Raw genomic sequence first — 55213 nt, 5'->3', positions numbered from 1 at the left:
TGCGTGCGCTGCGGGGTGAGCGCGCCGGCGACGGTGACGCCCGCGGCCCGGATCTCCTTGAGGCGCTGCGTGATGAGCTCCGGCTTGATCGGCTCGGAGTAGATCTCCTGCATCCGGTGCGTCGCCTCGTCGACCGGCAGGGCCGCGATCTCGGCGAGCAGGGTCTCGGGCGACTCGTAGCGGGTCCACAGGCCCTCGAGGTCGAGCACGCCCAGCCCGCCGAAGCGGCCCAGCGCGACGGCGCTGTCGGGGCTCATCACCGAGTCCATGGGGGCCGCGAGGATCGGCAGGTCGAAGTGGTACGCGTCGATCTGCCAGCCGACCGAGACGTCCTTCGGGTCGCGGGTGCGACGGGACGGCACCACCGCGATGTCGTCGAAGGAATAGGCGCGTCGCCCACGCTTGCCGCGTCCGATCTCGATCTCGTTGCTCACCCGGCAAGCCTACCCATCGCAGCCGACACGGCGCGCAGCGTCTCGTGATGTGCGGGGTGGCACGAACCACAGTGTCAGTGACCGGTGGCAGGGTTCTCCCTGGACGCACCGGGAAACCCGGCCGAGCAGGGAGGACATCATGAACGAGACCTGGATCCAGAGGCCGCTGCTGGGCTTCGACACCGAGACCACAGGGGTCGACGTCACGGGCGACCGCATCGTCACGGCAGCCCTCGTGCTGCGCACGCCCGGAACGGGCACCGAGGTCCGCACCTGGCTGATGGACCCGGGTGTGGAGATCCCGGAGGAGGCCGCCGCGATCCACGGCATCTCCACCGAGCACGCGCGCGCCCACGGCGTGGCGCCGCTGGAGGCGCTGGAGGAGATCGCCGCCGCCCTCGCCGAGCAGCTCGCCGAGGGCGTGCCCGTGGTCGCCTACAACGCAGCCTTCGACCTCTCGCTGCTCGACGCCGAGCTGCAGCGCCACGGGCTCAAGACCCTGCCGCAGCGGCTGGGCCGTGCGGTCGAGCCGGTCGTGGACCCGCTGGTCATCGACCGCTGGCTGGACCGGTACCGGCCCGGCAAGCGGCGCCTCGGCGACCTCTCGCAGTGGTACGGCGTCACCTCCGACGGCGACCTGCACACGGCCGAGGTCGACGTGCTCGCCACGCTCGACGTGCTGGAGGCGCTGGCCCGGCGGTTCCCGCAGCTGGAGCGCATGTCCCTGGCGGACCTGCACCAGCAGCAGATCGGCGCGCACCGCCAGTGGGCCGTCAGCTTCAACGCGTGGCGCCGCGAGCAGGGCCTGACCGGCCCCGACGCGTCCGGCGCGTGGCCGGTGCAGCACGCCTCCGGCGGCTGACCGCAGCGTCGCCGACCCGGCGCAGCCCCGCGGTGACCACCGGGAACGGCCCGAAACGACATGGTTACCAAGGGCAACTGCGCAGAAACGGCGGCGACTCTCCGCGGTGACCTGCGCTCCCTAGCGTCCGGCACGGTGCTGACGGCGGCTCCTGGCCTCCCGACCAGGCTCAGCGGTCCGTCAGACCTGTCGACACGAGGGGTAGGGACCGTGGTCACCGAGAAGAGCACCTCCGGCGTCTCCCGCCGCAACTTCCTGCAGGCCGTCGGCGCGGGTTCCAGCGCCGGCGTCATGTTCGCCACCATGGGGGCGATGGGCCTGGCCCCCACCGCCGCCGCCCAGCCACGAGCCGAGTCCTGGGTGCCCCCGCGGGGCAGCGACTTCTCGCTGACGGGCCGCTCCGCGAAGAAGGTCGTCGTCGTCGGGGCGGGCCCGGCGGGCCTCGCGACCGCCTACGAGCTGCAGAAGGCCGGCTACCGGGTGACGGTGCTCGAAGCCCGGCACCGCCCCGGCGGCCGCACCCTGACGATCCGCGGCGGGGACAGCGAGACCGACCTCGACGGCGTGCGGCAGACCGCCCGGTTCGCCGACGGCGTCTACATGAACGCCGGCGCGGGCCGGATCGCGCAGTGGATGGTCACCCTCGACTACATCCGCGAGCTCGGTGTGCCCTACGAGGTCTTCACGAACGCGAACGCCGACGCCTACCTCTACAACGAGCGGTCCGGCGCGACGCCGGGGAACCCCGTCCGCTACCGGACCGCCAAGGCGGACGTCTTCGGGTACACCTCCGAGCTGCTGCAGCACGCCGCCGACCAGGGCGCGCTGGACCAGAAGCTGACCGCCGCGGACAAGGAGAACCTGCGCACCTTCCTGCGCAGCTGGGGCTCGCTCAAGTCCGACGGCACGTACACCGGCGGCAGCAACCGCGGCTACGAGGTCTACCCCTCGGCGTGGAACGAGCACGGCACGCCCCTGCCCGGCCCGGGCACGGTCTCCGAGGTGCTGGCCTCGAAGGTGGGCCAGTACTTCCCGTTCGAGATCAACTGGGAGCAGTCGATGCTCATGTTCCAGCCCAAGGGCGGCATGGACACGACCTACAAGTACCTGGTGCGGGCCATCGGCAACCAGAACGTGCACTTCGAGTCGCCCGTCACCGGCGTCGAGAACACGAGCCGCGGGGTCAGGGTCACCTACACGCCGAAGAACGGCCGGCCGCGCCAGGTCGAGGCGGACTTCGCGGTGGTCGCGGCGCCCGCCGGCCTCATGCGCCGCTGGGACACCAACTGGGGTCCGGCGGTCGACGCCGCCCTCGGCGAGTTCTCGGTCGGCTCCCCCGCGGGCAAGATCGGCCTGCAGTACCGGTCGAGGTTCTGGGAGGACGACCACCGGATCTTCGGCGGGATCACCGAGACCGACATGGACCTCGCCCACGTCTGGTACCCGTCGTACGGGTACGGCGAGCGGAAGGGCCTGGTCGTCGGCTACTACAACACCGGCACCAATGCCCGCACGTACGCCGACCTGGCACCGAAGCAGCGCGAGCTGCGCGCCGTCGAGCAGGGCGTGAAGATCCACGGGGAGAAGTACCGCACCGAGCTGGAGAGCTCGTTCTCCATCGCGTGGCACAAGGTGCCCTACATCGAGGGTGCCTGGGCCTACCCGAACACCTCGTCGGCCGGTTTCCGGCTGCTGCAGGAGGGCGCGGGCAACGTGTACTTCGCGGGCGACTGGATGTCCGAGGTCTCCGCGTGGCAGCACGGCGCGTTCTGGTCGGCCCGCTACGCGGTGCAGGCCCTGCACCAGCGCGTCATGTCGAGCTGACCTGGCATCGACCCCCCAACGTGTCAGACCCACAGGTCACTCGGGTGACCTGTGGGTCTGACACGTGGTGCGGGTTCGACGGAAGAGTCAGAAGCCGCTGTAGTTCGGCGCCTCGACCGTCATCTGCACGTCGTGCGGGTGGCTCTCCTTGAGCGACGCCGACGTGATGCGGACGAACCGGCCCTCGGCCTGCAGCTCGGGGACGGTCCGCGCACCGGTGTAGAACATCGTCTGGTGCAGACCGCCGATGAGCTGGTGCGCCACGGTGGCCAGCGGGCCCTTGTAGGCGACCTGGCCCTCGATGCCCTCGGGCACGATCTTGTCGTCGCTGGTGACCTCGGCCTGGAAGTACCGGTCCTTGGAGTAGGACTTCTTGCCGCGCGAGGACATGGCGCCCATCGAGCCCATGCCGCGGTAGGTCTTGAACTGCTTGCCGTTGACGAGCACCAGGTCGCCCGGGGTCTCCTCGCAGCCCGCGAACAGCGAGCCCAGCATCACGGACTCGGCGCCGGCCACGATGGCCTTGCCGATCTCGCCCGAGTGCTTGAGGCCGCCGTCGGCGATGACGGGCACGCCCGCCGGCTTGCAGGCGAGCGACGCCTCGTAGACCGCGGTGATCTGCGGCACGCCGACGCCGGTCACGACGCGGGTGGTGCAGATGGAGCCCGGTCCGACGCCGACCTTCACGGCGTCGGCCCCGGCGTCGACGAACGCCTGCGCGCCCTGGCGCGTGGCGACGTTGCCGCCGATGACCTGGACGTCCTTGGTGGCGGGGTCGGTCTTGAGGCGCTTGACCATCTCGATCAGCATGCGCACGTTGCCGTGCGCGGTGTCGGCCACGAGCACGTCCACGCCGGCGTCGATCAGGGCGGTGGCACGCTGCCACGCGTCACCGAAGTAGCCGATCGCGGCGCCGACCATGAGGCGGCCCTGGCTGTCCTTGGACGAGTTCGGGAACTGCTCGGACTTCACGAAGTCCTTGACCGTGATGAGCCCCGTGATGCGGCCGTCGGGGTCGATCAGCGGCAGGCGCTCCAGCTTGTGCTTGCGCAGCAGCAGCGTGGCGTCGTCCCGCGAGATGCCGGACGGGCCGGTGATCAGCGGCTGCGGCGTCATCACCTCGTCCACCTTGGTGGTGGCCCACTCGGCGACGGGCGTGAAGCGCAGGTCGCGGTTGGTGACCATGCCGATCAGCTTGTTCTCGGTGTCGACGACCGGGAAGCCCGAGATCCGGAACTGGCCCGCGAGGGTGTCGAGCTCCTCGAGCGTGGCGTCCGGGCCGATCGTGACGGGGTTCGTGATGATGCCGGTCTGCGTCCGCTTCACGAGGTCGACCTGGGTCGCCTGGTCCTCGATCGAGAGGTTGCGGTGCAGTACGCCGAGGCCACCCTGACGCGCCATGGCGATCGCCATGGCCGACTCGGTGACCGTGTCCATCGCCGCTGAGATCAGCGGGATCTTGAGCGAGATCTCGCGCGTCAGGCGAGACGTCGTGTCGATGTCCGACGGCGCCAGGTCGGAGTAACCCGGCAGCAGCAGGACGTCGTCATAGGTGAGCCCGAGGAAACCGAACGGGTCGCCCGGCGAGGTCTGGTCCGTCATGCAGCAAGTCTACGGCCGCCGCGACCGCAGATCTCGGCCGGGCAGTGGTACCGGCCCGAGGCGTGCGTCACCTCGCCTTGATGACGGCGAGCACCTCGTGCAGCAGGCCGGTGAACGAGCGCACCCGCTGCACCGTCGGCCCGAAGGGCAGCTCGGTGGCGGCGGCGTCGGCCCGCAGGCCCACGAAGATCGGCAGCTCCGGGTAGCTCTCGTTCACCGCGTGCACGACGTCGAGGTCCGGCTTGTTTTGCGTGGTCGCCAGCACGACCGCCGTCGGGCGGACCATGGTGACCAGCTCGACCGAGCGGTGGGTGCTCGCGGGACCGGTGACGATGCGCGCCATCGAGCCCTGGGCGGCCAGCGCCGCGGCGAGCGCGTGCGCCGAGAGCGGCACGACCTCGTCGGGGGCGGCGAACACCAGGACGATCTTGCGCATCCGGCTCGGGTGGTTGGCCGGCGGGCCGCCCGCCTCGACCATGACCCGCTCGAACTCCTCGATGTAGTGGCGGAGCGCGCGCAGGGCGGACGTCGCCAGCACCACCTCGGGCATCTCGCCCGGGCCCGCGAGGACCGTCCGCTCGGACAGCCGGAGCCAGGCCGGCTCGACGAGCTCGGTCCACCAGGTGGCGGGGTCGCCGTCCGGGCCGAGCACGAGCAGGTTGTCGCAGGCGGTCCGGCTGTACGCGAGGGCGGCGTCGACCAGGGCGGACACCCGTCCCGACGTCGGCGCCGGGGAGGCGGCCGACCGTGGGCCGCCGGGCGAGGCCGGGGCCCCGCCGCCGGTGGCGCCGCCGGGCAGGGCGCGCAGACGGGCACGGCCGCGGGGTTCCTCGGCCCGCTCGCCGCCCGGCGCCGGCGCGGGGTCGTCGTCCTCGTCCGTGTCGGCGGCCAGGGGGTCGTCGGTCTCGTCGTCGAGCTCGTCGTCGGCCTCGTCGTCCGGCACCTCGACGGTGCCGAGGAACTGCTCCTCGAAGTCCTCGTCGGCGTCGTCCGCCTCGCCCTCGACCTGCACCGCGGGCAGCGCCGGAGCGGTCCGGGTGGCGACCTCGAGCTCCGCGTCCCCCGCCTCGACGGCGGCACGGGCGGCGTCGACCGGGGCCACGCCCTCGAGGGTCAGCCGGCGCATCACGAGGAGCCGGGCGACGTCGTCCGGCGTGTAGCGGCGGTGTGATCCAGCGGTGCGGCCCGACGGGCCGAGGCCGTACCGCCGGTCCCAGGTACGCAGGGTCGCGGGAGCGACCCCGAGGCGCCGCGCGACGGCGGCGACAGCCAGTCCGGGGCTGGATGTACGTGACCCGCCCGAGTTCTGGGCGGGTCGCGAAGAAGTCATGGACTCGATTCTGCCGACCCGGCGGTCTCCGCGCCACTGCGAAACCCGGCGTGCCGCCGATCTAGGTGGATTTCGGTTCACATACATACAAAGCAGGTCAGTGCCGACCGGCTTCCCGCTGACCCGATTCAGTCCGCATGGCGCGAAATTGCCCCTTGAACAACTTCTGCACAACTTGTAGGTTGTTCGCCATGACGGAGATCTCGAGGCTTCCCGGTCCTGTGATGGAACTGTGGGAATGGCAGTACCAGGGCGCGTGCCGCGACGCGGACGACACCCTCTTCTTCCACCCCGAGGGTGAGCGCGGGTCGACCCGCCGCCGGCGCGCCGAGGCCGCCAAGGCGATCTGCCGCTCCTGCCCCGTGATGATGCAGTGCCGCGAGCAGTCGCTCCGCGTGCGCGAGCCGTACGGCGTGTGGGGCGGGCTCAGCGAGGACGAGCGCTCGGCGATCCTCGCCGGCAAGTCCGTCTCCGCCTGACCCGTTGCGCACCCGCTGCACAACTTCTGACGCGTAGCGCGTCATGCCCGTCTGACGCATGCCCTCCTCGACGCCGAGGCAGCGGCATCCCCGCCGAGCCGCCAGCCCGCGGTGACGCGGCGGAACACGTCGGCGCGCGACGTGGACGAAGCGAAGGCCCCGCACCGGACGGTGCGGGGCCTTCGTCTGTCTGACGTGGGCTGGGATCAGCCCACGACCACCGCGAGGACGTCGCGGGTCGAGAGCACCAGGTACTCCTCGCCCGCGTACTTGACCTCGGTACCGCCGTACTTGGAGTAGATCACCTTGTCACCGACGGCGACGTCCAGCGGCACACGGTTGCCGTTGTCGTCGATGCGGCCCTGACCCACGGCCAGGACCTCGCCCTCCTGGGGCTTCTCCTTGGCGGTGTCCGGGATGACCAGGCCGGAAGCGGTCGTGGTCTCGGCTTCGAGAGCCTTGACGACGATCCGGTCCTCGAGCGGCTTGATGGGGACCGACACGTCGGACCTCCTCTTTCGTGAGCGGATCGACTGATCAGCTGCGTGGTTGACTTAAGGGGCTCGAACGTTCGACGGTCCGCCGTCGTCGCGGGTGCCGGCGGGCACGAACGTCTGGGTCCTCCGCCGCGAGGCCCCGTTACCGAGATCCGCGGCGATGAACAACCCCAAATCTAGGTCGGCATTAGCACTCGGTCAAGGCGAGTGCCAATCGCGTGGAGTGGCTCACACGCCGCACGAGCGACATGCCGTCCGAACGTCGAAATCTCGCCATCTCGGCCAAAAGGTTCCGTCGGGCTACTCGTCACGACCTGGACAAACGTGGAAAGATCTTCCCATGGATGCGGCGATTCTGAGCAAACTCCTCAGCTCCGACGGCTGGGCTCTGCTTGCGGCTCTCCCGCCGTACGACGAGCGCGACGCCATGAAGACGGTGACGACCCTGCGCTCGCAAGGCGTCCCGGCGGACCTCGCGGCCGCCGTGGTCACCCAGTCCCGGCTGCGCGCCCGGGCGCGGGCCAAGTTCGGTGACTTCGCCGACGGGATGCTCTTCACCGCGCACGGCCTGGAGCAGGCCACGCGGCTGCTCGTCGCGGCGCTGCACGCCCGGCGGTACCTCGACGCGGGCGTCACGGCCCTCGCCGACCTCACCTGCGGGATCGGCGCCGACTCGCTCGCGTTCGCCGGGACGGGGCTCCGCGTCGTCGCCACCGACCTCGACGAGTGCACCGCCGCCATCGCGCGGTGGAACCTGCGCCACTTCCCCGAGGCGGACGTGCGGCACGCCGACGGCCTCTCGCTCGACCTGCGCGCCGAGGGCATCGAGGGTGTCTACGCCGATCCCGCCCGGCGCGTGCGCGGCGGGCAGGGCGGCCGCAGCCGCCGCATCTTCGACCCGCGGGCCTACGAGCCGCCGCTCGACGCCGTGTGGGCCCTGCGCGAGACCGTGCCCGCCGTCGGCATCAAGGTGGGGCCGGGCATCGCGCACGAGGGCCTGCCCGACGACGCCGAGACGCAGTGGGTCTCCGTCAACGGCGACGTGGTCGAGGTCGGGCTGTGGTTCGGCCCGCTCGCGCCCGACGGCCCCGGGCGCTCGGCGCTCGTCCTGCGCACCTTCACCGACGACGACGGCAAGGAGCACACCCTCAGCCGCACCGTGCGCGGCACGGGCGTGGAGCCCGACGTCGGCCCCGTCGGGCAGTACCTCTACGAGCCCGACGGCGCCGTCATCCGCGCGGGGCTCGTGGGCGAGGCGGCCGCCGAGCTGGGCGGGCGCCTCGTGGACCCGACCATCGCCTACGTCACCACCGACGAGGCCGCCGCACTCCCGTCCGCCAGGCCCGTCGACGCCGCGGGCGCGCCGGCGCCGGTCGCCACCGGCTACCGGGTGCTCGACACGATGCCGTTCGGCCTGAAGCGGCTCAAGTCCTACCTCCGCGACCGGAACGTCGGCCGCATCACGATCAAGAAGCGGGGCACCGCCGTCGTGCCCGAACAACTTCGCAAGCAGCTCGTGCTCACCGGAACCGAGGAGGCGACGATCGTGCTCACCCGTGTGTCAGGCAACCAACAGGTGCTCCTCGTCGAACCCCTGGGAGCCGTATGAGCTCGCCGGCCAGGCTCGGCTTCGGCGAGTCCCCGCGGTCGACCGTGGGGCTCGAGTGGGAGATCGGGCTCGTGGAGCCCGGCACCGCCGACCTGTGCCAGGCAGGTCCGGAGGTGCTTGAGGCGCTCGCGCGCGACGGCGGCAACCAGCGGAACGGCCCCGGGGGCCTCGCCCCGCACGTCACGGGCGAGTACATGAAGAACACCATCGAGCTGGTCAGCGGCGTGGGCCGGACCGTGGCCGAGGCCGGCGCCGACCTCACCACCGCGCTCGACCGCGTGCGGTCGGTGACCGATCCCCTCGGCCTCGACCTCATCGGGGGCGGCACGCACCCGTTCGCGCGGGCCGCCGACCAGGAGATCGGCGAGAAGGAGCGGTACGCCCGCATCCGCGAGCGCACCGGGGTGTGGGGCGCGCAGCTGATCATCTGGGGGCTGCACGTCCACGTCGGCATCGAGCACCGGGACAAGGCGCTGCCGCTGATGCGGGGCATGCTCAAGTACTTCCCGCACCTGCAGGCCCTGTCGGCCGGCTCGCCGTACTGGGCGGGCGAGCACTCGGGGTACGCCTCGAACCGGTCGCTGCTGTTCCAGCAGATCCCGAGCTCCGGCCTGCCGGTCGCGTTCCGCACCTGGGAGGAGCTGGAGGCGTACGCGGGCGACATGCTGCACATCGGCGCGGTCGAGGCGTTCAACGAGGTGCACTGGGACATCCGGCCGTCGCCGACGTTCGGCACGCTCGAGGTGCGGGTCTGCGACGGGCCGACCAACCTCACGGAGGCCCTCGCGCTCGGCGCGCTGGTGCACTGCCTCGTGGAGCACCTGTCCACACAGCTCGACCAGGGCCGGGACCTGGTCGAGCTACCGCCCTGGTACGTGGCCGAGAACAAGTTCCGCTCGGCCCGCTACGGGCTGGACGCCACGGTGATCCTCGACGCGCACGGCAACCAGGGGCCGGTCGTCGACGCGATCGGCAAGCTGCTCGTGGAGCTGGAGCCGGTCGCGCACCGCCTGGGCTGTGCGGCGGAGCTGGCCGGGGTGCGGGACATCCTGGTCACCGGGCCGTCCTACCTGCGGCAGGAGCGGGTCGCCGCGGCGCACGACGGCGACCTGGTGCCCGTGGCGCGCGCCATGATGGCGGAGATGCGGGCGGGGAGGCCGCTGCCCGGCTGACCCGCGTCAGATGACCTGCGCGGCGTCGTCGAAGCCCAGGCGCGGGGCGCGGGGGCGGGTGGTGTCGGCGCCGTCGGCCACGCTGACGTTGACGACGAGGAAGCCCTTCCAGCCGTTCTCGGCGAAGAACTCGGCGTCGATCTGGTCGTAGGTCCCGTGCATGGGGCCGGCGGCCAGGCCCGCGGCCCGCAGGCCGACGATCAGGTAGCCGGCCTGGAGCAGGGCGCTGGTGCGGGCCATCTCGGCGCGCGCCCCGGCGTCGCCGGCGAACATGTCGCGCGCGCCCGGGTTGTGCGGCATCAGGACGTCCATGTGCTCGTGGAAGTCGGTGTCGTACGCGAGCACGAGGGTGACGGGGGCGTTGGCGACGCGCTCCCGGTTGCCCTCCGGGACACGCTCGACGAGGCGCTGCCGGGCCTCCGGCGTGCGGACCACGAGCATGCGCAGCGGGCTGGTGTTCATCGCCGTCGGGCCCCACTTGACGAGGTCGTAGACGGCGGCGAGCTGCTCGTCGGTCACCTCCGCCTCGGCGAAGGTCGTCACGGTCCGCGCGGTGCGGAACAGGCGGTCGGCGGTGGCGTCGTCGATGGCGAGGACGGGAGCCTCAAGAACGGTGTCGGTCATACGCGCGACAACAAGGTTGCCCCGAGCGATAGTTCCAGATTCAACCGTGACGTCGCGCACGTCGGCGCGTCACACCGCCACGGTTCCACGCCCATCGGCCCCGAAGAACTAGGCTGGAGCACATGGCAGATCCACTGGTGCTCGGTATCGAGACCTCCTGCGACGAGACCGGCGTCGCGCTGGTCCGCGGAAACGACCTGCTGGTCGACGCGGTGGCCAGCTCGATGGAGGAGCACGCTCGCTACGGCGGCATCATCCCGGAGGTCGCCAGCCGCGCCCACCTCGAGGCGATGATCCCCACGATCCAGAAGGCCCTGGGCGAGGCCGACGTCGACCTGTCCGAGGTCGACGCGATCGCGGTCACCGCCGGCCCCGGCCTCGTCGGGCCGCTCACGATCGGCGCGTCCGCGGCGAAGGCCCTGTCCATCGGCCTGAACAAGCCGCTGTACGGCGTGAACCACGTGATCGGCCACGCGTGCGTGGACCAGCTCGTGGACGGCCCGCTGCCGGAGCGGGCGATGGCGCTCGTGGTCAGCGGCGGCCACAGCTCGCTGCTGCTGGTCGACGACATCGCCACGGACGTCACCGAGCTCGGCTCCACCCTGGACGACGCCGCGGGCGAGGCCTTCGACAAGGTCGGCCGCCTGCTGGGCCTCCCCTACCCCGGCGGCCCGCACATCGACCGCCTCGCGCGCGAGGGCGACCCCACGGCGATCCGGTTCCCCCGCGGCCTCACGGCGGCGAAGGACCAGGCCAAGCACGCCTACGACTTCTCGTTCTCCGGCCTCAAGACGGCGGTGGCCCGCTGGGTCGAGGCCCGCACGGACGCCGGCCAGGAGATCCCCGTGCACGACGTCGCGGCGTCGTTCGCCGAGGCCGTCGCCGACGTGCTGACCGCCAAGACGATCGCGGCCTGCCACAAGCACGGCGTCGACACGCTCGTGGTCGGCGGCGGGTTCTCCGCCAACAGCCAGCTCCGCGAGATGGCGGCCAAGCGCTGCGCCGAGGCCGGGATCGACCTGCGCATCCCGCCGATCCGGTACTGCACCGACAACGGCGCGATGATCGCGGCGCTCGGCTCCGCCGTCGTCCGCGCCGGGGTGGCCCCGAGCAACCTGGACATCCCGGTCGACTCGTCCATGCCGCTCACCACGATCACCGTCTGACCCACCCCGGCCTCGCTGAGTGCGGGATTTTCGCCCTACTGACGCGCTGAAAAGGGCGAATATCCCGCACTCAACGGGGCTGGGGGCTCTACGCTGCCTCCCGTGTGGGTCAGAACACTGGAGAAGCTCGAGCCCGTCCCCGTCATCGACACGGCCCGGCGGCTGCGCGACCGCATCGGCGCGCGGTTCCCCGACCGCGGCATCCACCTCGTGGCCCAGGAGCTCGTGGCCCTGACCGAGCAGGTCAGGGACACCTCCGCCGGGACCCGACGGCGTAGCCGTCTGGTGCAGGCCGGTTCGCGCGTCCTGATCGCCCTCGTGGTGCTCGTGGCGCTGGTCGCGTTCGGCTTCGCCGTCGAGGCCGCCGGCACCGAGGCGCCGGACAACGGCCTCGACTGGCTGCCGCTCATCGAGAGCGCGGTCAACGACATCGTGTTCGTCGCCGTCGCCGTCGTGGTGCTGCACTCGGTGCCGCAGCGGGTGCAGCGCTCCGACCTGCTCGCCAAGCTGCACCGGCTGCGCTCCCTGGCGCACATCATCGACATGCACCAGCTCACCAAGGAGCCGGAGATCCTGCGAGACGCGTTCGCGGGCGAGTCGGAGAACAACGACGTCGACCTGACGCCGGAGCAGATCGAGTACTACCTGGAGTACTGCACCGAGCTGCTGTCGATCGTGGGCAAGGCGGCGGCGCTGTGCGCCGAGGAGTCGCAGGACGACATCGTGCTGAACACGGTCTCGACCATCGAGTCGCTGACGCTCGGCATGGCCCGCAAGGTGTGGCAGAAGATCCTCGTGCTCAACGAGGTCAGCCCGACGCCCTGACGGATCGGCCCACCGCGACCGGCCGCGCGGGGTCGTTCGACCACTGCGACCACGAGCCCGGGTACAGCACCGCGTCGACGCCGGCGATCGCCAGTGCCGCGACCTGGTGCGCCGCCGTGACGCCCGATCCGCAGTACACCCCGACGACGCCGGAACCACCGCTGGTCGAGCCTGTCGAGACCCCCAGCGCCCCGAACCGCCGCCGCAGGTCCCCGGTCGGCAGGAACCGGCCGTCGGGGCCCAGGTTCTCGACGGTCGGCGCGCTGACGGCGCCCGGCACGTGCCCGGCCTGCGGGTCGACGGGCTCCACCTCGCCGCGGTACCGCTCGGCCGCGCGGGCGTCCAGGAGCACGCCGGCGCCGTCGGCCAGCTCGGCCGCGCCGTCGGCGTCGACGACGGGCATCCCGCCGGGCCGCACGACGACGTCGCCCGGCTCGGGCGTGACGTCACCGGGTTCGACGGCGAGCCCCTCCGCGGTCCAGGCGGCGAGGCCGCCGTCGAGGATGCGCACCTCGTCCACGCCGAAGTACCGGAGCAGCCACCAGGCGCGGGCGGCGGACGTGCCGCCGACGGAGTCGTAGACGACGACGCGCGAGCCCGCCGAGACGCCCCAGCGGCGCGCGGCCTCCTGGAACGCCGACGCCGACGGCAGCGGGTGCCGCCCCTCGGCGGGCGACGCGTGCGCGGCCAGCTCGGTCTCCAGGTCCACGTACACGGCGCCCGGGAGGTGCCCGGCGCGGTACTGGTCGTGGCCGTCGGTCATGCCGAGCGCCCAGCGGACGTCGAGCACGACGGGGCGCCCCTCGACCGGGTCAGGGCCGGCGCCGACCTGCAGGTCGGCCGCCAGCGTCGTGGCGTCGACCAGAACTCGTTCCCTCATGCCGTGGTACCCCTCTTCATCTGCCGCCGATCCGGTTCCATGCAGCGTTGCGCCCGGTACCGTCCACCTCGATGACCCCGGCAACCCGCAGCGCGTCCAACGCGTTCCTGATCGTCGCATCGCTGACCCCGGGAAGCGAAGCCCGGACGTCGGCCATCCTGAACGATGCCGGAGCATGATCCCGGACGTACAGCTGGACGCGCTCCTTCTTGCTCCCCGCAGCACGGGCCGTGTCCGTGACCCGTTGAAACTCCTCATAGGTGCCGCGCACGACGCCGACGAAGTACCGGAGCCAGGGCCACGGGTCCTGGCCGCCGTCGTGCCACCCGGTGGTGGATCCCAGAAGGGCGTCGTAGTACGCGTCCGCAGAATCGGCGATCGCCGATTCCAGCGATACGTATCGCGTCACCTCGTACCCGCTGTCCTCCAGCAGCACGTTCGTCAGGGCGCGAGCGATTCGCCCGTTGCCGTCGAGGAACGGGTGGATCGTCAACAGGTCCAGAACGAAAAGCCCGACGAGGAGTACGGGGTGGTGCCGATCTTCTCTGATCGCCACCGAGTACCGCCTCACCAGCTCGTCCACGAACTGTGGCGTCTCCGCCGCCGAGACGGGGGTGAACCTCTTGACCTGGGTCCCGTCCGGAAGCCTGTCGACCACGATGTTCTCCGAGGTCTTGAAACCCCCGCCTGGCACGTCGGTGAACGAGAACAAGAGTCGGTGCAGGTGCAGGACAAGGCCCGTGTTCAGGGGCCTCCAGTCCTCCTGGTAGAGGTAGTCCAGTGCCGCCCGGTACCCGGCGAGCTCCCGCTCGCTCCGATCCCGGAGTACCACTGGCTTTCCACTCAGGATCACGTCCGCACGCTCGCGGCTCTCGACCACGACTCCCTCGATCGCAGAAGAGGCTTCGATGCTCGCAACGCGAGCGCGTTGCGCCAGACTCGTCAGCAGGGCAGGCAGCTTGTCCCGGTACAAGGCCTCGCTGCCACGGCCGGTGTCGATCACTCTCAGGTCGTGGACGAGGTCGAACGGCACGCTTCCAATAAGCACATCAAGCGCCATGAACGAGCGCATAAAACCTCCTGGTGAACCTGCTAAACGTACTAATCTAAGGCTCAGATTAGTACGTTTAGCAGGTTCGAGTAGGTAGTTCCGGCTACCTCATGCCGCGTCTCCCGTGGCGTCGTCCGGCGTCGTCGGGGCGTCCACCGGCGACTCGACCGCGGCGTCCGCCGTCGGGTGCTCCACCTCGGACAGGTCGAGGCGCATCGTGTACGCGTCGACGTTCTCGGGCTGGTAGTAGCGCTTGCGCACGCCCAGGACCTGGAAGCCGAAGTCCCGGTACATCTCGATGGCGGGCGCGTTGTCGACGCGCACCTCCAGCAGTACCGCCTCGGCCTTGACCTTGCGCGACCGCTCGATGAGCGCGTCCATGAGCTGGCGGCCCACGCCGTGGCGCTGGACGTCGGGGTCCACGCCGATGGTCATGATCTGCGTGACGTCGCCGTCGAACCACAGCCCGGCGTAGCCGACGACGGGCTGGTCGCCCGCCCGGTCGAGCCGCTCGGGCTCGGCCACGACGTACCAGCGGCCCAGGCCGGCGAGCTCGTCGGCGAGCATGCCGTAGGTCCAGGCGCCGCGGCCGAAGAGCTGCCGCTCGAGCTGCAGCACGCGGTCGAAGTCGGCGTTGCGCAGCGGGCGCAGCCGCACCTCGGTGATCATGCGGCACCGCCCGCGGCGGAAGCGGCGGCCGGACCGGCACTGGCACCCGCACCCGCACCCGAGCCCGTCGCGACGCCCGGCTCGTGCACGTCCGGACGCCGCAGGTACAGCGGCTCCGTCGGCAGCTCCTCGCCGGCCTCGCGGCGGACGAGCGCCAGGCGGGCCAGCACGGTCGCGTCGGGGACGAGGGGCGCGTCGTCGGCGACCGGGAGGAACTCGGGGTAGAGCATGGCGCCCTCGCCGACGACGACGGGCAGCGGGGTGTCGGCGTCGGCCAGCGGGAGCTGGGCCTGCGCGACGAAGCCGGCCCGGTCGACGTCGGGCCCGGCGGTGCGCTCCACGACGGGCACGCCGTGCGGCCCCTCGTGCGCGACCACGCGGTAGCGAGCCCAGTAGACCTCCTTGCGGCGGGCGTCGGAGGTGGCCAGGATCTCCGCCCCCGCGCGCAGGCCGAGGTCGCTGACGGCCTGCACCGCCAGCGCGTCGAGGCTGGGCACGCCGAGCACGGGGACGCCGAGGGACAGCGCGAGCGTGCGGGCGGTCACCAGCCCGACGCGCAGCCCCGTGAACGGGGCCGGGCCGGTGCCGGCGACGACGGCGGTCAGGTCGGCGCGCTCGATCCCGGCCTCGTCGAGGACCTCGGTGATCAGGGGCGCGAGCGACTCGGCGTGCCGGCGGCGCTCGTCCGAGGAGCGGGACGCGAGACGCGCGCCCTCCTCGTCGACGAGCGAGACGGCGACGGCTGCTGAGGTATCGAGAGCAAGAACGGCCACGTCACCAGGGTATTACGCGCGAGGCGGGACGCCGGGGATGATCATCTGACCAGCTACCGACCGCTCACCAGGGCGCGGAGGTCCACGCCCGTCCATCGGGGGCCGATCGCGCAGATCGTCACCGTGCGGGTACCTGCCCCCGGGTCGGCCTCGGCCTCCGCGCCGGGGTCGAACGACGGCGCACCGCGCGGGCGCTGCAGGTCGATCTCCAGCCGGTCGTCGGCGAGCGCCTCGGCCAGGCCGCGCCCCCACTCCACGACGGTGACGGAGTCCTCCAGGGACGAGTCCAGGTCGAGCGCGTCGAGCTCGCCCAGCCCGCCGAGGCGGTAGGCGTCGACGTGCACGAGCCCGGGTCCGCGCGTGCCGTCCTCGCGCGGCAGCGGCGGGTGCTCGCGCGCCACGATGAACGTGGGCGACGCCACCTGCCCGCGCACGTTGAGCGCGGCCCCGATCCCCTGCGTCAGCGTCGTCTTGCCGGCTCCGAGGTCACCGGTGAGGATCACCAGGTCCCCGGGGCGCAGCACCCCGGCGAGCGCCGCCCCGAAGGCGCGCGTCGTATCGGCGTCGGGCAGGTGGAGCACCACCGCCTCCGACGTCGTGGTGTCGCCCGGTCCGCTCACTGCCCCGCTCACGCGGTCTCCCTTCCTGCCGTGCCCACGTACACGCGTGGGACGCGCGCCCCGAGGCGCGTCACGATCTCGTAGCTGATGGTTCCGGCGGCCTGCGCCCAGTCCTCGGCGTTGGGCGCTCCGGCGCGGGCCAGCCCGTCGGACGCCCCGAAGAGTGTCACGACGTCGCCGGCCTGCTCGGGCGCGTACGGGCCGAGGTCCAGCATGATCTGGTCCATGCACACGCGCCCCGCGACACGCAGGACGCGGGCGGTGCCGAGTCCGGTCGCGGGGGCCGCGACGTCGTCCACGCCGCCGCCGACGAGCACCGGCCCGCCCGGGCCGAGCGAGCCGCCGGAGGCGTGCCGCGGTATCCCGTCCGAGTAGCCGAGCGGGACGACGCCGAGCACCGTGTCCTGCGGCGTGACGTAGAAGTGCCCGTAGGACACGCCGTGCCCCTCCGGGACCCGCTTGACCGTGGCGAGCCGCGCCTCCAGCGTCATCGCGGGCCGGAGCCCGTAGTCGCCGGGCGCGCCGAGGTGCGGCACGGGCGAGAGCCCGTACACGGCGATGCCGGGGCGCACCAGGTCGTAGTGGGCGGCCGGGTTGGTCAGGGTCGCCGCGGAGTTGGCGATGTGCCGCACCTCGAGGTCGATCCCGGCGGCCTCGACGGTCCGGAGCGCCTCCTCGAAGACGTGGGTCTGCATCTTGACCGACGGGTCGTCGGGCTCGTCCGCGAGCGCGAAGTGCGACATGAGGCCGACGACGGCGAGCGCGCCCTCGGCCTGGAGCGCCGCGACCCGGTCGAGGACGGCGGGCAGGTCCGCGGGCATGATCCCGTTGCGGCCGAGCCCGGTGTCGACCTTGAGGTGCACGCGGGCGGTCTTTCCCGCGGAGCGGGCGCCGTCGGCCACCTCGTCGAGGGCCCAGGCCGCGGCGACGGCGACGTCGACGTCGTCGCGCACCAGGTCGGCCAGGGGCGCGCCGGGCGCGTAGAGCCAGGTCAGGATGCGCGGGCCCGGTCCGACGGCGGCACGGATCGCGAGCGCCTCGACGCTCTGCGCGGCGCCCAGCCAGGTCGCGCCGCCCGCGAGAGCCGCCCGGGCCGCGGGCGCGAGCCCGTGCCCGTACGCGTCTGCCTTGACGACGGCCATGACCTGGGCGGTCGGGGCGGTCGCCCGCAGGGCGCGCACGTTGTCGCGGATCGCGTCGAGGTCGACGACCGCGCGGGCGGGGTAGTCGGGGACGGTGCTCATCGCACCGATTCTCGCACCTGTGCGATCCCGGCGAACGTGTCAGACCTACAGGTCCCTCGGGGGACCTGTAGGTCTGACACATGCGGGGCGGCTACGCGGTCCATTCGCGCAGCGTGCGGCGGGACTCGAAGCGCCGGGGCCGGCCGGACAGGGGGTCGGTGAGCTCCAGGGACCGGGACAGGAGCTGCAGGGGACGGTCGAAGTCGTCGGGGTCGGCGGCGCGCAGCTCGGGCCAGAACGGGTCGTGCAGGATCGGCAGCCCGAGGGACGCCATGTGCAGCCGGAGCTGGTGGGTCTTGCCGGTGTGCGGCTCGAGCCGGTACAGGCCGAGGCCCCGGGTCTCGGCGGCGGCGGCGAGGCTGATCCGCGACTCCGCGTTCGGCTCGCCGGGTACCTCCTCGGCCCGGGCGACGCCGCGCCGCTTCACGATGCGGCTGCGCAGGGTCACGGGCTCGCCCCCGGCCAGGGGTGCGTCCGACGGCGGCAGCGGCGCCACCGCCTCGTAGACCTTGCGCACCTCCCGCCGGGCGAACGCCTCCTGGTACGCGCCGCGTACCTCGGGCCGCACGGTGAGCACGAGCACGCCCGCCGTGCCCCGGTCGAGCCGGTGCGCGGGCGAGAGCTCCGGCAGGTCGAGCGCGACGCGCAGGCGCACGAGCGCCGTCTCGCGGACCCACCGCCCGCGCGGCATCGTCGCGAGGAAGTGGGGCTTGTCCACGACCAGCAGGTTCTCGTCGCGGTGCAGCACCTCGGGCTCGAACGGGATCGGGTCCTCGTGGGCCGGCGGGTCCCGGTACAGGTACAGGAACCCGCGCGGCTCGTACGGCGTCGTCGGGGTGAGTGGCTCGCCACGCCCCGTGACGACCTCGCCGAGGGCGAGCTTCTCGCGCAGGCGCACCTCGTCGTCGCGGAACCGGTCCAGCAGGTAGTCGAGCGCGTACGGGAACCGTGCGACGACGTCGGGGTCGTGCGGCAGCACGAGCCGCGTGGGGTTGAGGCCGTCCCGCACGGGCAGCGGGGGCCGGTGCTTGGCGGGGCCGGACGAGCGGGTCACGCCGTCAACCTAACCCGTGGCGGGCTCGACCGATCGCAGCCGATACGGACATCCCAACGCACAGGAATGTCGACAGGTGCCCCAAGGCTGTCGACATTTTCGTACGGGTGTGAGGACGGTCTCGAGAGATCGGCACTGGGCCGGTGCGATCTCCTGACGCCCCTGGGCGGCGGAAGGGTTCCGTTGACCGGGACAACGGGTGGAGGATGAGCGGGTGACCCTCTACGACATCCCTTTCCACACGATGGACGGCACCGAGATCTCGCTGGCCGACCACAAGGAGGACGTGGTCCTCGTGGTGAACGTGGCCTCGCGGTGCGGCCTGGCTCCGCAGTACGAGACCCTCGAGAAGATGCAGAAGAAGTACCAGGACCGCGGTTTCACGGTGCTGGGCTTCCCCAGCAACCAGTTCCTGCAGGAGCTGAGCTCGAACGAGAAGATCGCCGAGTTCTGCTCCATGACCTACGGCGTCACGTTCCCCGTGCTCGACAAGATCAAGCTGAACGGGCGCAACGCGCACCCGCTGTACGTCGAGCTCAAGAAGACGGAGGACGCCTCGGGGCACTCGGGCAAGATCCGCTGGAACTTCGAGAAGTTCCTGGTGCTGCCCGGAGGCGAGGTGCGCCGCTACGCGCCGAAGACCCTGCCGGACGACCCGGCGATCGTCGGCGAGATCGAGGCGCACCTGCCCCGCTGACGGTAACCCGTCCGCTGACGCGCGCGGCGTCGGCGGGTCACCCGTCCTCGCCCGCCGCGAGCGTGAGCCGCATCGCGACCGGCACCACGTCCGAGGCGTCCCCGAGCCAGCCGGTCCAGACCTGGGTCAGGCCCAGCTCCCGCCCGGGGTCCGGCTCCGCCGGTGACAGCCGGTGCTGGTTCACGAGCGGGAGCGCCGTGACCTCACTGACTGTCAGTATCTCGATGACCAGCACGTCGACCCGGTCCAGGCCGAACGCCAACCAGTCCTGACTCACCCGCAGCGAGAGCGTGTCGAGCGCCGAGAGGCGGGACATCACCGCGCTGAATGCTGTCTTCGTCATGCACCCTTGACGCTCCAACCTCACCGAGGTCACAGCACTTCGGGAAAATGTTGCAGACCAGTTTTTCGCCGCCGCCCCGCAGGTCGCAAACACAAATCTCAGCGGTGGTGCCGCGGGTGAAGCCTGGCCGTACGCTGGGGCAATGGTCCAGCACCGGTTCCGGCAGGCCACGCCCGACGACGCGCAGGCCCTCCACGACGTGGAGCGCGCCGCCGGTGTCGCGGCCCTGGGCCACATCTTCCCGCCGGGCATGTACCCCTTCCCCTCCGACGAGGTCCTCGCGAAGTGGCAGGCGGCTCTCACCGAGCCGGGGGTCCGCATCCTCGTGCTGGACGACGACGGCGACCACGACCGGCTGGCCTGCTTCGTCGCCCACGACGAGCGCCTGCTGCGCCATCTCGCGGTGCACCCGGCGCACTGGGGCGGCGGCCTGGCCCGGGCCGCGATGGACGTGGCCGTCGCCGAGATGGACGACCCCCGCCTGTGGTGCCTCGCCGACAACGACCAGGCGATCGGCTTCTACGAGCACCTGGGCTGGCAGCGCACGGGCCGGCGCAAGGCGTCGGACTACTCGCCGTTCCCGGACGAGATCGAGATGGTCCTGCCCCGGGACTGACCCGGGCCGTAACCCGGCCGGGCAGGACCTACAGCTCCACCAACCCCGCCCGGTAGCCCAGCACCACGGCCTGCGTCCGGTCACGGGCCTGGAGCTTGGCCAGCACGGACGCCACGTGCGTGCGCACCGTCTCGACGCCCACCACGAGCGCCGTCGCGATCTCCGCGTTGGTCATCCCCTGCGCCACCAGCGCCAGCACCTCCCGCTCGCGCGGCGTCAGCGCAGGTGCGCCGGAAGCAGCCCGCGGCCGCGTGCGCACCAGGTCCCGCAGGGCCTGCGGGTACAGCAGGCTCTGCCCGACGGCGACGGTACGGACCGCCTGCACCATCTCGTCGGCCCGGGCGCGCTTGAGCAGGAACCCCGACGCCCCGGCGGTGAGCGCGTCGAGCACGTAGCCGTCGTGCTCGAACGTGGTCACCACGAGCACCCGCGGCGGCTCCGGCAGCCGGAGCACCAGCTCGGTCGCGCGCAGCCCGTCCACGCCGGGCATGCGCACGTCCATGCAGACGACGTCGGGCCGCAGGCTCCGCGTGAGCTCGACGGCCTGCGCACCGTCGCCCGCCTCGCCGACCACCTCCAGGTCGGGCTCGGCGTCGAGGATGAGGCGCAGGCCGCTGCGGACGAGCGGCTCGTCGTCGGCGAGGAGCACCCGCACGGGGGCGTCAGGCATCGGGTTCCTTCCGGTCGGCCGGGGTCTCGGGAGGCAGTGTCTCGGCCTGCGGCGGCCCGGTCGGCGCCGTCCCGGTCGGCGTCGTCCAGGGCAGCGTCGCACGGAGCGCCCACCGGTCGCCGTCGGGCCCGGCCTCGACGGCGCCGCCGAACAGCGCGACCCGCTCCCGGACGCCGGACAGGCCACGCCCGCCGGACGCGCGCCCCGGCCGCGGCAGGCACGCGCCCGCACGGAGGGGACTGACCGCCTCGATCAGCACCCGGTCGCCGTCCTGCCCCACGGTGAGCCGCACGGGGCCGGGGCCGCCGTGCCGGTGCGCGTTGGTGAGCGCCTCGGTGACGATGCGCTGCACCGTGCGGCTCAGCAGCGCGGGCAGCCCGGCGGGCAGGTCGATCCGGGCGCTCACGTCCAGCCCGGCCCGGCGGTGCGCGGAGACGACGTCGTCCAGCGCGGGGGCGAGCGCAAGCGGTGCCGCGTCGTCGGCGTCGTCCCGGAGCACGGCCAGGAGCTGATCGAGCTCCGCGAGCGCCGACCGGGCCGTGTCCTCGATCGCCGCGAGCGCCTCGGCCGCCGCGTCCGGGTTCGCGGCGACGACGCGCCGTCCGGCCGCGGCCTGGACGCTCACGACGGTCAGGGCGTGGCCGATGCCGTCGTGCAGCTCCCGCGCGAGGCGCGTGTGCTCGGCCTCGCGGCCCGCGCGGGCGAGCGCCGTCTCCATCCGGTCGTGCGGGGTGGGGCCGAGCACGCGCCCGGCGAGCGCCGACGCCGCGACCCCGAGCGGCCAGGTGGCCGCGAGCGCCAGCAGCCCGACGACGACGCAGGCCACGAGCCGCAGCGCTGCCTCCGGGGCGCTGCCCGGCAGCGCGACGCCGGACCCGAACGGGCGCCCGGCCACCGCCTCCACGCCGATCAGCACCGCCCCGGGGAGCACGGCGAACAGGCAGACGGCGACGAGCATGCCGGTCGCCAGGTGCAGGACGACCCAGCCGGCGGTCCGGACCCGGTGGGCGAGCCGGGGCCGGGCCGGGACGACGAGCTCGGCGTCGACGTCGAGCAGGGCGCGGGCGGCGGTGACCTCCAGCTCGCGGGCGCCCGGGACCAGCCCGAGCCCGACGGCGGCGGCGACCGCCACGACGGCGACCACCCCCGCCGGCAGCCCCGTGACCACGGAGAACAGCAGGCTGTAGACGAGCAGCACGAGGGCCAGCCCGATCGCCGCGCCCAGCATGTGCCAGGCGAACCGCCGGGCGAGGTAGCGCACGAGGTGCCGCGTCGTCGCCTGCATGCCGTCATCCTCTCCGGTCGCCGGGGCCGCCCGCCACGTCATACGGCGGCGGCACGATCCGCGGCGGCCTCGCCGGGTTCGAGCCCCGCCGCCCGGTCAGCCCCGGCACGGTCAGCCCCGGCACGGTCTGCCTCGACGCGGTGCGCCACGTACCCCCACACCGCGAGCGCCAGGGCCGGGCCCCAGTACCAGCAGGGGAAGATGATCGCGCCCCACACGCCCTGAGCCAGGGACTGCTCGCCGAACATGATCAGCATGGGGACGGCCGTGAACGTCACGGTGGCCGCGATCAGGCCGCCGGGCACGGCGGCCGCGGCGATCGGCACCCGACGCCCCGCCAGGCCCGGCATCCACCGCGGGAACACCTCGCCCCACGGCCGGATCAGGCCGAGGGTGAGGAAGACGCCGAGCCAGGCGCCGCTGGACAGCGTCAGCCCCCAGATCCGGGTGGACAGGTCCAGGCCCTCGCCGAACTGCGGCCACGGGGTGAGCCAGCTCAGCCGGACCAGGGCGTACGGGAGCGGGCCGGTGGCGGCCACGATGGTGACGGCCCGGCGGTGCCGCACGACCCAGGCGGTCGCCCGCCCCATGGCGGACGTGCCGGCGAGCGCCTGGACGCCGACGACAGCCCAGAGGCTCCCGAGCGCGATGAACAGCAGGGCGGCGACCAGCACGGTCTGCTGGGCGGCGAGCCCCGCGCCCAGCAGGGCCGCGATGCTCGCGAGCGCGTCGCGCGCGAGGAACCCGCCCACGGCGAGCCCCGCCAGCAGCGGCATCCCGACGGCCCAGCGCGCCACCCGGTAGCGGCGGACCACCTGGACCAGCAGCACCACGATCGCGACGGGCATCGCCATCGCGACGAGGTAGCCGACGGTGGACAGCGTGCCCGCGCTCTGCAGCACCAGGCCGAACACGAGCAGCTGCAGGGCGGCGGCCCAGACCCGTCCCCGCGCGCCGAGGGCTCCGGCGAGGGCCATGATCCCGGTCGCCACCCCGGCCAGGCCGGCGACGGTGTGCACGGTGGTCACGACGTCGGGCCCGGCGAACCGGGCCAGGAGCGCGGTGTCCGCGCCGTCGTACAGGGTGGGCAGGAGCCCGGACATCCAGGCGAGGCCGAGCAGCGCCGCGGCGCCGCTCGTGATGGTGGCGCCGATGAGGACGGCGCGGGTGAGGCGTGGCATGACGGTTCCCTCCGGTCGGTCGTGCGGTGTGCCTCCACACTCCCGTCGGCCCACCGTGCCGCCCCTCCCCCGGTCGGGGGATATCCGCTGGTGGGCGGGGGATCCCCCGGGCTACGTTCGACGGCATGAGGTTCGAGGAGCAGGTCGCGGAAGGAGTCGCCGTCCCCACCGACGGCTGGGACTTCTCCTGGTTCGCGGGCCGGGCCACCGAGGAGCGCCCGGGGTGGGGCTACGTGCGGCTGTCGGGCGAGCGCCTGGGCCGGGCGGACGCCGTGCTCGACGTCGACACGGGCGGCGGCGAGGTCTTCGCGGAGGCCCTCTCCCGGGCGGCCCGTGTGCCCGGCGTCGTGTGCGCCACCGAGGCCTGGGCGCCCAACCACGCGCTCGCGTCGGCCGCGCTGGAGCCGTTCGGCGGCGCGGTGAGCATGGTCGACGGCGCCGGCGCCCCGCTCCCCTTCGACGACGGCACGTTCGACCACGTCATGAGCCGGCACCCGGTCTCGTTCCCGTACGCCGAGGCGGCGCGCGTGCTGGCGCCCGGGGGCACACTGCTGGTCCAGGAGGTGGGCGCCGGCTCCAACCGCGCGCTGTACGAGTTCCTGATGGGGCCGCAGGCGGACGACGACGCCGCCTACCTCGGCCGGCTGCGCGCCCGGGTGTCCGGGGCGGGGTTCGAGGTCGTGGGGCTGCGGGACACGCTGACCCGGGTGGAGTTCCTCGACCTGGCCGCGGTGGTGCACTTCCTGCGCAAGGTGCTGTGGACCGTGCCCGACTTCGACGTCGAGCGCTACCGCGACCGCCTCCGCGCCCTGTACGACCACATCGCGGAGCACGGGTCCTTCGTCTGCCACAGCCGCCGCACCCTGGTCGAGGCCCGAAAAGCCTGACCACCCGGCTGACTCGGCGGGAGGGAGACGGCGGGTCAGTGGGTCTGGTGCGCCGGGTTGCCGTTCACGTCCTCGCGGGCCGACGGCGGGTCCACCCGCTGCGCCGTCAGGTCCCGCGGCGTCAGCGTGAACCCCTGCCAGTGCATCTCCATCGGGCTCTGGTCCTCGTCGCGCGCCACGTGGTGGAAGCCGACGGCGATCCACGTGACGACGTCGGACAGCTCCGCCTCGTCCTGCGCGAAGTCGAGCACGCCCGACCCGCACGTCCCCTCCTTGTTGGAGGTGGCGTAGAGCTGGCAGTCGTCCGCCTCCGTGAACGCCATGGCGTACCCGCCGTCGTCGCCACCCGCCGGGGCGTCGTGGCCGTGGTCCTGGGTGAGCTGGAAGGGCGTCGTCGCACCCAGCTCGACCTGGTAGGAGATGGGGTGCCCGTCCTCGTTGAGCACCTCGGGGTTCACCACCCGCCACCAGCGGCGGTCGGCGGCCGTGGCCGTGCCCTCGCGCGGGATCCGGGTCAGCTCACCCTCGACCAGGGGCGCCCGCGGGCCCACCTCGCCGGTGGGCGCGGCGTCGTACTGCTCCACCACCTGGCCGCCCTGGCCGCCGAGCGCCCAGTGCACGCGCCAGACCGCGTTGTGCGAGTGGCTGGTGGCGTAGTCCGTGTCGCCGGGACCCACCGGCCAGCCGTGCGCGGGGTCGTCCCCGTAGTCCTCGGGCGACAGGTCCCCGGTCGCGCCCAGGTCGGACCGGATGCTGCCGTCGCCCCCGAACGTGTACTGGCTGACGTACTCGTACCAGCCCACCTTCGAGATCGTCGCGAGCCGCAGGTCCGTGCGGCGGGCCACCTCGGTGCCCGTCGTGTCGCTGCTGCGGTACGCGATCCCGCCGTCGACCACCTCCTGGCAGAGCACGGCGCGGCGCTCGCCGCCCCCGCCCACCGAGCCGTCGCCGATCTTCGGCACGTAGGTCTCGAGGCGCTCGCCCAGGCACTCCGGCTCGGTGAGCGTCATGATGTGGCTGCCGCCGAAGCCCTGGGTGGTGATGTCCTCGGTGTTGCGCAGCCCGGTGTCGTAGGGCACCTCGAGCTGGCCGATGGACAGCTCCGCGAGCACCTGCACCGGCTCCTCGCCGGCGGGCGTGAAGTGCACGTCCTCCAGCACCAGCCCGCGGCTGGCGTCGACGCGCCAGCACATGGTCCACGTGGAGCCGCTGAGCAGCTCCTGCGCGAGCGGCTCGTTCTCGTCGCACTCCACGCGCGCGCTGCCCGACACCCGCGTGTCGTCGCCCCGCGGCGCCGGTGCGGCCGGCAGCGCCTGTTCCACGACCATGATCGCGGCCACGACGAGCGCAATGATGGCGGCCGCCGCGACGACCGCCGGGATCAGCCTCCGTCTCGACGAGATCTCGGACACGGCTCCCCCTCCCCCTTGCAGTCCGGCCCCCTGCGGGCCCTGTCAGATCGGCCCCCTGCGGGCCCTGGTCAGAAAGGACCGGCCCGGTGCGACGGATGTCGCACCGGGCCGGTCTTACCGCTTCGGGCGCCTGGCTGCTGCGCCCGCTTGCTACGTCAGAGACTCAGGCCCGTCAGACGGACTTCGAGTCGTCGGACATGCGGCCCATCGCGGTCGCGAAGGCCTGGCTGATCTCGCGGCGACGCTTGATCATGACGGCACCGGCACCGAGCAGCAGCACGGTGGCACCGATCAGGATCCCGACGTTCGCACCGGTGGCGGCGAGGCCACCGTCACCGTTGTCAGCGCCACCGGCAGTGGCGACGACCTCGAAGGTGGCCGACGCGGAGTCGCCCTGCTCGAGGCTGACGGCGATGCCCTGGTGCTCGCCCAGGTCCAGCTTCTCGTCGACCGTGAAGGTCCACTCGACGTTGCCCTCGGCGTCAGCGGCCTGGGCCTGCAGCGCGAAGGAGGTCGAGTTGATGACGCCCACGACCTGCTCGCCCGGCTCGAAGCCCGACGCGTAGAACGTCTGCTCCTCGCCCTGCTGGACGGTCGGCTTCTCGAAGGAGGCCGTCAGGTCGCGACCGGTGCCACCGGTGTTCTCGGTGACCACGATCGGGGTCTGAGCGCCCTCGCTGCCGTCGTCCGGCTGCGCGTCCACGATGATGACACCGGGCTCGGTGTCCTCGGGGACGGTGATCGGGGTGGTGAAGCCGCAGTCCTCGTCCACCAGCACGGTGACGGGGCCACCGACCTTGTTGCCCTCGGTGTCGAAGAGCTGGACGACCACGTTCGCGCCGGCCGGGAAGCCGGTGCCGGTGACCTGGACCTCGGCGCCCGCCTCGACGACGGTCGGGTCGGCCGTGATGGCCGGGTTGGTGCACTCCGGGTTGGTGTCCGGGTTGAGGATCTCGAGCGGCGCCTCAGCACCGTCGCTGCCGTCCTCGGGCTCTGCCTCGACCACGTGGTCGCCGGGCTCGGCGTCCTCGGGGACGGTCAGGTCCGTGATGAAGCCGCAAGCCTCGTCCGGGGTGACCGTGACGGCGTCGCCCACCGGGTTGCCCTCGGCGTCGCGCAGCTGCACGACGACCGGGACGCCGGCCGGGAAGCCCTGGCCGATGACGGAGACGGTGTCACCCGGGTAGGCCTCGCCCGGGACGACGGTCAGCGTCGGGTCCATGGCGCAGACCTCGGAGCCGGCGATCACGGCGAGCGGGGCCTCAGCGGCCTCACCGGTCGTGTCGTCGGTGCCGACGACCGTGTAGTCGCCGAGCTCGGCGTCGTCCGGCACCGGCACGGGGGTGGTGAAGCCACCCTCGGAGTCGGTGTCGACGGCGATCGCGTCGCCCACGGGGTTGCCCTCGGGGTCGACGAGCTGGACCGTGGCGGTCGAGTCCGGCGTGTAGCCCTCACCGGTCGCGACGGTCGACTGACCCGGAGCGACAGAGACGGGGTTCACGGTCAGGGTCGGGTCGATCTCGCCCGAGCCACCGTCGTCGCCACCGAAGCGGACGGCGGCGTTGCCCAGGTCGATGCGTGCGACCTCGTTGGCCGGCAGGAGCGCGATGCTCAGCGCCGACAGCTCGAACGAGGTCTCGGCGACCTCGGCCTTGGTGGAGGTCGGGGAGACGCCCTCGGTGGTGACCTGACGGTTGATGGTGATCGAGAGGACCTCGGAGAGGACGTCGAACACCGGCGAGAGCAGCTCGCGGATCGGCGCCGTGATGGCGTCGGTCTTCAGGTCGTTGATGAGCAGCTCGAAGATGTTGTCACCCTCGTCGCTGATCAGCAGGTCGTAGACCGGGGCGAGGATCGGCGCCAGGGCCGGGCCCACCGTGTTGATCGTGCCGACCAGGAGCTCGGCGACCGGGGCCATCGTGCCCGTGCTGTTGTTCACGGCCTCGGGGAAGTTGCCGTTCACGGCGTCGGCCAGCGGCAGCGACCACGAGACGTCGAGGTTGCCCAGCGGGCTCTCGTCGGTGAAGGCGATGTTGATCGTCACCGAGTTCAGCGAGTCCTCGATCGCGCCGATGAGGATGTTGGTGACTTCCTGCATCAGCTCGTGCACGGTCTCCGCGATCAGCGGGTAGGTCGTGTCGTCGATGAGCTCGGTGTTCGGGTCGAGCGCGTTGATGCCACCCTCGTTCGGGCCGTCGACGAGCTTGTCGAGGTGGACCTCGAGCTGGCCGGTCGACAGGTCGATCGTGATGAGCTGGTTCTTCGAGGTGATCGGCTCACCCACGACCGACTGGAACAGGTTCTCCTGCATGTTGCTGTCGACGGTGATCGACGGCGTCGGGACGCCCGGGATCGCGTCGAACAGGCCCGTCAGGGCGCTGTCGTCGAGGTTCTCGTTGATGAGGTCCTCGACGGTCGTGTCGATGGTGCCGCCGATGTCGTAGATCGACGAGGCAGCGTCCTCGATGACGGGCGAGTGCAGCGTGAGGTCCAGGTCGGCCACGCGGTACTGGCCGGGGCCACCCACGCCGTCCTGGTCCAGGAGCACGCCGTCCTCGGCCTTGACCTCGGCCGCTCCGGCGCCTGCCTCCAGCAGGAGCTGGTCGACGATCTCGTCGGTGAGGCCGTCGACGCCCAGCAGACGGGCCACGGACAGCACGTCCACGGTCGCCTTGCCGAAGTCCTCGGTCTCGCCGTCCAGGGTGACGCCGCCGTCCGCACCGGCCAGGCCGGAGATCGCGTGGGCGTCGAGCGGGCCCGAGGCCTCGCTCCGGCTGGCCAGCGCACCGAGCTGACCGAAGTCCAGGATCTCGTCGAGGCGGACCTCGACGTCACCCAGGTGAACCAGTTCCGAGCCGAGCAGCTCGACGTTGAGGTTGCCCTCGTTCGGACCGGGGTTGGAGACCGAGCCGGCCTCCGAGTAGGCAGCTGCTGCCAGGGCTTCCTGGAAGAGCGTCGAGTCGAGGACGCTAGCAGCGGCCTCCGACGGCTCGTCCGGGTAGCTGTCCACGGCGGCGACCGCCGGCAGACCCGTGGTGGTCACCACGAGGGCCGAGGCCGCAACCGTCACCAGAGATCGGCGCAGTACGAGGCCACCCCTTCGACGGCGTGACGGTACTTGCGTTGGGTTCAACGGAACTCACTCCTCCACATTCGCGCTTAAGAAAAGCGTCCGGATCGGTACGTGATCACGTCCGGAACTCGGGGCGATGGCATGAGGCGCACCGGCTCCCGGCCATCAGGGAACAGTGGTTCTCAGGCTCCTGCCAGGCAGGGCGGTAATCGTGCGCTGACGCAACGGAACGCAACCGGAAGTGCGCTCGATACGTTTCGAGGCGCGCCCGAGGAAGGCATACGCACAATGCCGGAGAGAAGCGAATTACGTCCGGAATGCCGGGTGAAAAGCGCGCACCCGAGCGGGTGAAAAACCTGCGCTCGGGAAGCTACCCGCCGGCGAGCCAGGCGGGCGGCCGCGTCTCCGCGAGACGGACCAGGTCCCGCCGGTCCCGGATGCCGAGCGTCGTGTAGGCCTGACGCAGCCGGTTCACGACGGTCCGCTCGGACACGAAGGTCGCCTGGGCGATCTGGGAGTTGGTCGCGCCGTGCACCGCGAGGCGGACCATCTCGCGCTCGTGCCTGCCGAGCACCTCCCACTCGGGGCCGGACCCGCCGTTCGCGTCCGTCTCGGCCAGGAACACGTCGATGCCGCGCAGCCAGCCGGCCATCCCGGCCAGCCGGACGAGCGTCCGGGCCTCGTCGAGCAGGGCGGTGCCCGTCGTGCGGGCCCCGCGCGTCACGGCGTAGCGGCCGTACGCGACCAGCATGCGCACGCGCTGCCAGGGCGACATCGGCACCGGCGCGGCGTGCAGCGCGGTCTCGAAGGCGGCCGACGGCGTCCCGTCGTCGGCCAGCAGCGCCTGCAGCCGGGACCAGGCCGCGGCGACGTCGACCGCCGACCGCTCCTCGGGCGCCACCACCGGTTCCAGCAGGCGCTCGATGCGTGGCCCGACGCGGCCGGGCGGCGTGGAGGCCATGACGGCCTCCACGAGGTCGCAGCGCACCTGCACGCGGCCCCGGTAGGGCCAGGCACAGTGCTCCAGGGCGATGGTCAGGAGCGCCACGGCACCCTCCGCCTGCCCGACGACGAGGTGCGCGGCGCCGAGGTCGGCGGCGTACTCGCCCAGCGCCCGGGCGGACCAGCTGCCTGCCTGCGCCGGCATGGTGCTGGCGGGAAGGGTCCCGTCGACGACGGCGTCGGCCGCCGCGCGCAGCCCGCGGGCGGGCAGCCACTCGTCGACCGACGGGCGCAGCTCCGCCGCGTGCGCGAGGTGCGCCCGGACGTCGGCCGCCCGCCCGTCGAAGGCGGCGACGCGGGCCGCCGCGAGGTCGCGCGCCACGATCTCCGCGACGGTGCTCTCGGCCGCGGCCCCCGAGTGGTCGGCCAGCAGGCTGCGTGCGCCCACCACGTCGCCCAGCATCAGCAGGGCGTGCACCTGGATCTCGACGCCCACCCAGTCCTGGCCGGGCGTGGGCCCGAGCAGCCGGAGGCCGGCGCGGAGCCCTTCGGGGTCCGGCAGCTCGCCGGTACCCTCCAGGCGCAGCAGGGCCGCCGCCACGCGGGCACCTGCGGCGCGCGCCTCCGCGGGGACGCCCGCGGGGTCGCGCCACCAGAGGTGGTCGGTCCACTCCGCCCCCACGCCGTCGGGCACCAGGGCCCCGTCGCGGTGGTCCATCCAGGTGCGTCCGGTCATGAGGGACACCCCGACGGCGCGCGCCGCGAGCCGGGGGCCGGGCGTCGCCGCGACGACCGCCCAGGCGCGGGCCGGCAGCTCGTCGAGGTGCAGCCCGTCGAGGATGCGCTCGGTCGCGCGCGCTCCGGTCACGTCGCGCTCGGGGTGCGCCTCCCGGCTCTCGCCGTCCGTGCCGCGCGCCTCCCGGCACATCAGGGCCAGCAGCGGGTGCCGCACGGCGGTCCGGCCGTCGCGGCGGGCCAGTGCCGCGCCGCCGAGCGGGGCGGCGCCCAGCGGGGCGGCCGCGAGCGCGGTCATCGTCGCCGGGTCCAGGCCGTCCAGCATGGCGCGGTAGACGCGCCGGGCGGCGGAGCCCGCGGTCTCGGGCCCGGTCCAGGACGCGTCCCCGCGCAGCTCGGCGCCGCTCAGGGCGCCGGCGAGCTCGAGCGCGAGCCGCGGGTTGCCCGCGCTCCACCAGCGGAGCTGCTCGACGACGTCGGCCGCCACCGGCACGCTCAGCTCCATGTCGAGCGCGCGGCGCAGGGAGCCCCGGTCGAGCGGGCCCAGCTCGAGCACCTCGACGTCGTCGGAGAGGGGCTCGGCGGCGATGCTGCGCACGGCGGCGATCACGCGCCAGTCCTGCCCGTACGCCTCGTCCGCGAGGTGCTGCAGCCAGCGGGCGCGTGCGGCGGTCAGCACGCCCACGTCGTCGACGAAGAGCACGCGCGGCCCGGTGCCGCTGCCTGCCCAGGCCGACACCGCGCGCAGGAAGCCCGAGGCGTCGAAGTCGGTGTCGTGCTCCAGGTGGTCGGGCACGGACCACGCCGACAGGTCGATGCGGCGGTTGTTCTCGAGGTCGTGCGCCGACGGCCGCGGCGAGCACGGCCGGACCACGCGCACCGCGGACGAGCCCGCGCCGACCTGCTTGAGGGCGCGGATCACCGTCGCCGTCTTGCCGATGCCGCTCAGCCCGCGCACGACCAGGACCGTCGGGTCGAGGTCTGTCGCGAAGTGCCCGATGAGCCGCAGCTCTCTGTCCCGCCCGTGGACCACGTGGTCCCTCCCCCTGCTGTCCGCCCGGCTTGCTCGTGCCCCCGACGACGCCGTGGACATGGCCATGGAAGACCCGTAACTAGATGGCACGCACACCCCAATTTCGTGACTTACATGAATATTGATCGGAGCGTGTCGGGAGTCTATGACAAGAGGTAAATCGCGCAGGTCGTACCTGTGATACGGGAGATTACGGCCCTAACTGGCACGCCTCGGACAGGCGATATAAAGGCGGGCATCCCGGAAATAAATCCGGAATGCCCAATTCGACGGAGGCGTCGTCGTCACGCCAGGGGGCCGAGCAATTCCTGCCGGTCGGCCCCCGGGCGGTCCGCCTCGTCGAGCAGCGCCACGATCTTCTTCTCCTCGTACCGGAAGTGCGTCTCCATGACGGCCTCGATGCCGTCGAGGTGCCGCAGCAGCTCGTCCCGGTCCGCGCCCGAGAGCGCGGCGCGCTGCAGTGCGCCCAGGAGGTGGTCCAGCATGGAGTGGTCGCGCTTCAGCTCGGCGACGACGGGCGCGAGGTCCGGCTCGGCCGCCAGCACGACGTCGAACAGCGTCGCGTCCTCGGCCCGGTGGTGCCCGGTCAGCGCCGCGCAGAAGCCGACGCAGTAGAGCTGGAGGTCGCGCGCCGCCGCCGGGCCGGACCCGCCGTCCTCGACGGCGGACCGCGCGAGGCCGAGGGCGTCGCGCAGCCGCCGGTGGACCTCACGGAGCTCCTGCCCCCAGGCGACGACGCGTTGACTCATCGCCCGCCAGCCTAGCCGCCCAGCAGCTCGGCGATCACCCCGGGCACGGCGTGCGCGATCTCCAGCGCAGCCACCGGGCCGCCGGCCGACGCGCGCGCGGCGGCCCGGCCGTGCACCAGCACGGCGGCCGCGGCGAGGCGCGGTGCGAGGGTCTCGTCGGCGACGACGTCGGCGGAGCGGCCCGCCAGCAGCGTCCCCAGGATGCCGGCGAGCACGTCGCCCGCCCCGGCGGTCGCCGTCCAGGCCGGGGCGTCCGCCTGCGTGTACGCGGCCCCGGGCCCGGCCACCACGGTGATGGCGCCCTTGAGCAGCACCGTCGCGCCGGTGGCCTGGTGCGCCGTCCGAGCCCAGTGCAGGGGCCGCGCCTCGACCGCCGCCCGGTCCACCTCGTGGCCGAGCCCCTGCAGCAGCTCCGCGAGCTCGCCGGCGTGCGGGGTCAGGACCGCCCACGCCGGGAGCCGGTGCTCCAGCATCGTCAGGGCGCCCGCGTCGATCACGGCGGGCATCTTGCCGCCGGTCACGTCCTCGGATAGCACGCCGGTGACGGCCGCGAGCGCCCCGAAGACCCGGCGCGCCTGGCCGTCGTCGTCCGGGCCCTCCTCCGGGTCGAAGGCCGGGATGCCGGGCCCGAGGACCCAGGCCTGCACGCGGCCGCCGGCGACGACCACCTCGGGCCGGGCCAGCAGCACGCGGGTGCCGACGTCCTCGGGGCCGAGGTAGCGCACCATGCCGGCACCGGTACGTACCGCTCCCGACGTCGCCAGGACGGCCGCGCCCGGGTAGGTGCTCGTCCCGGCGATGACTCCGACCACGCCGCGCGTGTACTTGTGGTCGCGGGCGGTGGGGGCGGGCCACAGGGCGGCCACGTCGGCCGGCTCCATCCGGTGCACGCGGCCCGTCCCCGTGTCGGTGCCGGGCATCGCGTGGCGGCCGAGGGTCACGCGCTGGGCCGCGCCGGCCCAGTGGTCGGGCCCGGCGTCGGCGGGGAAGCCGATGTCGACGAGCTCGACCTCGCCGGCGAGCTGCGCGGCCGGGGGCAGCAGCAGGCCGGCCTTGAGCGCGCCGAAGGTGACCGTGCGGTCCGCGCGCAGCACGGGGCCGGGCACCGCGCCGTCGTCCACCCCGATGCCGCTCGGGATGTCGACGGCGACCGTGTACGGCCACCGCCGTCCGGCCGCCTCCTGGGCCTCCGCGAGGGCGCGCACCAGGCCGCCGGCTGGCGGGCGCAGGGCGCCGCGGGCGCCGACGCCGACCAGGCCGTCCAGCACGACGTCGGAGTCGAGCGCCTCCCGGACCACGGGCGGGACCCGGACGTCGGCGAGCGACACGGCGTGCCCGCCGGCCGCCTCGAAGGCCGCGAGGCCCTCCTCGTGGGCGCGCGCGGAGGCGAGGACGGCCGTGACGTCCAGGCCGCGGCGGACGAGGTGCGCGCCGGCGAGGAGGGTGTCGCCGCCGTTGTTGCCGGGGCCGACGAGGAGCAGGACGCGTGCGCCGCGGACGTCGCCCCTGCGGGCGGCCGGGCGGCCGGGGCGGCTGCCCGGCGTACGGCCGGACCGGACGCGGGCCGTGCCGGGGAGGCCGTCGGAACCGAGGCCGCCGTGCAGGCGGACGCCGCCCGGGCGGGCGGCGGCACGGGCCGCGACCTCCCGGAGCACGGCCTGCGCGAGCGCGTACGCCGCTCTCGCCATGAGCGGCTCGCCGGCTGCGATCAGCGGCTCCTCGGCCTTGCGTACCTCGTCGGAACTCCACGCGTCTTTCACAGGCCTATAGTGCCGCGTCCGGTAGGGCCGCCGGAACCGAAACCCGACAATTTCGACCACCCCTCCCCTGGGTGAACTACGTCGGCATAAGGTCGGGCCATGCGATTCGGACTCTTCATCCCCCAGGGCTGGCGCCTCGACCTGGTCGACGTCCCGCCCGCCGAGCAGTGGGCCACCATGCTGTCCCTCGTGCACCGCGCCGAGAACCAGGCGGCGGGCGAGGCCGTCCCGGGCGGCGAGTTCGCCTGGGAGTCCGCCTGGGTGTTCGACCACTTCCACACCGTCCCCGAGCCCTCGACCGAGGCCACGCACGAGGCCTGGTCCCTGATGGCCGCGTTCGCCGCGGCGACCCAGCGCATCCGCCTGGGCCAGATGTGCACCTGCATGGCCTACCGCGAGCCGACGTACCTGGCCAAGGTGGCCTCGACGATCGACACGATCTCGGGCGGCCGCATCGAGATGGGCATCGGCGCCGGCTGGTACGAGCACGAGTGGCGTGCCTACGGCTACGGCTTCCCGACGGCGGGCGAGCGGCTGCGTGCCCTCGACGAGGGCGTGCAGATCATGGCGAGCATGTGGCGCACCGGGTCCTCCGGCACGTTCGAGGGCAAGCGCTACCAGGTCGACGGCGCCCTCTGCTACCCGCAGCCCCTGCAGCAGCTCCCCGTGGGCGACGGCGGCGCCGAGGTGCCCTCGATCCCGCTGTGGATCGCGGGCGGCGGCGAGAAGAAGACGCTGCGCATCGCCGCGCAGCACGCCCAGTACACGAACTTCGACGGCACGCCCGACGGCTTCACGCACAAGTCGGGCGTGCTCGAGGCGCACTGCAAGGACGTGGGCCGGGACTTCGGCGAGATCACCCGGTCCTCGAACTACAGCGTGGTGATCGGCGAGAACGACGCCGAGGTCGCCGAGCGGCTGGACTGGATCGAGGCGCACCTGCGCAAGCAGGTCCCCGCGAAGGCCGACCGCGAGATGGAGAACTGGCGAAAGGGCCACCTGGTCGGCACGCCGGAGCAGATCGTCGAGCGGCTGCAGGGCATGCGGTCGCGCGGGCTGGAGTACGCAATCACGTACTTCCAGGAGGCGGCCTACGACACCAGCGGCATCGAGCTCTTCGAGAAGCAGGTCATCCCGGAACTCCAGTAGCCCCGACGTGTCAGACCCACAGGTCCCCCGAGGGACCTGTGGGTCTGACACATCGACTCAGCCTTCGGCGATCACCATGGCGGACGCGATGCCCGCGTCGTGGGAGATGGTGATGTGCCAGGTGCGCACGCCGAGCTCGGCGGCGCGCGCGGCGACGGTGCCGCTCGCGTCGATCCGCGGCGGCCCGCCGACCGTGCGGTGCACCGTGACGTCGTGCCAGCGCAGGTTGCCGGGGGCGCCGAGGGACTTGGCGATGGCCTCCTTCGCGGCGAACCGCGCGGCGAGGGACGCCGCCGGCAGCTCGCGCTCGGCCTCGGTGAACAGCTTCTCCCGCAGCCGGGGCGTGCGGTCGAGGGTCTCCATGAACCGGTCCACGTCGACCACGTCGATACCCGTACCGATGATCATGCCCTCAGCCTAGGTCCCCGACGCCGGCCACCGGGCCGCTCCGCCCCAGGTCAGCGCAGGTCGGAGCACTCTTCGCACAGGACGGTGCCGGTGTTGCGCAAGGTGCCCGTTTTGCGGCACCATATCCCCGTAATGGATAAGTAAAGGTGGCACCTGCTTCGTATCGGCAGGGCGCCACCTTTCGTGCGCAGGAGGTTGCCATGCCGGAGGACGACGACAAGCTCCCCTTTCCCATCGTCATGGTCGTGGTCTTCGGCGTCGTGATCGCCGTCATCGTCACGCTGCTGGTGCTCGTCGCCGTGTCGAGCTGACGGCCGGGGCTGACGGCCGGGCAGACCCTAAGCGGGCCCTCCGGCGTCAGGACCACCAGCATCGGGCCCTCCGGCGTCGGGCCCATCCGCATCGCGGATGCCTACCGTGTCCTCCGGCCGCACGAGGTGCCGCCAGCGGAACCACTTGCGGTCCAGCTCCTCGGTCAGGTCGACGTCGAACCGCCGCGCCACGAGCAGGAGCTGCGCGAGCGCGTCCGCGACCTCACCGCGGAACGCGTCCCGGATCTCGTCCTCGGACAGCCCGCGGTCCCGCGAGCGGCCCGACATCGTGAGGAAGGCCTGCGTGAGCTCGCCGATCTCCTCCTGGAGCTTGAGCACCAGCCAGTCGTCGGTGCGTTCCAGGCCGTGCACGCGCGCGTACACCCGGCTGATGATCTCGACCTCGTCGGAGAGCTTCTTCAGTTCCACGCCGACGAGCGTGCCACAGCCGGGCGCGCGGGCTTACTCGACCGTGACCGACTTGGCGAGGTTGCGCGGCTGGTCCACGTCCAGGCCCTTCGCGGTCGCGAGCGCCATCGCGAAGATCTGCAGCGGCACCACGGCCAGCAGCGGCTGGAGCAGGGTGGGCGCCTGCGGGATCCAGAAGATCTCGTCGGCGTACTTGCGCACCTCGTCGTCGCCGTCCTCGGCGATCACGAGGGTGCGGGCGCCGCGCGCCCGGATCTCCTGGATGTTGGAGACGACCTTGGAGTGCAGGGAGTCGCGCCCGCGCGGCGAGGGCACGACGACGAACACGGGCTGGCCCTCGTCGATCAGGGCGATCGGCCCGTGCTTGAGCTCGCCGGCGGCGAAGCCCTCGGCGTGGATGTACGCGAGCTCCTTGAGCTTGAGCGCACCCTCCAGGGCCACGGGGAAGCCGACGTGGCGCCCCAGGAACAGCACCTTGTCGGACTGCTCCATGGACCGGGCGGTCGCGCGCACGTACTCGCCGCGCTCGATGACGGTCTGGATCTTGCGCGGCATGGCCCGCAGCTCGTCGAGCAGCGTGCCGATCTCGTCGGGGAACTTGTTGCCGCGCAGCTGGGCGAGGTACAGGCCCAGCACGTAGGCGGCGGTGATCTGCGCCAGGAACGCCTTCGTGGAGGCGACGGCGATCTCGGGGCCCGCGTGCGTGTACAGCACGGCGTCGGACTCGCGCGGGATCGTGGAGCCGTGGGTGTTCACGATCGAGATGACCTTGGCGCCCTGCTCGCGCGCGTGCCGCACGGCCATCAGGGTGTCCATGGTCTCGCCGGACTGCGTCACGGCGACCACCAGGGTGCGCTCGTCGACGATCGGGTCGCGGTAGCGGAACTCGTGCGCCAGCTCGACCTCGACGGGGATGCGGCACCAGTGCTCGATCGCGTACTTGGCCACGTGGCCGGAGTAGGCGGCGGTGCCGCACGCGATGACGATGATCTTGTTCACGGCGCGCAGGATCGACTCGTCGATGCGCAGGTCGTCCAGCACGAGGGCGCCCGCGGCGTCGGTGCGGCCGAGCAGCGTGTCGGCGACGGCCTGCGGCTGGTCGTGGATCTCCTTGTCCATGAAGGAGTCGAAGCCGCCCTTCTCGGCGGCGGCGGCGTCCCAGTCCACGGTGTAGCGCTTGGCCTCGGCGGGCTTGCCGTCGAAGCCGGTCACGTCCACCGACGTCGGCGTGATGGTCACGACCTGGTCCTGACCGAGCTCCAGGGCCTCCTTGGTGTGCGCGATGAACGCGGCGACGTCGGAGCCCAGGAAGTTCTCGCCCTCGCCGAGCCCCACCACGAGCGGGGAGTCGTGCCGGGCGCCGACCACGGTCTCGGGGGCGTCGGCGTGCACGGCCAGCAGCGTGAACGTGCCCTCCAGGCGCCCGGCGGCGGCGGTCATGGCGGCCGTCAGGTCGCCCGACTCGCGGTACGCCTTGGCCACGAGGTGGGCGGCCACCTCGGTGTCGGTCTCGGAGCGGAACACGACGCCGTCGGCCAGGAGCTCGGCCTTGAGCTGCGCGAAGTTCTCGACGATGCCGTTGTGGATCACGGCGAGGCGGTCGCCGTCGGCCAGGTGCGGGTGGGCGTTCGCGTCGGTGGGCCCGCCGTGCGTGGCCCAGCGGGTGTGCCCGATCGCCGCGGTCGCCTGCGGCAGCGGGTCGTTGTCGAGGACCTCGATGAGGTTGGCGAGCTTGCCGGACTTCTTGGCCCAGGCGATGCCGTCCAGACCGGGGGCGACGAGCGCCACGCCGGCCGAGTCGTAGCCACGGTACTCAAGGCGGCGCAGCCCCTCCAGGGCCACGTCGAGGGGCGTGCCCGACGGCGAGGCGGTGCCCGAGGCGATGCCGTCCGCGATAGTCGCAGCAGTTCCCGTGTAACCGACGATCCCACACATGCGGGCGAGTCTAGCGAGCGTTCGGACGGGCCCCCATGACAGGGCTCACAGGGCACGTATCTCACCCCCGCGAGGGCCTGTCGCCTCGGACGATGTCGATCCTTGCCCTGGGTGGGGCACAATGCTGCAGGTGGTTTCACAGTTCCCGTCGACGGACCTCGGGGAGCACCTGCTCGCCCTTGCCCCGTCCTCGCCCTACGTGGATCTCGACCGGGCGGCCTGGAGCCGCCTCTCGGCATCCACCCCGCTGCCGCTGACCGACGACGACGTCGAGCGCCTGCGCGGACTCGGTGACCCGATCGACCTCGCCGAGGTCGACGCGATCTACCGCCCTCTGTCGCGACTGCTCAACCTCTACGTGCAGGCCACCGGCGGCCTGCACGACGCGACCTCGACCTTCCTGCACGAGGACCCGCCCCGCACCCCGTACGTCATCGGCGTCGCCGGCTCGGTGGCGGTCGGCAAGTCGACGACGGCGCGCGTCCTGCGCGAGATGCTCGCCCGCTGGCCCGAGACGCCGCGGGTCGAGCTCATCACGACCGACGGGTTCCTCTACCCGAACGCCGAGCTCGAACGGCGGGGCCTGATGGAGCGCAAGGGCTTCCCGGAGTCGTACGACCGGCGCGCCCTCATCCGCTTCCTGTCCCGGATCAAGGCGGGCCAGGACGAGGTCCGCGCGCCCGTGTACTCGCACACGATCTACGACATCGTGCCGGGCGAGGAGGTCGTGGTGCGCAAGCCCGACGTGCTCGTGGTCGAGGGCCTCAACGTGCTGCAGCCCGCCCGCCCGTCCTCCGTCGACGAGTCGACCGTCGCGGTGAGCGACTTCTTCGACTTCTCGATCTACGTCGACGCCCGCACCCGGAACATCCGGCAGTGGTACGTGGAACGCTTCCTGGAGCTGCGCCGCACCGCGTTCACCAAGCCGGACTCCTACTTCAAGCGGTACGCGTCGCTCTCCGACCAGGAGGCCACCGAGAAGGCGCTCTCGATCTGGGAGTCCATCAACGCGCCGAACCTGGAGCGGAACATCCTGCCCACGCGCGGACGGGCCACCCTCGTGCTCACCAAGGGGTCGGACCACGCGGTGCAGCGGGTCCGGCTGCGCAAGCTCTAGCCGAGCCGAGCCGTGCTGCGGCCCGCGCCGGACGCCGGGGCCTGCTCAGCGGGCCCCGGTCCCGGTCAGCGCTCGTTCGCGGACCGGTCGGCGTCGTCGACCCGGTGGACGTACTCGCGAACCATCTCGGTGGCGCCGGCCGGGACGGCGACCTTCTCGCCGTCGGCGTCCGTCACGTCCTCGTCGTCGAGGCTCCGGCGGGAGAACCAGCCCACCACCTTGTCCACGATGAAGCCCATCGCGACGCCCAGCACCACGCCGATGACGATCGCCAGCAGCGGCTCGTGCCCCAGCCACTGCGCCGCGACCAGGCCGATGCCCGCCGAGTACAGGGCCCACATGACGGCCGCGATGGCGGCGATGAACATGAACCGGCGCCGCGGGTAGCCGACGGCGCCCGCCGTCATGTTCACGGCCACGCGCCCGATCGGTACGTACCGCGCCGCGAGGATGAACGACGCGCCGCGCCGGGTCAGGGCACGCTCCGCCCAGTCCACCGCCCGGCGGCCGCGTGCGGAGCGCAGGAACGGCACCCGGTCGGTGCCGATCATCTTGCCGATCTGGTAGGCGATCTGGTCGCCGACCCAGGCCCCTGCCGCGGCGGCGATCAGGACCAGCCACATCCAGGGCGTGCCGGTGCTGTGCGCCGAGACCGTCAGGGTGATGACCACGGACTCGCTCGGCAGCGGCGGGAAGAAACCGTCGATGGTCGCGAACGCGAACATCGCCGGGTAGATCCACGGCGAGGCGGCCATCGCGAGGATCCACGCCTCGGTGGCGCTCAGGACTGCGGTGATGAGTTCGAGCACGGGACCTCGGGAGTCTCGGCCGGGCACCACCCGTCGACAGGCTCGGGGCGGCGCTCGGGGGAGCGGAGCGGGCACCTCATAGTGCCTACCTCCAGAGTACGCAAGAGGGCCCCCTGAATCGCATCAGGGGACCCCCTGGAAGAACCCCGCTTCCCAAGGTTTCACGGGCCGTTCACGCCTGGGCCGCGCCGAGGGTGAAGACCGGCGGGCGCCTGCGGCCTAGAGCGCGAGGCGCTCCCGCACCACGGCGGCGAGGTCCTCGGCCACCTTGTCCGCCTCGTCCTGGGCGGGCGCCTCGACCATGACGCGCACCAGCGGCTCGGTGCCGGACTGGCGCAGCAGCACCCGGCCGGTGTCGCCCAGCCGCGCGGTCGCGTCGGCCACGGCGGCCTGCACGCCCTCGTCCGTGCCGGCCCGCGACTTGTCCACGCCGCGGACGTTGACGAGCGTCTGCGGCAGGCGCTCGATCTCGCCCGCGAGGTCGGCCAGCCGCTTGCCCGACGCCTTGACCCGCGCGGCGAGGTGCAGCGCGGAGAGCACGCCGTCGCCGGTGGTCGCGTGGTCGGCCAGGATGATGTGCCCGGACTGCTCGCCGCCCAGGCCGTAGCCGTTGGCGCGCATCTCCTCCAGCACGTACCGGTCGCCGACGGCGGTCTGCACCGTGGTGATGCCGCGCTCGCGCATGGCGAGGATCAGGCCCAGGTTGCTCATCACCGTGACCACGAGGGTGTCGCCCGGCAGGCGCCCCTCCTGCTGGAGCGCGGTGGCGAGGATACCGAGGATCTGGTCGCCGTCCACGATCTTGCCGGTGTGGTCGACGGCGAGGCAGCGGTCCGCGTCGCCGTCGAACGCGACGCCGAAGTCGGCCTCGGACGCCACGACGACGGCCTGGAGCTGCTCCGGGTGCGTCGAGCCGCACTTCTCGTTGATGTTCCGGCCGTCGGGGCTGGCGTTCATCACGACGACGTCGGCCCCCGCGGCACGCAGCGCCTCCGGCCCGACCTCGCTCGCCGCGCCGTTGGCGCAGTCCAGCGCGATGCGCAGGCCCTCCAGCGGCCGGTGGTCGGGCGTGGTGCCGACGCTGTCGGTCAGGTGCCGCACGTAGCGCTCGGCGGCCGCCTGGCCGTCCGTGCGGATCCGCCCGACGCCGGCGCCCGTGGGCCGCTCCCAGTCGTCGCCGAGGGTCGCCTGGATGGCGTCCTCGACGGCGTCGTCGAGCTTGAGCCCGCCGCGCGCGAAGAACTTGATGCCGTTGTCCGGCATCGGGTTGTGCGAGGCGGAGACCATGACGCCGAGGTCGGCCTCCAGCTCCGTCACGAGGTAGGCCAGCGCGGGCGTGGGCAGCACGTTGAGCATCACCACGTCCACGCCCGCGGACGCGAGGCCCGCCGCGACCGCACCGGCGAGGAACTCGCCGGACGCCCGGGTGTCCCGTCCGACGACGGCCCGCGGACGCGGGCCCAGCAGCTCACCCTGCGCCGTCAGGACCCTGGCCGCCGCGGCGCCCAGCTCCAGCGCCAGCTCCGCGGTGATGTCCCTGTTCGCGAGGCCCCGAACTCCGTCGGTCCCGAACAACCTGCCCATGCAGCTCTCCTCAGCTCGTTCCGATCCCACCGTAGTGGGCGCCGGCCGGTGCGGGCTCCGCCGTCCGCCTGGCCCTACCAACTGCCTGCAAATGCAGGTGGCCCCGCAGAACAGTGTCGAAACTGTCCGGCGGGGCCACCCGGCCAAGCGCTCTGATCAGCGCTTCGAGTACTGCGGAGCCTTGCGGGCCTTCTTGAGACCGGCCTTCTTGCGCTCGACCTTGCGGTCGTCACGCGTGAGGAAGCCGGCCTTCTTGAGCTCGGCGCGGTTCGACTCCTCGTCGATGGCGTTCAGCGCACGGGCGATGCCCAGGCGCAGCGCACCGGCCTGGCCCGACGTGCCGCCACCCGTGATACGGGCGATGACGTCGAAGCGGCCCTCGACCTCGACCAGGTTCAGCGGCGAGTTGACCAGCTGCTGGTGCACCTTGTTCGGGAAGTAGTCCTCGAGGGTGCGGCCGTTGATCTTCCAGGTGCCGGTGCCGGGGACGAGGCGCACGCGCGCCACGGCCTCCTTGCGGCGCCCGAGGGCCTGGCCCGGGGCGGTGATGGACGAACCGCGCGTTGCCGGCGCAGCAGTCTCGGTGGTGTAGTTGCTGGGCGCCTCGGCGCCCTGCTCGAATTCGACGGTGGTCTCGGCCACGGTGATGTCCTCGCGTCCTTCGCGTTACGATCGGCAGCGGCCTCAGGCCTGCTGCGAAACCTGGGTGATCTCGAACGGCTTGGCCTGCTGCGCCGTGTGCGGGTGCTCAGAGCCTGCGTAGACCTTCAGGTGGGTCATCTGCGTCCGACCGAGCGAGGTCTTGGGGATCATGCCGCGCACGGCCTTCTCGACGGCGCGCTCCGGCTTGGTGTCCAGGAGCTCGCCGTACGGGGTGGCCGTGAGACCGCCCGGGTAACCCGAGTGGCGGTAAGCCAGCTTGGTCTCGCGCTTGTTGCCGCTCAGCGCGACCTTGTCGGCGTTGATGATGATGACGAAGTCACCACCGTCGACGTGCGGAGCGAAGGTCGGCTTGTGCTTCCCGCGCAGCAGTCTGGCGACCTGGCTTGCCAGGCGGCCCAGGACGACGTCGGTCGCGTCGATGACGTACCAGTCGCGCTGGACGTCGCCGGGCTTGGGGGTGTACGTACGCACGGTTCGTAACCTTTTCGTTTGCGGTGTCGTCGGGCGAGAAGCGGCGCCCGAAGAGTCAGGTCGTTGTGCGCGGGGGTCAGTTCGACGTCCGGGCCGTTCGTCCGCACTCGAGTGGGCTCGGTGCTGACGCAGGACGTCGTGACAAAGCACAACGACTCATTAGGGTACCTGCCAGTTTCCCCAGGGGTCAAAGCGTAGGCGCCCCCTGGAGCCGTTCCCGTGCATGAGGTTCGCCACGTCCGCACTCTGGCGTCTGGACCGAACTGGTGTCACGGTAGGTACATGACCGAGGAAACACCCGCCACCATGCCTGGACCTGACGGTATCGCCGAGGGCGACACCGACCAGCTCCCGACCGAGGACACCCTGTACAGCCGGGGTCCGAAGGACTTCCTCGACGAGGGGTACTCCCCGCCCGACCGCCCGCGCTCGAACCACTGGGGCGAGACCTCGTGGGAGGAGCGCCAGGGCGAGTCGATGGACCAGCGGCTCAGCGAGGAGGAGCCCGACGTCTGGCAGGGCGACCCGCTCGACCGCGCCGACACGTCGCGCGCGGGCCGGCTCGTCTCCGACCCCGACGCCGACCCCGGCAGCTACGCGGCGGAGGACGGCAGTCGCCAGAACGACCTGTACGGCACCGACGCGGGCATCGACGGCGCGGGGGCGAGCGCCGAGGAGGCCGCGGTCCACTGGGTCGAGGAGCCGTAGGTCAGGGTCCCACCACCTGCTCGTCCCAGACGTCCTCGTCCATCCGCTTGGTCCGGACGGCGTCCGCGCGGGCCGCGAGCTCGGCGTCCGGCGGGAACGTGATCTCCTCCAGGCACAGCCCCTCGGGCGGCACCACGAAGACGCCGGCGTCCCGCCGCCTGCTCGCCAGCAGGTCCGCGGGCCAGCTCCCGGGCCGGCGCCCCTCCCCCACCGCGATGGACGCACCGACCAGGGCGCGGACCATGTTGTGGCAGAACGCGTCGGCGACGACGTGCGCGACCGCGAGCCCGGCGTCGGGCCCGTCCGTGGGCCGCTCCCAGGCGATGCGCTGCAGCTCACGGATGGTCGTGGCGCCGGGCCGTGGCTTGCAGTACGAGGCGAAGTCCCGCACCCCGGTCAGCGGGCGCACGGCGGCGTCCATCGCCTCGACGTCCAGCGGCTTGCGGGACCACAGGACGTGCCGGCGGCGCAGCGGGTCGCGCAGCGCGACGTCGTCGGCGATCCGGTAGGTGTAGCGGCGGCGCAGCGCGGAGAAGCGGGCGTCGAAGCCCGCGGGCGCGGGCGTGGCCCGGCGCACGACGACGTCGCCGGGGAGCACGCCGCCGAACCGCGAGACCAGGGCCTGGCCCGGGGTGCGGCCGGTGCGCGCCGACCTGCCGGGCAGTGCCGCAAAGGCGTCGGCCGCGATGTCGACGTGCGCCACCTGGCCGCGCGCGTGGACGCCGGAGTCGGTGCGGCCGGCGACGGTGAACCGGGGCGTCGGCCTGCCGAGCTGCTCGCTGCGCAGGACCCGGGCGAGCCCGTCCTCCAGGGCGCCCTCGACGGTGCGCAGGCCCGGCTGGCGCGCCCAGCCCGCGAAGTCTGTGCCGTCGTAGGCGAGGTCGAGGCGGACCCGGATGAAGTCGTTCACGACAGCCATCTTCCCCGATACCCGCCCCGGGGTTCGTACAGTGACGTCATGGCAGACACCCTCACGCTGGCGGTCGACTGTGGCGGCGGCGGCATCAAGGCGGCCGTCCTGGACACCTCCGGCACCGCGCACGCGACGCCCGTCCGGGTGCCGACGCCGTACCCGCTCCCGCCCGAGCTGCTCGTCGACACGATCGCGAAGATCGCCACGGACCTCCCGGCCGCGGCGCGGGTCACGGTCGGCATGCCGGGCATGATCCGCAGCGGCGTGGTCGTGCACACGCCGCACTACATCACCAGGTCGGGGCCACGCTCGCGGGTGGTCCCCGCGCTCCAGGACGCGTGGAGCAGCTTCGACATGCAGGCGGCGGTCGCCGCGCGGCTCGGCCTGCCCGCCCTCGTCCTGAACGACGCCGAGGTGCACGGCGCCGGGGTGGTCGCGGCGTCGGGCCTGGAGCTCGTGATCACGCTCGGTACGGGTCTCGGGACGGCGATGTTCCACGGCGGCCGCATCGCGCCGCACCTGGAGTGGTCGCACGCACCCGTGCGCCGGAGCCTCACGTACGACCAGTACATCGGCGAGCCCGAGCGGCGCCGGCTCGGGGACGGGCTGTGGTCGCGCCGCGTGGTCACCGTCGTCGACGGGCTGCGGCCGGTCTTCCACTGGGACCGGCTCTACATCGGCGGCGGCAACGCGCGGTGCATCACGCCGTCGGCGCTGGCCCGCCTGGGCGACGACGTCGTCATCGTGCCCAACTCGGCAGCCCTGGTGGGCGGCGCCCGGGCCTGGGACCTGCCCCCATCCTGACCCCTTCGCGCCCCGTGTCAGACGTACAGGTCCCCCGAGGGACCTGTACGTCTGACACGTCGTACGACGACGCCGGGCCGCACCTTCCGTACGGAGGGTGCGGCCCGGCGTCGTGCGGGGAGAAAGAGGCTCAGGCCTCCTTCTTCTCCTTGGTCTCCTCGGCGGGAGCGTCCTCGACGGGGGCGTCCTTGACGTCCTCGGCGGGGGTCTCCTCGACCGGAGCGTCCTCGACGGGCGCGTCCTCGACCGGGGCAGCCTTCTCGGCGGCCTTGGTGGCCTCCTTGACGACGGCCTGCTTGGGGCTCACGGGCTCGGTGATGAGCTCGATGACCGCCATCGGCGCGTTGTCGCCCTTGCGGGTGCCGATCTTGGTGATGCGCGTGTAGCCACCGTTGCGCTCGGCCATGGCCGGGGCGATCTCGGTGAACAGCGTGTGGACCACGCCCTTGTCGCGCACGACGGTGAGCACGCGGCGACGGGCGGACAGGTCGCCCTTCTTCGCGAACGTGATCAGACGCTCGGCCAGGGGACGCAGGCGCTTGGCCTTGGTCTCCGTGGTCGTGATGCGGCCGTGCTCGAAGAGCGAGGTCGACAGGTTCGCGAGGATCAGACGCTCGTGAGCCGGGCTACCGCCGAGCCGTGCGCCCTTGGTGGGGGTAGGCATTGCTTGTCTCCTTGAATGTGGTTCCGCGCTCCCGGCCTAGGCCGGGAGCGGGACGTCAGTACGACTGCTCGCCGCTGCTGTAGGCCGCGGAGTCGCCACCCTCGAAGTACGAGGCGCCGGCCGGATCGAAGTCCAGCGGCGAGTCCTTGAGGCTGAGGCCGAGCTCGGCCAGCTTCTCCTTGACCTCGGTGATCGACTTCGCACCGAAGTTGCGGATGTCGAGCAGGTCCGCCTCGCTGCGGGCCACGAGCTCGCCCACCTGGTGGATGCCCTCGCGCTTGAGGCAGTTGTACGAACGGATGGTGAGGTTGAGCTCCTCGATCGGCAGCGCCAGGTCCGCGGCCAGCGCGGTGTCCGTCGGCGACGGGCCGATCTCGATGCCCTCGGCCTCGACGTTCAGCTCACGTGCCAGGCCGAACAGCTCGACCAGGGTCTTGCCAGCCGAAGCGAGCGCGTCGCGAGGCGTGATCGCCTGCTTGGTCTCGACGTCGACGATGAGCTTGTCGAAGTCGGTGCGCTGCTCGACTCGGGTGGCCTCGACCTTGTACGTGACCTTGAGGACCGGCGAGTAGATCGAGTCGACCGGGATGCGCCCGATCTCCGCGTCGAACTGCTTGTTCTGCGCGGCGGACACGTACCCACGGCCCCGCTCGACGGTCAGCTCGATCTCGAGCTTGCCCTTGTCGTTCAGGGTGGCGATGTGCAGGTCGGGGTTGTGCACCTCGACGCCCGCCGGCGGAACGATGTCCGCGGCGGTCACGGTGCCGGCGCCCTGCTTGCGCAGGTACATCACGACGGGCTCGTCGTTCTCCGAGGAGACGACGAGGTTCTTGATGTTGAGGATGATCTCGGTGACGTCCTCCTTCACGCCCGACACGGTGCTGAACTCGTGCAGCACGTTGTCGATACGGATGGACGTGACAGCCGCGCCCGGGATGGACGACAGCAGGGTGCGACGCATCGAGTTGCCGAGCGTGTAGCCGAAGCCAGGCTCGAGCGGCTCGATGGAGAAGCGGGAACGGCTCTCCGAGATGACCTCTTCGGTCAGCGTGGGGCGCTGTGCGATAAGCACTGTGGGTGTCCTTTCGGTGTGCGTCCGCTATATGACGCATCACGGTCTCTGCGATCTCTCGCAGCCCGGACGGATCTCTGTCACCGACCGGGCGGGGTGCTCACCGCGAACGGTGAGCGGATGTCGCGGTCCGGTCGCGGCCGGGGCCTGGGGCCCGCAGCCGCGACCGGCTACGACGAGTCGTCAGACGCGACGACGCTTCGGGGGGCGGCAGCCGTTGTGCGCCTGGGGCGTCACGTCCTGGATCGAGCCGACCTCGAGGCCGGTCGCCTGGAGCGAGCGGATGGCGGTCTCGCGACCGGAACCCGGGCCCTTCACGAAGACGTCGACCTTCTTGACGCCGTGCTCCTGCGCGCGGCGGGCAGCCGACTCGGCGGCCATCTGCGCGGCGTACGGGGTGGACTTGCGGGAGCCCTTGAAGCCGACGTGGCCGGCAGAGGCCCACGACACCACGGCACCGGACGGGTCGGTGATCGAGATGATCGTGTTGTTGAAGGTGGACTTGATGTGCGCCTGGCCGAGCGGGACGTTCTTCTTGTCCTTGCGGCGCGGCTTGCGGCCGGCGGCGGCGCGAGTCTTGGGAGGCATCTGTTCTGTAATCTCCTGGTCTGATCGGACCGGGGCGGTCTCAGCTCGGTGAGCCGACCGCTCCACGGACTGCTATCAGCGGGCCTTCTTCTTGCCCGCGACGGTGCGCTTGGGACCCTTGCGGGTGCGCGCGTTGGTCTTGGTGCGCTGACCACGCACCGGCAGGCCGCGACGGTGGCGCAGGCCCTGGTAGGTGCCGATCTCGACCTTGCGGCGGATGTCGGCCGCGACCTCACGGCGGAGGTCACCCTCGAGCTTGAAGCTGCCCTCGAGGTAGTCGCGGAGCGCAACGAGCTCGGCGTCGCCGAGGTCCTTCACGCGGACGTCCGGGCTGATGCCCGTGGCGGCCAGGGTCTCCTTCGCGCGGGTACGACCCACACCGAAGATGTACGTGAGCGCAACCTCAAGCCGCTTGTCGCGGGGGAGGTCGACGCCGATAAGACGTGCCATGTGCCTTCCGGCTCCTGTACTGCTCGTCGGAGGTCTGCCGCACCGCCATCCCGCGATTCTTCGCGGGCCCCGGCCTCCGGACCGAGGGTTCCCCTGCCCTGCGCGGTTGCCCGCGGGACTGGTTCGAGGTGGTGCGCTGGTGGTGGCCTCAGCCACCGACCCGGGCGGATGCCCGGGGCGTGATCAGCCCTGGCGCTGCTTGTGGCGCAGGTTGTCGCAGATCACCATGACGCGACCGTGCCGGCGGATCACCTTGCACTTGTCGCAGATCTTCTTGACGCTCGGCTTGACCTTCATCGGGTTTTCCTCCGCCACGAACGTCCGGTCTCCCGGTGCGCGCGCAGCAGTGTCGTGGGTGGTCGATCGTACGGCGACATCACCTTCGGCCAGGCCGCGGATGACGTAGCCCCGGATCGGGGACTGACTACTTGTAGCGGTAGACGATCCGGCCGCGGGACAGGTCGTACGGGCTGAGCTCCACCACCACGCGGTCCTCGGGAAGGATCCGGATGTAGTGCTGACGCATCTTTCCTGAGATGTGCGCGAGGACCTTGTGACCGTTCGACAGCTCGACGCGGAACATCGCGTTCGGCAGAGCCTCGATCACACTGCCCTCGATCTCGATGACACCGTCCTTCTTTGCCATATCCTCCGCTAACTCTCGTCGTGACTGCTTCCACGCCCACGGCAGCGCAGGGAACCCTGCGAAGCCGACAGTCGGGTGTGGATGTCGCGTGTGTCCGTGTGCCGCCTACCTCGTGTGCCTCGGCCTGCGCCCCGCTCGCGCGGGGACCGGCAGGCGCCGTCGGCACCCTTTCAAGATCTGGAGGCGTTGAACGGACTACACCCAGCGATCTATCTTACGTCAGTTCGTAAACCATTCAAAGCGAAGACGGCCGACGCCGCACGTCCGGCGCGTGAGCCTCGCCACGCGAGGTCCGCTCAGAGGTCGTACTCGACCCCGGGCGGGCCGATCATCGTGTGCGGCAGGCTGCCCACGAAGAAGAACAGCATCGGCAGCCAGCCGAGCACGAGGCCCAGGCCGAGCGCCACCAGCACCGGGCTCCGGCGGGTGGTCCAGAGCCACACCCCGGCCAGCCAGAGGACGACGCCGAGCAGCAGGACCGACTCCCACACCAGGAGCGAGGTGCCGAACCCGAGCACGATCCCGACCCACAGGAAGGGGCTCGGCGCGAGCCGGCGGGCCCACGTGGCGAGCCAGCGCCCGGACCGCCTGGCACCTCGGCCGGCCGCGGGGAGCACCCGTGTGTACCAGGGCCGGCGTGGCCGCCCCGGACCGGAGTGCGCCGGCACGTCGCGCCCTGGACCGCCGGGCGCCGGTACGGCAGGGCGGAGGGGCAGGATGTGCGCGTCGTCGGTCACAGGCCGATCGTAGCCAACTGACTCGCGCTTAAATAGACCCCGGGGTGAAGTTTCTCAGCCCAGCGCGACGGGTCGGACGTCGAAGTCGGCGAGCCGCTCCGCTCCCCCGTCGACCGCCGTCAGGACGACGATGCCGTCCTCGGTGATCGCGGTCGAGTGCTCCCAGTGCGCCGCGCGCGAGCCGTCGGTGGTGACCACCGTCCAGTCGTCCGCGAGCACCTTGGTCTCGCCAGCGCCGCGGGTGATCATCGGCTCGATGGCCAGGCACATGCCGCCCCGAAGGCGCGGGCCCGATCCCGAGGTGCGGTAGTTGTGCACGTCCGGGGGCTGGTGCATGGCGCTGCCGATGCCGTGCCCCACGTACTCCTCGACGATGCCGTACTCGGTGCCGGTGAGCTCACCGGCCAGCTCGACCGCCGTCTCGACGGCCTCGCCCACGGCGTTGAGCCGCTTGGCCGAGGCCAGGGTCGCGATCCCGGCCCACATGGCCGTCTCGGTGGCCCGGACGAGCGCGATGTCGGCGAGGTCCGTGCCCGAGGCGAGCAGGTCGTCGTCGGGCGCCCGGTGGTCCAGGGGACCTTCCGTGCCCAGCACGAACGAGATCGCGGAGTCACCGTGCCAGCCCTCGACGATCGCGCCGCAGTCGACGGAGACGAGGTCACCCGCGGCGAGCACCCGGCTGCCCGGGATGCCGTGGATGACCTCGTCGTTGACCGACGTGCAGATGACCGCCGGGAAGCCCTGGTAGCCCAGGAACGACGGCGTGGCCCCGGCCGCCTGGATGGTCGCGGCGGCGACCTTGTCCAGGTCGGCGGTGGTCAGGCCGGGCCGGGCCGCGGCGCGGACCGCTGCGAGCGTCTCGGCGACCACCAGACCGGCGCGCCGCATGAGGCGCACCTGGTCCGGCGTCTTGTACTCGACGCGCTCCCGGCCGAAGACCACCGCTCAGCCCAGCTGGGTCGCGAGCGAGGCGACGATACGGTCGGTGACCTCGGAGATCTCGCCGACACCGTCGACCTGGGCCAGCAGCCCACGCTCCGCGTAAGCGGCGGTGAGGGGAGCCGTCTCCTTGTCGTAGATGTCGAGCCGGCGGGCGATCCCCTCGGGGGTGTCGTCCTCCCGGCCCTCGTCCTGCGCACGCTTGGTCAGGCGCTCCATGAGGACCTCACGGTCCGCCGTCAGCTCGATGACGCCGTCGAGCTCCCAGCCGAAGCCGGCGAGCGCGGTGTCCAGCTCGGCGACCTGGGCCGCGTTGCGCGGGTAGCCGTCGAGCAGGAAGCCGGCCTTGACGTCCTCGTCGCCGAGGCGGTCGCGAACCATCGCGTTGGTGATCTCGTCCGGGACGAGCTCGCCCTTGTCGATGTACTCCTTCGCCGTCGTGCCGAGCTCCGTGCTGCCCTTGATGTTGGCCCGGAAGATGTCACCGGTGGAGATCGCCACGATTCCGAACACCTCGGCGAGGCGCGCGGCCTGCGTGCCCTTGCCGACGCCCTGCGGGCCCATGATGACCAGGCGCGTGACCTGGCCCTCCTTGTCCGGACGAGCGTGGAGCTCGCGGCGAGAGGTGGTGGTGGGGGTCTGGCTCAACGGAGGAATCCTTCGTAGTGGCGCTGTTGCAGCTGGGAGTCGATCTGCTTGACCGTCTCCAGCCCGACGCCGACCACGATGAGGATCGAGCTACCGCCGAAGGGCAGGTTGGTGCTGACGCCAAGGAAGACGAGCACCAGCGTCGGGATCAGCGCGATCAGCGCGAGGTACAGGGAACCGGCGGAGGTGATCCGGGTGATCACGAAGTCGAGGTACTCCGCGGTGGGGCGGCCGGCCCGGATGCCCGGGATGAAGCCGCCGTACTTCTTCATGTTGTCCGCGACCTCGTCCGGGTTGAACGTGATCGACGTGTAGAAGAAGCAGAAGAAGATGATCATCAGCGTGTAGACCGCGATGTAGAGCGGCGACGACTGCTGGACCAGGTTGTTGGAGATCCAGATGACCCACTCGGAGCTCTGGTCCCCGAACTGGGCGAGGAGGCCCGGGATGGCGAGGATCGACGCCGCGAAGATCACGGGGATCACGCCGGACATGTTGATCTTGATCGGGATGTACGTGCTGGTCCCGCCGTACATGCGGCGGCCGACCATGCGCTTCGCGTACTGCACCGGGATGCGGCGCTGCGACTGCTCGACGAACACCACGAGACCGATCACCAGGATGATGACCAGGATCATGATCGTGAAGTTCAGGACGCCGTTGGCGCCACCGGCGATCGACCACAGGGAGGTCGGGAAGCTCGCGGCGATCGACGTGAAGATCAGGAGCGACATGCCGTTGCCGACGCCGCGCTCGGTGATGAGCTCGCCGAGCCACATGACCAGGCCGGTACCGGCGGTCATGGTGATGACCATGAAGATCGAGGTCAGGATGCTGTCGTCGGCGATCACGTCGAGGCCACAGCCCTGGAACAGCACACCCTGGCGCGCCGTCGTGATGACGGTCGTCGACTGGAGGATCGCGAGGGCGATCGTCAGGTAGCGGGTGTACTGGGTCAGCTTGGTCTGGCCCGACTGGCCCTCCTTGTGCAGCGCCTCGAAGCGCGGGATGACCACGCGAAGCAGCTGCACGATGATGCTCGCCGTGATGTACGGCATGATCCCGAGGGCGAAGATCGACAGCTGCAGCAGCGCGCCGCCGCTGAAGACGTTGATGAGGCCGAGCAGCGAGTTGTCGCCCGCCTGGGCAATACATTGCTGCACGTTCGCATAGTCCACACCGGGAGTCGGGATGAACGACCCGAGCCGGAAGATCGCCATGATCGCGATCGTGAACAGCAGCTTGCGCCGCAGGTCTGGCGTCCGGAAAGCCCGGCCGAAAGCGCTGAGCACCCTATCCTCCTGGCCCGCCGTTGCGGGATCTAGTGTCGCCGGCAGGCGCCGGCGAGGTGTGTCGAACGTGGGCCAGACCACAACGGTGCAGCCAGACCGTGTCGGATTCTACGTTGCTTACGGGGTCCGGTGGACCACGTTCGCTCCGGGAAATACTCAAGAGAGCACACAGGGCCGGCCGCGCTCACGCGCCGCCGGCCCTGTCAGCTGTCTCAGGCCTCCGAGACCGAACCGCCGGCCGCCAGGATCTTGTCCTTGGCGGACGTCGAGACGCGGTCGACCGCGATCTCGAGCTTGACGGTGATGTCACCGTTGCCGAGCACCTTCACGGGCTGGCCCTTGCGGACCGCGCCCTTCGCGACCAGGTCCTCGACGGTGACGGAGCCACCCTCGGGGAACAGCGCGGAAAGCTTGTCCAGGTTCACGACCTGGTACTCGACCCGGAACGGGTTCTTGAACCCGCGCAGCTTCGGAAGGCGCATGTGCAGGGGAACCTGCCCACCCTCGAAGCCGTGGGGCACCTGGTAACGAGCCTTCGTACCCTTGGTACCACGGCCTGCCGTCTTACCCTTCGAGCCCTCACCGCGACCCACACGGGTCTTCGCGGTCTTGGCGCCGGGGGCGGGACGGAGGTGGTGGACCTTCAGCGGCTTGTTCTCCGCCATGATCACTCGACCTCCTCGACGGCGACGAGGTGCGCCACCGTCTTGACCATGCCACGGATCTCCGCGCGGTCCTCCTTCACGGCGGTGTCGCCGATCCGCTTGAGGCCGAGCGTCCGCAGCGTGTCACGCTGGTTCTGCTTGCCGCCGATGGCGGACTTGGTCTGAGTCACCTTGAGACGAGCCATCACGCACCCGCCTTCGCAGTCGACTCGGCACGGCCTGCAGCCTGCGCGCGGAGCAGCGCGGCCGGGGCCACGTCCTCCAGCGGGAGGCCACGACGAGCGGCAACAGCAGCCGGCTCCTCGAGACCCCGGAGGGCCGCGACCGTGGCGTGCACGATGTTGATCGCGTTCGACGAACCGAGCGACTTGCTCAGCACGTCGTGGATGCCGGCGCACTCCAGCACGGCGCGCACCGGACCACCGGCGATCACACCGGTACCCGGCGACGCCGGACGCAGGAACACGACACCGGCGGCGGCCTCACCCTGGATGGGGTGCGGGATGGTGCCCTGGATGCGAGGGACGCGGAAGAAGTTCTTCTTCGCCTCCTCGACACCCTTGGCGATCGCCGCGGGCACCTCCTTGGCCTTGCCGTAGCCGACACCGACGGTGCCGTCACCGTCGCCCACCACGACGAGCGCGGTGAAGCTGAAGCGGCGGCCGCCCTTGACGACCTTGGCGACGCGGTTGATGGAGACGACCTTCTCGACGAAGGCGCTCTTCTCCTCGCGCCCTCCGCGACGGTCGTCCCGACGCCCGCCACCACGGCGGCCGTCGTTTCGGTCCTTGTTCTCGGTGGCGGCACCCTGGGGGGCGCCGCTGCGCTGCCCTGCAGCCATCAGAGAGTCCTCTTCTTCCGTGCGTTGGTCATCACAGGGCCAGACCGCCCTCGCGGGCGCCGTCAGCCACTGCAGCGACGCGACCGTGGTACTTGTTGCCGCCGCGGTCGAACACGACGGTGTCGACGCCGACAGCCTTGGCACGCTCGGCGACGAGCTCGCCGACCTTGCGGGCCTTGGCCGTCTTGTCGCCGTCGAACGCACGCAGGTCGGCCTCGAGGGTCGACGCCGAGGCGACGGTCTTGCCCAGGCCGTCGTCCACGATCTGCGCGACCATGTGGCGCGCGGAACGGGTGACGACCAGACGGGGACGAACGGCGGTGCCGGTGATCTTCTTACGCAGGCGCAGGTGACGGCGCTGGCGAGCGACGGACTTGCCCTTGCCCAGGATCTTGATAGCCATCGTCACTTACCAGCCTTTCCGACCTTGCGGCGGACGTTCTCGCCGGCGTAGCGCACGCCCTTGCCCTTGTAGGGCTCGGGCTTGCGGATCTTGCGAATGTTCGCTGCGACCTCGCCGACCTGCTGCTTGTCGATGCCCGAGACCGAGAACTTGGTGGGGCTCTCGACAGCGAACGTGACACCCGCGGGGGGTTCGATGACAACGGGGTGGCTGAAGCCGAGCGCGAACTCGAGGCTCGAACCCTTCGCCACGACACGGTAACCAGTACCGACGATCTCGAGCTTCTTCTCGTAGCCCTCGGTCACGCCCGTGATCATGTTGGCGATCAGCGTGCGGGTGAGGCCGTGCAGCGCACGGGAGTTCCGCTCGTCGTCCGGACGGGACACCACGAGCTGGGCGTCCTCCTGGGCGACATTGATGGGTGCGGGCACGTTGTGCTCGAGAGAACCCTTGGGGCCCTTCACGGTCACGAGCGCGCCGCTGACAGTGATGTCCACGCCGGCTGGGACCGGAACGGGAAGCTTGCCGATTCGAGACATTGGCGTTTTCTCCTTTCCGGATTACCAGACGTAGGCGAGGACTTCGCCGCCGACGCCCTTGGCCTGTGCCTGACGGTCGGTCAGCAGGCCGGAGGACGTGGACAGGATCGCCACGCCCAGGCCGCCGAGGACCTTGGGCAGTTCGGTGGACTTGCGGTACACGCGCAGACCGGGCTTCGAGATCCGGCGCACGCCGGCAAGGGCGCGCTCCCGGTTCTGCCCGTACTTCAGCTCGATCGTGAGGGACTTGCCCACCTGGGCGTCCTCCACGGACCAGCCGACGATGTAGCCCTCGGCCTGCAGGATCTCAGCGATGTGCGTCTTCAGCTT

The 55213-nt window shown here is 71.9% G+C and carries 59 protein-coding genes (2 of these 59 cut by a window edge); 14 read left to right on the top strand and 45 right to left on the bottom strand.

Annotated elements, in window-relative coordinates; genetic code table 11:
• Positions 1-434 carry the 5' portion of a GuaB3 family IMP dehydrogenase-related protein gene (locus FHX71_RS27385; protein ID WP_182620614.1) on the bottom strand. Its footprint begins 691 nt before the window's first position, so the window shows 434 of its 1125 coding nt (coding positions 1-434); the start codon lies at positions 432-434; its stop codon lies off the left edge, out of view.
• 139 nt (positions 435-573) lie between these two features.
• On the opposite strand from FHX71_RS27385, the gene FHX71_RS27380 reads away from it, so the two are divergent.
• Together FHX71_RS27380 and FHX71_RS27375 are read left to right on the top strand one after the other, a co-directional pair.
• On the top strand, positions 574-1296 hold the full coding sequence (locus FHX71_RS27380) for an exonuclease domain-containing protein (protein ID WP_182620613.1): 723 nt from the start codon (positions 574-576) through the stop codon (positions 1294-1296).
• A gap of 210 nt (positions 1297-1506) precedes the next feature.
• Positions 1507-3120 carry a flavin monoamine oxidase family protein gene (locus FHX71_RS27375; protein ID WP_182620612.1) on the top strand — a complete coding sequence of 538 codons (1614 nt, stop codon included), beginning with the start codon at positions 1507-1509 and terminating at the stop codon, positions 3118-3120.
• Positions 3121-3207: 87 nt separating this feature from the next.
• Here FHX71_RS27375 and guaB read toward each other — a convergent pair whose 3' ends face one another.
• Positions 3208-4722, bottom strand: a complete 1515-nt coding sequence (guaB, locus tag FHX71_RS27370) for an IMP dehydrogenase (protein WP_182620611.1) — start codon at positions 4720-4722, stop codon at positions 3208-3210.
• 67 nt (positions 4723-4789) lie between these two features.
• The gene (locus FHX71_RS29585) at positions 4790-6052 is read right to left on the bottom strand and encodes a MerR family transcriptional regulator (protein WP_246403567.1); all 1263 of its coding nucleotides are present in this window, start codon (positions 6050-6052) and stop codon (positions 4790-4792) included.
• Positions 6053-6243: 191 nt separating this feature from the next.
• On the opposite strand from FHX71_RS29585, the gene FHX71_RS27360 reads away from it, so the two are divergent.
• Positions 6244-6531 (top strand): WhiB family transcriptional regulator, encoded by a 288-nt coding sequence (locus FHX71_RS27360; RefSeq protein ID WP_020016179.1) that lies wholly within the window; start codon positions 6244-6246, stop codon positions 6529-6531.
• A 206-nt stretch (positions 6532-6737) separates the two neighbouring features.
• On the opposite strand, the gene groES is transcribed toward FHX71_RS27360, so the two are convergent.
• Positions 6738-7034 (bottom strand): co-chaperone GroES, encoded by a 297-nt coding sequence (gene groES / locus FHX71_RS27355; RefSeq protein WP_020016178.1) that lies wholly within the window; start codon positions 7032-7034, stop codon positions 6738-6740.
• A 334-nt stretch (positions 7035-7368) separates the two neighbouring features.
• On the opposite strand from groES, the gene FHX71_RS27350 reads away from it, so the two are divergent.
• The gene (locus FHX71_RS27350) at positions 7369-8637 is read left to right on the top strand and encodes a class I SAM-dependent methyltransferase (protein ID WP_182620610.1); all 1269 of its coding nucleotides are present in this window, start codon (positions 7369-7371) and stop codon (positions 8635-8637) included.
• A complete protein-coding gene (locus tag FHX71_RS27345; protein ID WP_182620609.1) occupies positions 8634-9809 on the top strand; it encodes a glutamate--cysteine ligase in 1176 nt (391 codons plus the stop codon). Before FHX71_RS27350 ends, FHX71_RS27345 begins: the two co-directional genes overlap by 4 nt.
• Before the next feature lie 6 nt (positions 9810-9815).
• Here the strand turns inward: FHX71_RS27345 and FHX71_RS27340 are convergent, their stop codons facing one another.
• The gene (locus FHX71_RS27340; RefSeq protein ID WP_182620608.1) at positions 9816-10433 is read right to left on the bottom strand and encodes a malonic semialdehyde reductase; all 618 of its coding nucleotides are present in this window, start codon (positions 10431-10433) and stop codon (positions 9816-9818) included.
• Between the two features lie 122 nt (positions 10434-10555).
• Between FHX71_RS27340 and tsaD the strand changes: the two genes are divergently transcribed.
• Positions 10556-11599 (top strand): tRNA (adenosine(37)-N6)-threonylcarbamoyltransferase complex transferase subunit TsaD, encoded by a 1044-nt coding sequence (gene tsaD / locus FHX71_RS27335; RefSeq protein WP_182620607.1) that lies wholly within the window; start codon positions 10556-10558, stop codon positions 11597-11599.
• A gap of 102 nt (positions 11600-11701) precedes the next feature.
• Positions 11702-12424, top strand: coding sequence for a hypothetical protein (locus FHX71_RS27330; RefSeq protein ID WP_182620606.1), 723 nt, complete (start codon positions 11702-11704; stop codon positions 12422-12424).
• Here FHX71_RS27330 and FHX71_RS27325 read toward each other — a convergent pair.
• The 7 genes from FHX71_RS27325 to FHX71_RS27295 all read right to left on the bottom strand — a co-directional run bounded on the left by FHX71_RS27325 (position 12408) and on the right by FHX71_RS27295 (position 18715).
• Positions 12408-13304 (bottom strand): sulfurtransferase, encoded by an 897-nt coding sequence (locus FHX71_RS27325; RefSeq protein WP_182620605.1) that lies wholly within the window; start codon positions 13302-13304, stop codon positions 12408-12410. The genes FHX71_RS27330 and FHX71_RS27325 overlap by 17 nt on opposite strands.
• 16 nt (positions 13305-13320) lie before the next feature.
• Entirely contained in the window at positions 13321-14376 is a 1056-nt protein-coding gene (locus FHX71_RS27320) for a Fic family protein (protein WP_182620604.1), read from the bottom strand.
• Positions 14377-14463: 87 nt separating this feature from the next.
• Entirely contained in the window at positions 14464-15024 is a 561-nt protein-coding gene (rimI, locus tag FHX71_RS27315; RefSeq protein ID WP_182620603.1) for a ribosomal protein S18-alanine N-acetyltransferase, read from the bottom strand.
• Entirely contained in the window at positions 15021-15797 is a 777-nt protein-coding gene (tsaB, locus tag FHX71_RS27310) for a tRNA (adenosine(37)-N6)-threonylcarbamoyltransferase complex dimerization subunit type 1 TsaB (protein ID WP_182620602.1), read from the bottom strand. Before tsaB ends, rimI begins: the two co-directional genes overlap by 4 nt.
• Positions 15798-15850: 53 nt before the next feature.
• Positions 15851-16429, bottom strand: coding sequence for a tRNA (adenosine(37)-N6)-threonylcarbamoyltransferase complex ATPase subunit type 1 TsaE (gene tsaE, locus FHX71_RS27305; protein WP_312877238.1), 579 nt, complete (start codon positions 16427-16429; stop codon positions 15851-15853).
• Complete coding sequence (gene alr, locus FHX71_RS27300; RefSeq protein WP_182620601.1) at positions 16426-17661, bottom strand: alanine racemase; 1236 nt, start codon at positions 17659-17661, stop codon at positions 16426-16428. The genes tsaE and alr overlap by 4 nt, the downstream gene beginning before the upstream one ends.
• Before the next feature lie 91 nt (positions 17662-17752).
• A complete protein-coding gene (locus FHX71_RS27295) occupies positions 17753-18715 on the bottom strand; it encodes a pseudouridine synthase (protein WP_312877237.1) in 963 nt (320 codons plus the stop codon).
• 214 nt (positions 18716-18929) lie between these two features.
• Between FHX71_RS27295 and FHX71_RS27290 the strand changes: the two genes are divergently transcribed.
• Complete coding sequence (locus FHX71_RS27290) at positions 18930-19412, top strand: glutathione peroxidase (protein WP_182620600.1); 483 nt, start codon at positions 18930-18932, stop codon at positions 19410-19412.
• Positions 19413-19449: 37 nt separating this feature from the next.
• Here FHX71_RS27290 and FHX71_RS27285 read toward each other — a convergent pair whose 3' ends face one another.
• Positions 19450-19755: a hypothetical protein gene (locus tag FHX71_RS27285; protein ID WP_182620599.1), complete on the bottom strand. Its 306-nt coding sequence runs from the start codon at positions 19753-19755 to the stop codon at positions 19450-19452.
• Between the two features lie 142 nt (positions 19756-19897).
• Between FHX71_RS27285 and FHX71_RS27280 the strand changes: the two genes are divergently transcribed.
• On the top strand, positions 19898-20371 hold the full coding sequence (locus FHX71_RS27280) for a GNAT family N-acetyltransferase (RefSeq protein WP_182620598.1): 474 nt from the start codon (positions 19898-19900) through the stop codon (positions 20369-20371).
• A gap of 28 nt (positions 20372-20399) precedes the next feature.
• On the opposite strand, the gene FHX71_RS27275 is transcribed toward FHX71_RS27280, so the two are convergent.
• From FHX71_RS27275 to FHX71_RS27265, 3 genes are read right to left on the bottom strand one after another with little or no spacing between them, the layout of a single operon-like run.
• The gene (locus FHX71_RS27275) at positions 20400-21041 is read right to left on the bottom strand and encodes a response regulator (RefSeq protein ID WP_182620597.1); all 642 of its coding nucleotides are present in this window, start codon (positions 21039-21041) and stop codon (positions 20400-20402) included.
• Positions 21034-22326 (bottom strand): sensor histidine kinase, encoded by a 1293-nt coding sequence (locus FHX71_RS27270; RefSeq protein WP_182620596.1) that lies wholly within the window; start codon positions 22324-22326, stop codon positions 21034-21036. The genes FHX71_RS27275 and FHX71_RS27270 overlap by 8 nt, the downstream gene beginning before the upstream one ends.
• A gap of 38 nt (positions 22327-22364) precedes the next feature.
• The gene (locus tag FHX71_RS27265) at positions 22365-23507 is read right to left on the bottom strand and encodes a hypothetical protein (RefSeq protein WP_182620595.1); all 1143 of its coding nucleotides are present in this window, start codon (positions 23505-23507) and stop codon (positions 22365-22367) included.
• Between the two features lie 125 nt (positions 23508-23632).
• Between FHX71_RS27265 and FHX71_RS27260 the strand changes: the two genes are divergently transcribed.
• Positions 23633-24394 (top strand): class I SAM-dependent methyltransferase, encoded by a 762-nt coding sequence (locus tag FHX71_RS27260; protein WP_182620594.1) that lies wholly within the window; start codon positions 23633-23635, stop codon positions 24392-24394.
• 35 nt (positions 24395-24429) lie between these two features.
• Here the strand turns inward: FHX71_RS27260 and FHX71_RS27255 are convergent, their stop codons facing one another.
• The 5 genes from FHX71_RS27255 to FHX71_RS27235 form a co-directional block, all read right to left on the bottom strand.
• On the bottom strand, positions 24430-25806 hold the full coding sequence (locus FHX71_RS27255; RefSeq protein WP_182620593.1) for a copper amine oxidase: 1377 nt from the start codon (positions 25804-25806) through the stop codon (positions 24430-24432).
• Between the two features lie 172 nt (positions 25807-25978).
• Positions 25979-28876, bottom strand: coding sequence for a choice-of-anchor G family protein (locus tag FHX71_RS27250; RefSeq protein ID WP_182620592.1), 2898 nt, complete (start codon positions 28874-28876; stop codon positions 25979-25981).
• Between the two features lie 373 nt (positions 28877-29249).
• A complete protein-coding gene (locus FHX71_RS30240) occupies positions 29250-31589 on the bottom strand; it encodes a helix-turn-helix transcriptional regulator (RefSeq protein WP_182620591.1) in 2340 nt (779 codons plus the stop codon).
• A gap of 284 nt (positions 31590-31873) precedes the next feature.
• A complete protein-coding gene (locus tag FHX71_RS27240; protein ID WP_182620590.1) occupies positions 31874-32338 on the bottom strand; it encodes a hemerythrin domain-containing protein in 465 nt (154 codons plus the stop codon).
• An 11-nt stretch (positions 32339-32349) separates the two neighbouring features.
• A complete protein-coding gene (locus FHX71_RS27235) occupies positions 32350-34098 on the bottom strand; it encodes an NAD(P)H-hydrate epimerase (RefSeq protein WP_182620589.1) in 1749 nt (582 codons plus the stop codon).
• 99 nt (positions 34099-34197) lie between these two features.
• Here FHX71_RS27235 and FHX71_RS27230 point away from each other — a divergent pair, with 99 nt between their 5' ends.
• Positions 34198-35247 (top strand): TIGR03560 family F420-dependent LLM class oxidoreductase, encoded by a 1050-nt coding sequence (locus FHX71_RS27230; RefSeq protein ID WP_182620588.1) that lies wholly within the window; start codon positions 34198-34200, stop codon positions 35245-35247.
• 57 nt (positions 35248-35304) lie between these two features.
• On the opposite strand, the gene FHX71_RS27225 is transcribed toward FHX71_RS27230, so the two are convergent.
• From FHX71_RS27225 to glmS, 3 genes are all read right to left on the bottom strand, one after another.
• Positions 35305-35655 carry a holo-ACP synthase gene (locus FHX71_RS27225; RefSeq protein WP_020016154.1) on the bottom strand — a complete coding sequence of 117 codons (351 nt, stop codon included), beginning with the start codon at positions 35653-35655 and terminating at the stop codon, positions 35305-35307.
• 338 nt (positions 35656-35993) lie between these two features.
• Complete coding sequence (locus tag FHX71_RS27220; RefSeq protein WP_182620587.1) at positions 35994-36395, bottom strand: nucleoside triphosphate pyrophosphohydrolase family protein; 402 nt, start codon at positions 36393-36395, stop codon at positions 35994-35996.
• 33 nt (positions 36396-36428) lie between these two features.
• Positions 36429-38330: a glutamine--fructose-6-phosphate transaminase (isomerizing) gene (gene glmS / locus FHX71_RS27215; protein WP_182620586.1), complete on the bottom strand. Its 1902-nt coding sequence runs from the start codon at positions 38328-38330 to the stop codon at positions 36429-36431.
• 121 nt (positions 38331-38451) lie between these two features.
• On the opposite strand from glmS, the gene coaA reads away from it, so the two are divergent.
• Positions 38452-39447 carry a type I pantothenate kinase gene (gene coaA / locus FHX71_RS27210; RefSeq protein WP_182620585.1) on the top strand — a complete coding sequence of 332 codons (996 nt, stop codon included), beginning with the start codon at positions 38452-38454 and terminating at the stop codon, positions 39445-39447.
• Positions 39448-39512: 65 nt separating this feature from the next.
• On the opposite strand, the gene FHX71_RS27205 is transcribed toward coaA, so the two are convergent.
• The 4 genes from FHX71_RS27205 to rplM all read right to left on the bottom strand — a co-directional run bounded on the left by FHX71_RS27205 (position 39513) and on the right by rplM (position 42974).
• Positions 39513-40256, bottom strand: a complete 744-nt coding sequence (locus FHX71_RS27205) for a DedA family protein (protein ID WP_182620584.1) — start codon at positions 40254-40256, stop codon at positions 39513-39515.
• A 219-nt stretch (positions 40257-40475) separates the two neighbouring features.
• A complete protein-coding gene (gene glmM, locus FHX71_RS27200) occupies positions 40476-41840 on the bottom strand; it encodes a phosphoglucosamine mutase (protein WP_182620583.1) in 1365 nt (454 codons plus the stop codon).
• Positions 41841-41996: 156 nt separating this feature from the next.
• A complete protein-coding gene (gene rpsI, locus FHX71_RS27195) occupies positions 41997-42482 on the bottom strand; it encodes a 30S ribosomal protein S9 (RefSeq protein ID WP_182620582.1) in 486 nt (161 codons plus the stop codon).
• A gap of 42 nt (positions 42483-42524) precedes the next feature.
• Positions 42525-42974, bottom strand: a complete 450-nt coding sequence (rplM, locus tag FHX71_RS27190) for a 50S ribosomal protein L13 (RefSeq protein WP_182620581.1) — start codon at positions 42972-42974, stop codon at positions 42525-42527.
• Between the two features lie 282 nt (positions 42975-43256).
• Here rplM and FHX71_RS27185 point away from each other — a divergent pair, with 282 nt between their 5' ends.
• Complete coding sequence (locus tag FHX71_RS27185) at positions 43257-43682, top strand: DUF5709 domain-containing protein (protein WP_182620580.1); 426 nt, start codon at positions 43257-43259, stop codon at positions 43680-43682.
• Position 43683: 1 nt separating this feature from the next.
• On the opposite strand, the gene FHX71_RS27180 is transcribed toward FHX71_RS27185, so the two are convergent.
• Positions 43684-44601, bottom strand: coding sequence for a tRNA pseudouridine synthase A (locus tag FHX71_RS27180; RefSeq protein WP_182620579.1), 918 nt, complete (start codon positions 44599-44601; stop codon positions 43684-43686).
• A 39-nt stretch (positions 44602-44640) separates the two neighbouring features.
• Between FHX71_RS27180 and FHX71_RS27175 the strand changes: the two genes are divergently transcribed.
• Positions 44641-45399: an ROK family protein gene (locus FHX71_RS27175; RefSeq protein WP_020016142.1), complete on the top strand. Its 759-nt coding sequence runs from the start codon at positions 44641-44643 to the stop codon at positions 45397-45399.
• A gap of 130 nt (positions 45400-45529) precedes the next feature.
• On the opposite strand, the gene rplQ is transcribed toward FHX71_RS27175, so the two are convergent.
• From rplQ to rpsH, 16 genes are all read right to left on the bottom strand, one after another.
• Complete coding sequence (rplQ, locus tag FHX71_RS27170; protein ID WP_182620578.1) at positions 45530-46063, bottom strand: 50S ribosomal protein L17; 534 nt, start codon at positions 46061-46063, stop codon at positions 45530-45532.
• Between the two features lie 55 nt (positions 46064-46118).
• Positions 46119-47135 carry a DNA-directed RNA polymerase subunit alpha gene (locus FHX71_RS27165; RefSeq protein WP_182620577.1) on the bottom strand — a complete coding sequence of 339 codons (1017 nt, stop codon included), beginning with the start codon at positions 47133-47135 and terminating at the stop codon, positions 46119-46121.
• 183 nt (positions 47136-47318) lie between these two features.
• On the bottom strand, positions 47319-47723 hold the full coding sequence (gene rpsK / locus FHX71_RS27160; protein WP_020016139.1) for a 30S ribosomal protein S11: 405 nt from the start codon (positions 47721-47723) through the stop codon (positions 47319-47321).
• Between the two features lie 75 nt (positions 47724-47798).
• Positions 47799-48173 carry a 30S ribosomal protein S13 gene (rpsM, locus tag FHX71_RS27155; RefSeq protein WP_182620576.1) on the bottom strand — a complete coding sequence of 125 codons (375 nt, stop codon included), beginning with the start codon at positions 48171-48173 and terminating at the stop codon, positions 47799-47801.
• A 183-nt stretch (positions 48174-48356) separates the two neighbouring features.
• Positions 48357-48470: a 50S ribosomal protein L36 gene (gene rpmJ / locus FHX71_RS27150; RefSeq protein WP_003956441.1), complete on the bottom strand. Its 114-nt coding sequence runs from the start codon at positions 48468-48470 to the stop codon at positions 48357-48359.
• 127 nt (positions 48471-48597) lie between these two features.
• Positions 48598-48819, bottom strand: a complete 222-nt coding sequence (gene infA, locus FHX71_RS27145) for a translation initiation factor IF-1 (RefSeq protein WP_020016137.1) — start codon at positions 48817-48819, stop codon at positions 48598-48600.
• Positions 48820-49115: 296 nt separating this feature from the next.
• A complete protein-coding gene (locus tag FHX71_RS27140; protein WP_182620575.1) occupies positions 49116-49556 on the bottom strand; it encodes a hypothetical protein in 441 nt (146 codons plus the stop codon).
• Between the two features lie 54 nt (positions 49557-49610).
• Positions 49611-50498 carry a type I methionyl aminopeptidase gene (gene map, locus FHX71_RS27135; RefSeq protein WP_182620574.1) on the bottom strand — a complete coding sequence of 296 codons (888 nt, stop codon included), beginning with the start codon at positions 50496-50498 and terminating at the stop codon, positions 49611-49613.
• 3 nt (positions 50499-50501) lie between these two features.
• The gene (locus FHX71_RS27130) at positions 50502-51059 is read right to left on the bottom strand and encodes an adenylate kinase (RefSeq protein WP_182620856.1); all 558 of its coding nucleotides are present in this window, start codon (positions 51057-51059) and stop codon (positions 50502-50504) included.
• A gap of 80 nt (positions 51060-51139) precedes the next feature.
• On the bottom strand, positions 51140-52435 hold the full coding sequence (secY, locus tag FHX71_RS27125) for a preprotein translocase subunit SecY (RefSeq protein WP_182620573.1): 1296 nt from the start codon (positions 52433-52435) through the stop codon (positions 51140-51142).
• A gap of 212 nt (positions 52436-52647) precedes the next feature.
• Complete coding sequence (rplO, locus tag FHX71_RS27120) at positions 52648-53100, bottom strand: 50S ribosomal protein L15 (protein WP_182620572.1); 453 nt, start codon at positions 53098-53100, stop codon at positions 52648-52650.
• A gap of 2 nt (positions 53101-53102) precedes the next feature.
• Positions 53103-53285 carry a 50S ribosomal protein L30 gene (rpmD, locus tag FHX71_RS27115; protein ID WP_020016131.1) on the bottom strand — a complete coding sequence of 61 codons (183 nt, stop codon included), beginning with the start codon at positions 53283-53285 and terminating at the stop codon, positions 53103-53105.
• Complete coding sequence (gene rpsE / locus FHX71_RS27110) at positions 53285-53941, bottom strand: 30S ribosomal protein S5 (RefSeq protein ID WP_182620571.1); 657 nt, start codon at positions 53939-53941, stop codon at positions 53285-53287. The genes rpmD and rpsE overlap by 1 nt, the downstream gene beginning before the upstream one ends.
• Before the next feature lie 31 nt (positions 53942-53972).
• Complete coding sequence (gene rplR / locus FHX71_RS27105) at positions 53973-54344, bottom strand: 50S ribosomal protein L18 (RefSeq protein WP_182620570.1); 372 nt, start codon at positions 54342-54344, stop codon at positions 53973-53975.
• 2 nt (positions 54345-54346) lie between these two features.
• Positions 54347-54883, bottom strand: coding sequence for a 50S ribosomal protein L6 (gene rplF / locus FHX71_RS27100; protein WP_108492292.1), 537 nt, complete (start codon positions 54881-54883; stop codon positions 54347-54349).
• A gap of 21 nt (positions 54884-54904) precedes the next feature.
• Positions 54905-55213, bottom strand: partial view of a 30S ribosomal protein S8 gene (rpsH, locus tag FHX71_RS27095; RefSeq protein ID WP_182620569.1) — the 3' portion only. Its footprint extends 90 nt past the window's final position; 309 of the gene's 399 nt are visible here — the last part of the coding sequence; the start codon falls outside the window, past its right edge; the stop codon is at positions 54905-54907.

This window comes from Promicromonospora sukumoe, assembly GCF_014137995.1.
Classification (GTDB): domain Bacteria; phylum Actinomycetota; class Actinomycetes; order Actinomycetales; family Cellulomonadaceae; genus Promicromonospora; species Promicromonospora sukumoe.
Note: the sequence above shows the minus strand (reverse complement) of the source record. Positions and strands in the feature narration are given on the sequence as shown.

Excerpts from the sequence above, each read along its gene's own strand:
- rpmD (WP_020016131.1), bottom strand. The coding sequence starts at position 53,285 with ATGGCTCGTCTCAAGGTGACTCAGACCAAGTCCGCCATCGGCGGCAAG.
- rimI (WP_182620603.1), bottom strand. The coding sequence starts at position 15,024 with ATGATCACCGAGGTGCGGCTGCGCCCGCTGCGCAACGCCGACTTCGAC.
- FHX71_RS27175 (WP_020016142.1), top strand. The coding sequence starts at position 44,641 with ATGGCAGACACCCTCACGCTGGCGGTCGACTGTGGCGGCGGCGGCATC.
- rpsM (WP_182620576.1), bottom strand. The coding sequence starts at position 48,173 with ATGGCACGTCTTATCGGCGTCGACCTCCCCCGCGACAAGCGGCTTGAG.
- glmS (WP_182620586.1), bottom strand. The coding sequence starts at position 38,330 with ATGTGTGGGATCGTCGGTTACACGGGAACTGCTGCGACTATCGCGGAC.
- FHX71_RS29585 (WP_246403567.1), bottom strand. The coding sequence starts at position 6,052 with ATGACTTCTTCGCGACCCGCCCAGAACTCGGGCGGGTCACGTACATCC.
- FHX71_RS27325 (WP_182620605.1), bottom strand. The coding sequence starts at position 13,304 with ATGAGGGAACGAGTTCTGGTCGACGCCACGACGCTGGCGGCCGACCTG.
- alr (WP_182620601.1), bottom strand. The coding sequence starts at position 17,661 with ATGAGCACCGTCCCCGACTACCCCGCCCGCGCGGTCGTCGACCTCGAC.
- FHX71_RS27230 (WP_182620588.1), top strand. The coding sequence starts at position 34,198 with ATGCGATTCGGACTCTTCATCCCCCAGGGCTGGCGCCTCGACCTGGTC.
- FHX71_RS27265 (WP_182620595.1), bottom strand. The coding sequence starts at position 23,507 with ATGCCACGCCTCACCCGCGCCGTCCTCATCGGCGCCACCATCACGAGC.
- rplR (WP_182620570.1), bottom strand. The coding sequence starts at position 54,344 with ATGGCTATCAAGATCCTGGGCAAGGGCAAGTCCGTCGCTCGCCAGCGC.
- rpmJ (WP_003956441.1), bottom strand. The coding sequence starts at position 48,470 with ATGAAGGTCAAGCCGAGCGTCAAGAAGATCTGCGACAAGTGCAAGGTG.
- rplO (WP_182620572.1), bottom strand. The coding sequence starts at position 53,100 with ATGGCGGAGAACAAGCCGCTGAAGGTCCACCACCTCCGTCCCGCCCCC.
- FHX71_RS27270 (WP_182620596.1), bottom strand. The coding sequence starts at position 22,326 with ATGCAGGCGACGACGCGGCACCTCGTGCGCTACCTCGCCCGGCGGTTC.
- FHX71_RS27130 (WP_182620856.1), bottom strand. The coding sequence starts at position 51,059 with ATGGGCCCGCAGGGCGTCGGCAAGGGCACGCAGGCCGCGCGCCTCGCC.
- FHX71_RS27260 (WP_182620594.1), top strand. The coding sequence starts at position 23,633 with ATGAGGTTCGAGGAGCAGGTCGCGGAAGGAGTCGCCGTCCCCACCGAC.
- coaA (WP_182620585.1), top strand. The coding sequence starts at position 38,452 with ATGCTGCAGGTGGTTTCACAGTTCCCGTCGACGGACCTCGGGGAGCAC.
- rpsK (WP_020016139.1), bottom strand. The coding sequence starts at position 47,723 with ATGCCTCCCAAGACTCGCGCCGCCGCCGGCCGCAAGCCGCGCCGCAAG.
- FHX71_RS27240 (WP_182620590.1), bottom strand. The coding sequence starts at position 32,338 with ATGAGTCAACGCGTCGTCGCCTGGGGGCAGGAGCTCCGTGAGGTCCAC.
- glmM (WP_182620583.1), bottom strand. The coding sequence starts at position 41,840 with ATGGGCAGGTTGTTCGGGACCGACGGAGTTCGGGGCCTCGCGAACAGG.
- infA (WP_020016137.1), bottom strand. The coding sequence starts at position 48,819 with ATGGCAAAGAAGGACGGTGTCATCGAGATCGAGGGCAGTGTGATCGAG.
- guaB (WP_182620611.1), bottom strand. The coding sequence starts at position 4,722 with ATGACGGACCAGACCTCGCCGGGCGACCCGTTCGGTTTCCTCGGGCTC.
- FHX71_RS27360 (WP_020016179.1), top strand. The coding sequence starts at position 6,244 with ATGACGGAGATCTCGAGGCTTCCCGGTCCTGTGATGGAACTGTGGGAA.
- FHX71_RS27180 (WP_182620579.1), bottom strand. The coding sequence starts at position 44,601 with ATGGCTGTCGTGAACGACTTCATCCGGGTCCGCCTCGACCTCGCCTAC.
- rplQ (WP_182620578.1), bottom strand. The coding sequence starts at position 46,063 with ATGCCTACCCCCACCAAGGGCGCACGGCTCGGCGGTAGCCCGGCTCAC.
- FHX71_RS27350 (WP_182620610.1), top strand. The coding sequence starts at position 7,369 with ATGGATGCGGCGATTCTGAGCAAACTCCTCAGCTCCGACGGCTGGGCT.
- FHX71_RS27280 (WP_182620598.1), top strand. The coding sequence starts at position 19,898 with ATGGTCCAGCACCGGTTCCGGCAGGCCACGCCCGACGACGCGCAGGCC.
- rplF (WP_108492292.1), bottom strand. The coding sequence starts at position 54,883 with ATGTCTCGAATCGGCAAGCTTCCCGTTCCGGTCCCAGCCGGCGTGGAC.
- FHX71_RS27225 (WP_020016154.1), bottom strand. The coding sequence starts at position 35,655 with ATGATCATCGGTACGGGTATCGACGTGGTCGACGTGGACCGGTTCATG.
- FHX71_RS27320 (WP_182620604.1), bottom strand. The coding sequence starts at position 14,376 with ATGCGCTCGTTCATGGCGCTTGATGTGCTTATTGGAAGCGTGCCGTTC.
- FHX71_RS27285 (WP_182620599.1), bottom strand. The coding sequence starts at position 19,755 with ATGACGAAGACAGCATTCAGCGCGGTGATGTCCCGCCTCTCGGCGCTC.
- FHX71_RS27185 (WP_182620580.1), top strand. The coding sequence starts at position 43,257 with ATGACCGAGGAAACACCCGCCACCATGCCTGGACCTGACGGTATCGCC.
- FHX71_RS27340 (WP_182620608.1), bottom strand. The coding sequence starts at position 10,433 with ATGACCGACACCGTTCTTGAGGCTCCCGTCCTCGCCATCGACGACGCC.
- tsaD (WP_182620607.1), top strand. The coding sequence starts at position 10,556 with ATGGCAGATCCACTGGTGCTCGGTATCGAGACCTCCTGCGACGAGACC.
- FHX71_RS27345 (WP_182620609.1), top strand. The coding sequence starts at position 8,634 with ATGAGCTCGCCGGCCAGGCTCGGCTTCGGCGAGTCCCCGCGGTCGACC.
- FHX71_RS27275 (WP_182620597.1), bottom strand. The coding sequence starts at position 21,041 with ATGCCTGACGCCCCCGTGCGGGTGCTCCTCGCCGACGACGAGCCGCTC.
- FHX71_RS27380 (WP_182620613.1), top strand. The coding sequence starts at position 574 with ATGAACGAGACCTGGATCCAGAGGCCGCTGCTGGGCTTCGACACCGAG.
- rpsE (WP_182620571.1), bottom strand. The coding sequence starts at position 53,941 with ATGGCTGCAGGGCAGCGCAGCGGCGCCCCCCAGGGTGCCGCCACCGAG.